The organism is Streptococcus ictaluri 707-05, from assembly GCF_000188015.2.
GTDB classification, from domain to species: domain Bacteria; phylum Bacillota; class Bacilli; order Lactobacillales; family Streptococcaceae; genus Streptococcus; species Streptococcus ictaluri.
Window position 1 is genome coordinate 1 of the sequence record NZ_AEUX02000007.1, and the last position, 57,671, is coordinate 57,671.

Genomic DNA, 57,671 nt, shown 5'->3' on the forward strand with positions numbered 1-57,671 from the left:
AGACAAAACAGTTATCGGTACTAAGGACAGTCAGGTGATTATTCGTGACCAAGCAGGCCGTACACAAGTCGTTACCCCTGAGAGCCTTGGTGGCCACGTTAACCCTAATGGGACAGTGACCATTACAGATAGTACAGGTGCTAAAAAGACCTTGCCAAAAACAGGTGATAAACAAAGCGTACTTGGTTACTTGGGCATGATGTTAATTTCGGTTTTAGGCTACGCTGTTAAGAAAAAAGTATCACACTAATTACATGACCTGGGATCGTCACAAAAAGCAACCTAGAAGAGAGATGAGAAAATAATATGAAACAAATGGAAACTAAGGGTTATGGCTATTTTAGAAAAACAAAGGCCTATGGTCTTGTTTGTGGTATTGCTTTAGCGGGAGCTTTGACGTTGGGATCAACAGCTTTTGCGAATGAAAGCATACCCCTGAACCCAGCTACCAACTTAACCACCTTGCAAGCCCCTCCAACAGCTGATCAAACACAGCTAGCTCATCAAGCTGGCCATCAATCAGGGGAGTTGGTATCAGAGGTAAGCAACACTGAATGGGATAACGCTGTCACAACAGCTCAAGAAGCAGGTGTTACTGTAAAACAGTCTGAGAAGGTCACGCATGATAGCTTATCATCTGCTCAAGCCGATTTAGAGAAACAAACTCAAGCTGTCACAGAAGCGACAACTAAACAAGAAGCCAATAAGGCAGCTATTAATCAAGCAATGGCAGAAAACAAAGCTATTGCTCAAGCCAATCGTGATGAAAAAGAAAGGGTTGATGCTCTTAACGCTAAAGGAGAAGCAGAGACCAAAACTAAAAATGAAGCAGCTCAAGCTCAAGTAGATGCACAAAACAAACAAGCGCAAGAAGCGGCTGATACCATGAATGCCAATTAAAAGCAGACTATGAGGCCAAGTTAACTGAAATCGAGCGACTCAAGGCTGAAATGAAGCCATCCGTCAGCGCAACCAAGAAGCTAGTCAAGCGACTCATCAAGCTAATCAAGCAAGCCCAAGCACGCCTACCAAGAAAAGCTAGCAGATATTGAGCGCATCAAAGCCGAAAATGCTGCTATCCGTAATCGTAACGCTAAGGCTCAACAAGAAGCAGAGCGTCAAAACCAAGCGCTACAAGCAGCTTATGAAGCAAAATTGGCAGAAATCAAGCAGATTGAATCAGAAAATGAAGCTATCCGTAAACGTAATGAACAAGCAGGTCAAGCGACGAATCAAACCAATCAAGCAGCTCAAGCTGCTTATCAAGAAAAACTAGCAGAAATTGAGCGTATCAAAGCCGAAAATGCCGCTATTCATGATCGTAATGCTAAGGCTCGACAAGAAGCAGAACGTCAAAACCAACAGGTTTTGGCTGACTATGAAAAACAACACGGGGAAGCAGCCCAAGCCTTAAAAGATTACTTGGCAAAAGCTCCTGACAATGTCACATTGGATCCTATCTTTAGTGCCGAACCAGCCACAGCCCCAAACGGCGATGTCATTAAAGATGAGTTTACTTATAACAGTGCTGACAATACTTTTGTGTGGACAAAACAACTTCATGACTGGAAAAAATTTGTTGGTAAGGTCAATATCCATGGGAAACTCCTCATCACAAAGACGGTTGATCCAACAACAGGAAACGTGAAGAGCGTCCTTACGTCTGTTACTCTAACGCATCTTGATCACACTAATGTTGCAGAACCAGAAGCCGTCGTGTTTGAGGAAAACGTTTGGATTTATGATAATGCGAATCAGGAGATTTTCCATACTAAGTTTGATGTGCGTCAAGCTGGTAAGATTGATATTCATAAAACTTATACGGTAAACAAGACCTTTGACCTCGCTGCTGGTACAAAAAGGAGAGTCCTTCTTATTAGCCAATATCAAGGATGTCTGGGTGACAGGTGAGCCTTCTAACCTATCTGTAACGTTTAATAATACTAATAGACCTAAGCCAGAGCTTCCAGGCGAGCCACCACAACTGGTGACACCTGTCTTAGAACAAGAAAAGCCATTGCCGCCAACCCCAGAAAAACCGACTGATGGTGTTCCAAACTTAGAAAAGGAAAAAACGGTCCCACCGACTCCAGTTAAACCAGAGTCAGTTAAACCTGTTTTAGAACCAGAAAAACCATTGCCACCAGCCCCAGAAAAACCGACTGATGATGTTCCAAATATAGAGAAGGAAAAACCGGTTCCTCCAACTCCAGTTAAACCTGAAGCGGTTAAACCAGATCTCAAAGGCTTTACGCCAGAGGTTTATGACCCGATTAAACCAGTTGTGAAACCCTATGTCACCGTTCCTGAAAAAGTCGTTTATGAGGTTATGGTTCATCCTGTTCAAGTGAAACAAACGCCAACAAATGTTAAATCTGTGACGAATAGTGATCAGGTCAATGTTAATGGACAACTGGTACCAAAAGGATCAACGGTAACGTGGGAGCTTGTTAATACCGCTCTCAAAGCTGGTCGTCAGGATATCACAAGCTATGAGCTAATCGACCCACTACCAGATGGTTTTGAGTTAGATGTTACCACCACACAAACCCTTTCTCCTGATTGGGTGATAACAACAGATGAAGCAGGCAAGGTTAGTCTTAAGGCTTCGCAATCCCTTTTGGAGCACTTCAATGCTAAACGTGACCAAGATGTAGAAGTCCCTAAGGTATCACTGGTTGGTCGTTTACTGAATGATGCGGGGACTTACCACAATACCTTTAAGACGGTGGTCACTACTCCAAATGGTAGCTATACGGTAACCTCTAACACACCAGTGATCTATACACCAGGGAACGATCCAAAAACACCTCGTAACCCAGGAGGAGATAATCCAACACCGCATGATAATCTGATTCAACCAACTAAAACCATTGTGGATGACAAGGGTCAGTCCATTGATGGGAAGTCTGTCTTGCCAAACAGTACCCTGACTTACCTGGCTAAGCAAGATTTTGATCAGTACAAAGGGATGACAGCTGCCAAAGAAAGTGTCATGAAAGGCTTTATCTATGTCGATGATTACAAGGATGAAGCTATCGATGGTCATTCACTGGTTGTGAATTCAATTAAGGCCGCTAATGGAGATGATGTGACTAATCTCTTAGAGATGCGCCATGTATTGTCTCAAGATATGCTTGACGATAAGCTAAAAGCACTGATCAAGGCATCAGGCATTTCTCCAGTCGGTGAATTCTACATGTGGGTAGCTAAAGATCCAGCGGCTTTTTACAAAGCTTATGTTCAAAAAGGGTTAGACATTACCTACAACTTGTCCTTTAAACTTAAACAGGAGTTTAAGAAAGGTGACATTACTAATCAAACCTATCAATTAGATATGGGGAATGGCTATTACGGCAATATCGTGGTTAACCATCTCCCTGAACTAGCTGTTCATAAAGAAGTGCTTGACCAAGATGGTAAGTCTATCCAAAATGGCACAGTGAAAATCGGTGATGAAGTAACTTATAAATTGGAAGGTTGGGTCATCCCAGCAGGTCGTGGCTATGACCTAACAGAATATAAATTTGTGGATCAACTCCAGAATACGCATGACCTCTACCAGAAAGATAAGGTCCTTGCGACAGTTGATATCACTTTATCAGATGGTACTATTATCCCTAAAGGCACTGACTTAGCTCAGTACACTGAGACAACCTACAATAAGGAGACAGGTCACTATGAGTTGGCCTTTAAGGCAGACTTCCTTGCACAAGTTCCACGTAGTAGTGCTTTTGGGGCAGATGTTTTTGTGGTGGTTAAACGAATCAAAGCAGGCGATGTGACAAATGAGTACACCTTGTATGTCAACGGTAATCCTGTGAAATCTAATAAAGTCACCACTCATACGCCAGAACCACCACAACCTGTAACTCCAAAAGCTCCAGCTTTACCATCCACAGGAGAGCAAGGAGTATCTGTCCTAACGGTGCTTGGCGCCGCCTTACTCTCACTCTTAGGCCTTGTAGGGCTTAAAAAGCGTCAACAGTAAGTTATTAATGGATAAGCCATAAAAGGATTTTACCTTGGGTCTATCCATTCTCTCTAGCAAGTAACCCCTCATTCAATATTCCATGATTCCTCTAAAAATCGGGTTGCTTGTTAGGGTGAGTGGATAGATCTTGGCTTATCACTAGAGTAGTGACCGAAAAGTCATAAAACTAGGCAGAGAGGAAACCTAAAAAAGATAAGACAGAAGGTTTCCTCGTTTGATCAAGGCTAGAACCCTCTAGTCTTGATTTTTTATGAAGAAAGAAGGTATCAAAATATGGAAACAGCTGTCCGTGTTGTAACCGCTATGGGTGCAATACTTGCGATTGTCGGACTAGGATGGGTCCTGACAGGCGCTTTTGATTATTTTGCAGGGCGTAAAAACGGAAGTCCTCAGATGATGGATCAGGGGTTTACTTCTATGATTTCAGGAGGTGCCTTGGCGGTTATTTCTGCTGGTGTAGCAGCTGCGATTGTAGCTGCTATGCGAGCTATTTCATTTTTAAACTAGTTTAGAAAATGTGGCTAAAGAAACGAAAATGGGTCATCCATTGACCTAAAATATGGTATAATAAAGATAATAAAGCAAAACGAGAGGAAGGGAAGAAGATGTCTGAAAGCTTTGATTATGTGGCATTTGCCAAGGACTTTGAAAAACGTCACGGTCGTCCACCAACAGCTGAAGAACTTGAACAAGGGATTGATCCTTGGGAAGGAATTGTCACGTTTCATACCCCTGAAGAAACACAAGCTGAGATTGAGCGTATCAATGCTTCTTACAAACCAAGCTTATGGGAACGCTTAAAAACAGGGCTCAGCTTTGTGACACGAAATTTCTTTAGAGCTCTCCTCATTCTTATTCAAACGCCAGTTTATCTAACTCTTTTCTTCTTTAACTTGATCAAATCTGCTTTTGCTGTCGTAGTTATGTGTGTTGTGACAAAAGGTATTGTTGGAGTTTTGCTGGCTGAGTTTTTAACTTGGCGCAATATAAATACCTTGCTGCAAGCGCCAGCTCTGTTTCGTTTTTTCGCACAGGATTTTATGACGAATACCCTAGAGCCAATTTATTTTACTGAAATTGATATCATAATCTGTATTATTCTTACACTATTCGTAGCATTAATAACCACTTTTTCAAAAACAGAAGCTTAATGCTTTAGAACCTTTCGAGGTTCTTTTTATTTTTTACAGAAAGGAGAACGATGAAAGATATACTTTCAGAACTAACCAAGGGACTAGGGAGCTATAATTCCTCCGTCAATAGATCCATGACTGCCGTTAATAAATCCCTCATGGCCATTGGATACATTTTGGTATCCATTTTATTTTTGCTTGAGCTGTTATCTTGGTATCGCTTTATTCGTAACCAAGGAGGAGAGATGACGTGGAAACTATTCTTAGAAGTGGCTGTTAAATATTTCATTGCTTATTTCCTAGTTTCTCAATCAGGAGTTATTCTCAATGCCATTTTATGGTTTACAAATGGTGTGACCAAACTTATTGGTATAGATTTAAGTGGAAGTAATTTATTTGAATTTAAAGCCTTGAAAAAAGGAGCCTATGGAATACGAACAGGTCTTAACTTCCTAGCATATCTAATTGGAGCGGCAGCTACTATGTCTATAAAAGTTATGGTTTTACTACGTTTTATTGAACTCTATTTTTACAAGGCCATTGCGCCAGTCATAGTAGCCTTCTGGATGAGTGATGACACGAGACATATTGCCAAAAATTTTCTCAAAACATTTGGAGCTGTTGCTCTTCAAGGAGCTGTTATAGTACTGCTTCTTTTAATTTGGCAAGGTTTTAAGGTTGATACTGCAATACAGTTGGATAAGAATAATTGGTTAGGGACGTATGCACCAGCGATCAGTTACATAGGTAAGTGTGTTATTTTTCTGATATTGTTGTTTGGTTCTCAGCGCAAAGCTAAGCAGTTATTACAGGTGTCATGATAGACTGAACTCTATGATATATGAAAGGATAGTCTAATGGATTTAGAACAACTGAAACAAAGACGAGACGAACTTATCCGAGATAATGAATGGATGGACGGTCTCATCAAGAAAAAAGAAGAGCTGTGGGAGCTGAAAGTCAGAAGTATCGCTGCTTCAGAACTCGCTCGCTCTGCTATGCAATCAGCTATGCGTACTGCTGGAATTGTTGATTCTTTTTATGGACCATCTGCTCAATCATCAGATAATCAAACTAACAAAGCAGTAGAAGCGGTTCATAATAAGAGCTGTTTTTTATGCTAGAAAGGAAAAGAGATAGAAATGATTAATCAAGGTCAGGAATACCAATATTTCAAAGATAAAATTAGTCATTTAGAAAGGGAAGTGAGCCGATTGTCTCTTACAAGGACAGTTAACAGTAAGTGAATTGCCACAAGCTATTCGCTTAATACAAGCCGATGATCTTTTTTACACCTACGCTTGGCGGTTTGTGGAAGCTACGGGAGATTGCCAAGCAGGTATCACCATCTTAAAAATACTTCAAGACGATTTGAACTATTTTTTTGCAATTGGGAAACTGTCCCAAAAACAGTACTCACAGTGGCTGGAGAAGTGGCTAAGTTTTTTAGAACGTGGTAGGATAGCTTTTAAAGGAGAGAAAGACTTTGAGCGCTATTTTCAAGACCAAAAAGAAGCTAATCGAAGCTTATTCAGTGATTTCAACTTATGATAGGCAGTTAAGTAAAAAGCAGTTTCTTTGAACTATTTTTTTCATGCAAGAAAGGAGAGCTATGAAGGCTAGTACACAAAATACAATTCAGTACACCTCTCTTTTTGAAGATGGACTCATGCACATTGTCGATGAAGCCTATTCCAAGACTTGGCAATTAGGTGATACGAATTACATCACAGGCAGTGAAGATGAGAAACTAGATATTATTGAATACTATGTTAATGCTTTAAATGGTCTAGATAGTGAAAATACCTATCAGTTGACGATTCTTAATCGTCCTGTCCCTACAACTTTACTGGATCAGATTACCTATGACTTAGAAGGTGATGAGCGAGATGTCTTTCGGAAAGAATACAATAATATTATCCGCTCTCGCTTTGCGACCGATCAAAATAACTTTAAAGTGGAAAAATTTGTGACGGTCTCGACAAGGGCTAAAGATCGGAAACAAGCTTACCGTAAGTTAAATGATGTTGACACCCATTTCACAACACAGTTTCAATTAGTTGATGTCCCTCTCAAGTCACTAGATGGAACAGAAAGACTCAATATCTTTGCGGATTTACTGAGAGTGAACCCTTATCTCGATGTGGACTATAAGGATGTGAGAATTTCAGGGCTTAGCACTAAGTCCTTCATCGCTCCTGGTCGCCTTTGGTTTCAACCTGACCAGTTTAGGATGGATAAGAAATATTGTAAAATCCTCTTTGCCAGAACTTTCCCGGCCTTTCTTAATGACCGACTCATTAAATCCTTAACAGACATTGGGATTGAATTAGCTATTTCCATTCATGCCCAGCCTTATGACGTTGCTGAAGCGGTGAAAAAAGTCAATACAGCTGAGGCAGGTGTGAAAATGGACATGGTTAAATCTCAAGTGTCTGCTGCTCAAAAAGGGATTTCTAGTAATTTAGCAGTTTCTAGTGTGGCCCAAGATACGGCAGATGAAGCTGAGAAATGGAAAACAGAAATTAATGATAACGACCAGAAAATGTTTTCTGGCGTTTTTTTGGTCATGGTAAAAGCTGATAGTGCCGAAGAATTGGCAGACTATACAAGTCGCATCAAACAGGCTGGACGCAAACACGTGATAGAATTTGAGGAAACTTATTATCGCCAAGAGGAAGCACTCAATAGTATGCTACCGATTGGAAAGACTTATATCGATGTGAAACATCGCTTTATGCGAGATATGACCACAACCAATATAGCCACCCAAATTCCATTCACTAATACAGACTTACAATCTCAAAGTTCACTAGCTAATTACTATGGTCAAAATCAAATTTCTAATAATATTATTTCTCTTGACCGACAACGGGATTTATATACGTCTTCAGGTGTTATTCTTGGGTCTTCTGGATCAGGGAAGTCTGTTTTCGTTAAAATAAACGAAGTCATTCCAGCTATTTTACGCTTTCCCAATGATAGGGTCATCATAGTCGATGTCGAGGAAGAGTACGTGGATATTGGCCGTGCCTTTGGTGCTCAGGTCATTGATATCTATCCAGGAACAAAAACCCACTTTAATCTCATGGATATTCCTGACTTAGATAAACTTCGAGATGAAGATAAAGATTTTGTAGGGCAAAAAGCATCTCTTATCATGGGATTGTTTGAAAATATCCTCCAAGAAGTGACCGATGATGATGTCTCTCTGATTGACCGTGTCACTCGCCTGTGTTATGAACAGATTACCGATCGCACCCCAACCCTAAAGGATTGGCATGATATTCTCTTAGAACAACCTGAGGAGGAAGCGCAAAGTCTCGCTTTAAAATCGGAAAGCTATACTAAAGGATCTCAATATATTTTTGCTTATGAAACCAACGTAGACCTCAATAACCAAGTCGTTATCTTTAACTTAAAAAAATTATCAGGTAAGCTAAAACCCTTTGCCATGATGGTGATTCAGGATTATATTTGGCAACACGTCGTTGATCACAAAGATGAGTTTGTAACTAGGGTTTACTTTGACGAGATGCAGAATCAATTTGAAACAGATGATCAAGCGACCTTCTTTACCAATATGTATGCTCGTATCCGTAAATACGGTTCTATTCCAACAGGCATAACTCAAAATGTGGAAACGTTACTCTCCCGTAAGGAAGGACGCAATCTTCTCTATAATAGTGAATTTCTCGTGCTCTTGAAACAAAAGAAGACGACTATTCCCTATTTGCTGAAAACTATTAATTTAACCGATGCCCTTATTCGCTATATTGAAAAACCAAAAGCGATTGGAACAGGTTTAATTATTGCAGGCTCAACAACTGTCCCATTTGAAAATCCTATCCCTGAGGATACAGAACTATTCCGCTTAGTTGCAACGGATGCTTATCGGAAGATGGAGTAAGAATAATTATGAAAAGGCAACACTTTTCTGTACAACATTTATAAAGTGCTTTTTTCTTTAAGCAATTAATCTCCATGTCATGGGTGTCTGGTAGTTGAGACTGCCATGAATGCGATGGTAATTCCACCAGTGCACATAATCTTTCGTTTTAAGGATTAATTCTTCCAGTGACTGAAAGGTTTCTTGATGAATAAATTCAATTTTGAAAGCGCGATAGGTGCTCTCAGCTACCGCATTGTCATAGGGACAGCCTGCTTGGCTTAGAGAACGATTGATTCCAAAAGCTTCCAACATGTCATCAATCAGCTGATTATCAAACTCCTTCCCACGATCAGAATGGAAGATCTTGACCTTGGTCAGAGCGTAAGGGATGCTCTGAATCGCTTGTTTAACCAATTCGGCGGTCTTATGCCAACCAACTGACAAACCGATGATTTCACGATTGAAGAGATCAATAATCAAGCAAACATAAGCCCAGCTATTACCGACACGAACGTAGGTTAAGTCTGTTACTAAAGCATTTAGAGGCTTTTCTTGATGAAATTGTCTGGCTAAGTGATTAGGAATAGCTGCCACATTCTTCCCTTTTGAATGTGGCTTGAAGGCTGCTTTCTGATAAACGGATACTAAGTTGAGTTTGTGCATGATGCGACGAATCCGACGACGAGACAGCTGGATGCCTTCATTTTCCAAACATTTCTTGATTTTCCTAGCCCCGTATCTGGCCTTACTTTCGAGAAAAATAGCTTTGATATTTTCTTCAAGTTCCGCTTCAGAGACTGGTTTAACAGCCTTGTAGTAATAGCTAGAACGAGGAATGTTCAACCAACGACACATGGCTGAAATGCTATATTTGTCTTTATTAGCAGTGATTACTTCTCTTTTCGTGCCATAATCACCGCCGCTTGCTTTAGGATATCTAACTGCATTTCGAGTTCTTTATTACGCTTTCGGAGTTCAATCAGTTCACGCTGCTCATCTGTAAGATTATCAATAGTTTTAAAGGAACCAGTTGTTTTAGCCTGACGTACCCACTTATCGAAGGTTGATGGGGTTAACTCATATTCTTTGATAAGCTCACTTCGTTTCATCCCTGCATTGTGAAGGTCAACGATTTGTTGCTTAAAGTCATCGGTGAAGTGGCGACGTATTTTTCTAGACATAATATTCTCCTATTTTCTTTAGTGTAGAACACTTTATAAATTCTGTCTAGTTTAGTGTAACCTATTCAGGTCAAAATTGGGTGGCATCTTTGGTTGCTAAAGGATGGCGATATAGTCCAACTCCTATCAAGGGAGCTGTTGTTTCAACGGCGGGCGGTTTTGATGGCACATTTCCACAATGGGGTCATGTTGGGATTGTAGAAGTGGTTAACCCAGATGGCTCATTTTTAGTGTCTGAACTCAATTATGGGGGGATTCAACATAAAATTCACTACCGAGTCTGTCGCCCAGCTCCTTTTTATAGATTTGCGACACCTAAATAATAAAACAAAAAGGAGAAGTAATCATGATTGATACAGTAAAAGTAACCTATTTTAAACGAGCGATTGGAATCGTTTGTCTTATTTTAATATTCTGTATAGGATTTGGATTTGGCCAGATGGGTAAAAATAGTCAAGATAGTTCAGAAACAAAAGTATCAACGACAAATAAGTCTGATGATAAGCGACTGAATGAATCATTAATCAAGAAGTTTCTAATTGCTTATTATACGAAGAAAGATTTAGAAGAAAATCGTCATCGGTATAAAGAATATATGACCGAAGGGCTTTATAATGCGACAGTCTCAGAAGAAAATAAGGCTCAGAGTCAAACGTATAAAGGTTATATTATTAATTATGCCTTTGAATCAGCACAAATCTATATTGATCACATCAATCATCAAGTCATTTGCAAGGTCACTTATACAAATGATCTCTTAAAGGAAAAGAATAATGCAGAAGGGGCACAAAAAGGAGTTATAAATCATACAACCATTCAACTAGATTATGCAAAAGTTAATGGTAATTTTTTAGTGAATCACATGAGTACCTTACTATTAACGGATTCATCTGACTTAACAGAAAGCGAAGCAGCTTATGGAGCAATTGCCCCTTCAGAAACAGACTAAAGAAAGTAAAGGAATGAAATCATGATAAATGAAAAACATACTAATCAAACCACTTCATCAAAAAGCCGTCGCCAGAAATCCACTCAATAACGTTTAGATGATAAGATAAAATAGCTAGAAAAGGCTCAAGAAAGCCAAGAAGCTCTTCAAAAGAAAATCAAAACGCTAAAAGATGATATTGCCATCTTAGAAGGCAAACGGCAACAGGAAATCATGGCCGAATATGATATCGATTTACAAAGTTTAGAAGCCATTTTAGCCACTCACAAAGAAGAACGTGGAGGTGAGGGGTAATGTTTCGGATTCAGAATCAATCTGATGGGAAGGAGCAGGAATTTCAGAACTTGGCAGCACTTCTATATGCATTAGAAGGAGAAGAAAAGCGGTGCCTACAGTTAAACATGAGAGCTACATTTTATCTGTTTCATTTGGATAAAAATGAAGAAGTCCTGGAATCGATGGAACTAACCATCCCATCTCAAGAAGACAAAGAGGTTCAGGAATTAATCGGAGAATTTGGACGAAAGGGGGACGCTAAGAAGCCATTCTGGAAACGTTCTGAATCAAAACAACAACCACAAGCTATTAATAGTTCAAATTCCAATGACTCCCAATCTAAAACGGGCGTCTCCAAGTTAGTAAAAGGGCTGATGTGGTTGCTGCCGATGGTACTATCGGTAGCGAGTATCTACTTGTCTTTGGAGACTTTGCAGTTAGTTAAGACACAACCGCAGGTGACTCCCAAAGTAGAGACGGTAGTGACCAATCAAAAGGCAGATGTCTTTTGTCGCTATTTCATTAGCAGTTACTTCTCTCAAAGTCTCAATTTAGAAGATTACTTATCAGAGAAACTTCCTAAAGAAGATTTTAAAACAGAGAAAGCCATCCCAGTCAGTGTCTTACTGGAAAGTCAGGAAATAAAAGGGGATACAACTCTTGTTACTTATGTCGTTAATATCAAAGAGGCACAAGATCATGTATCAAGTAAGCGTCTAACACTAGCTGTTAGGGCTGATAAGAAGGCTCAGTATGGCTATCTTGTTATCAAAAAGCCAAGAGTAACCGCTTACCCCTAATGAAGAAAGGAGACGAAACAAATGGATCAAGAACGAGTTATGGAAAAAGGGTCACGAGTCACCTTGGATACAGGGAAGCACTTATTTCAGTTTTTAGCTTATGCTGTTAGCCAAGGAGCTAAGACTTATAAAGAGCACAAACAATCAGGAGAGATGTCCTGGAAGGATTTCAATCAGTTACCCCGTACAAAAGATCATATCGACTTTGAAGAGGCTGAGGTTAATCTTGATAAATTGAAAAAAGAACTGAAAACATCAGGGGTTAACTTTCACTTTAAAAAGAATGGAGATGGCACCAAGCAAGTCTGGTTTGAAGCTATTAATCAACAGGTCATTCAAGAAGCTCTCAGAAAAATCAATCAGGAAATTGTGTCTAATCCAAAAGAAGCACTAGATAAATATATGAAGAAGCCTGATGAATTAACCCCTAAACAACAGATTGAAAAACTCAAGAAAACCTCTAAGAAATCAACGGAAGCAGTAAAAACCAAGAAGAAAGGAAAGGGCATCTGATGGAACTAAAACGTAAACGATTGCTTCCCTATCTTCTGCTCAGTTTGCTTCTAGCCTACCTGACACATCGTGCTTATGTCCTTTATTGTATGGCACCACAGGCAGATATGACCAATCTCTTTGCCCCTTATACCTATGTTTTTGAAAAGATAACGGAACCACCTTACTTTTATTGGAATACCAGCCCACTAGCAATTCTTTCTGCCCTAGTGGGCTTTTTTGTTGGCTTACTTTTCTATCTAAAGATTAGATTAGATGGTAATTATCGGCATGGAGAAGAATCAGGGTCAGCTCGCATGGCAACGGCCCAGGAACTCAAAGGATTTCAAGATGAAGAACCAAGAAATAATATGATTTTCTCGAGAGAAGCTCAAATGGGACTCTTCAATAAGCGCTTGCCGTTTGAGCGGCAACTCAATAAAAATGTCTTAGTAGCTGGTCTGCCTGGAGATGGAAAAACCTACACCTATGTAAAGCCAAACCTCATGCAAATGAATTCCTCTTTTATCGTAACGGACCCTAAAGGGTTGCTTGTCCGAGAAGTAGGAACAATGTTAAAAGAAAACGGCTATCAAATCAAAATCTTTGATCTGGTTAACTTAACCAATTCGGATATGTTTAACCCCTTTAGGTATATGAGATCAGAATTGGATATTGATCGCATTACAGAAGCCATTGTCGAAGGGACAAAAAAGGGAAATCGAGAAGGAGAGGACTTCTGGAATCAGGCCAAGCTTCTTTTGAACCGTGCTTTACTTGGCTATCTTTATTTTGATAGTCAGGTGAGACATTATGAACCGAACTTATCAATGGTGGCAGATTTACTTAGAAATTTGAAACGCCCCAATGAAAAGGAACTCAGTGCAGTTGAGAAGATGTTTAAGCAATTGGAAGAAAAATTACCAGGTAACTATGCCTGTCGACAGTGGGAACTCTTTAACAGTAACTTTGAGGCAGAAACCAGGACTAGTGTCTTAGCTATTGTGGCCACTCAGTACTCCATTTTTGATCATGATGCGGTAACGAATCTCATTAAGACTGACACCATGGAAATGGATACCTGAAATACTGAAAAGACAGCGGTCTTTGTGGCCATCTCAGAAACTAATAAGGCTTATAGCTTCTTGGCTTCCACATTCTTTACGGTTGTTTTTGACCAATTGACTCATAGTGCAGATGCTATTATTCAAGGGGAAAAGAAAGGCTATGAACTGAAAGATTTATTACACGTGCAATTCTACTTCGATGAATTTGACAATTGTGTTAAGATGCCACACTTTAACGAAGTCCTAGCCTCTATTCGTAGCCGTGAGATGTCTATAAAAATCATCATTCAAGCCATTAGCCAACTAGATTCCCTATATGGCGTTCCTGCTAGAAAATCCATGGTCAATAACTGTGCGACGCTTTTATTTTTAGGAACCAATGATGAAGATACTATGAAATACTTCTCCATGCGAGCAGGAAAACAAACCATTACCCAGACCAGTTATTCGGAACAACGGGGACAGCGAAGAACAGGAACAACCAGTCATCAAGCGCATCAGCGGGATCTTATGACCCCAGATGAGGTTGCTCGTATTGGTGTCGATGAGGCCTTAGTCTTTATCTCCAAACAAAATGTTTTTCGAGATAAGAAAGCCATGGTATCAAATCATCCTATGAAAGATTGGTTAGCTAATCACTATCAGGATAAAACACGGTATCACTATAAACGCTTTATGGAAGAAGGTGCGGAATTTATTGATGCAGTCATGACTAGCCAAATTCCAGAAGAGCACATTTGGGCACCTGACATGTCTGACTACCAAGCCTTCTTAAAAGAAAACGGCTTTGATAAAACACGTCAATCGGCACCTGAGACGTCAGCTCGTGACCAAGTCCCTGTAACTAATCCTGAAATACCTTCAGAAAGCCCCTCTCAGACACCAGAAACCTCTACGAAACTAGTGGATATGGATACTGGAGAAATTTTTGAACTTCCCCCTGAAGACCGTGAAGGTTTCGGAGAGGTTTCTTTTGATGACCAACGAGTGGAAATCTAGTATGATGTCACTCATTTCGTATTAATAGAAAGGATTAAGATATGACACCTCAAATTTTACGTCGATTAGACGTTAAAAAACAGTTTATTGAAAAAATAGAACCCTTTGCCCACCGTCAAACCCTAAAGCCCAAAGCCGTGAATTCATCTAAAACCACAATGTCAATTCAACGCTATAACCATTCGGGTACTAAAATTCAGTTACGAATTGGCTATAGTAAGGTACTCATCCGTATCTTCTCCAATGGGAAAATCAATCTCACCCATTATGATCTCTTTTTTGACAGAGAAGAAACTCTGGAGATAACAGATGCCTCTGACAATGGTGTTTACACGCAAGATGAGGTAGATGGCTTTATCAAACAAGCCAAAACCTTTATTAAGCAAGCCCTTAAGGGGGAGGTCTGATATGGCGAATACATACGATTTAATTTCACAGCGTTTTGAAGCACAGCGACAGAAACTCATTGCCATGGATATTGTGGCCGTTGCGGGCTCACTGGGGATTAACTTGAAACAAGGTTCAGGTGGACATCTCTATTGGGACGAACATGATAGTTTTCATATTTACCCCCAAACTAACACCTTCCGTTGGTGGTCAAGAAGCGTGGGCACCAATACCATTGATTTAGTCCAAGTCATCCAAGAAGAGCTAACAGGAAAGAAACCTAGCTTTCGAGAAACTGTCAATTTCTTAGAAACAGGGCAATTTGAATCGGTTACGGTAACACCAATCGTTAGAGAACCCTTTAAGCACTACCTCGCCCCTTATGAACATCACGATTTTGACTTAGGGAGACAGTATTTAAAAGAAGAACGGGGGCTATCTGATGAGACCATTGATTTTGCTTTGGCATCAGGTAGTATGAGCTCTGCGACGTTGAAAAAGGGTGATTATTTTGAACCTGTTATTATCTTTAAAAGTTTTGCGGAAGACGGCCGAATGATCGGCGGTAGTCTTCAGGGGATCGTTGAAAATAAAGTCCAGCATCCTGAACGTGGCCGTCTTAAACAAATCATGAAGCATTCAGACGGTCTAGCAGGTTTTCATTTGGACATTGGAACACCTAAACGTCTCGTGTTTTCGGAAGCTCCTATTGACCTTCTCTCTTATTATGAACTACATAAGGAGAGTTTACAGAATGTCCGCTTAGTGGCTATGGATGGGGTTAAAAAAGGGGTGATTAGTCGCTATACGGCTGATTTATTGACAGATGGTCAATATTCTCAAACCATGCCCAGAGAGTCGATTAGAGGAGCGATAGATGCCATTAACCAAACGACCAGAATCCTTAACAACAATCCCAATCTGATTACCATTGCCGTTGATAATGACGAGGCAGGCCGAAACTTTATTAAGGAGTTACAGGAAGATGGCATTCCGATTACCGTTGACCATCCCCCACGTCAGGAGAATCAGGAAAAGATGGACTGGAATGATTATCTGAAACAAAAGAAAGGATTACTAAAAATGCCACAAACAGAAGGCACACAAAAAGCCCCTGATACCATTCAAGGGCAAACAAAAAAGACTGAGAACCCATTCGGGGATTTACCTGAGGAGTCTCAGGAGGCAGCACCTCTACCTAACGCTCAATTAAAGCGTTCTTTGAATGAATCGTCACCGATTCAAACTCAGTCTCAATCTTTACTTCATTTTACCATTTCTGAGGCTGAAAAGTCAATTTATAAGCAAGGCTATCACCCTATTAGCACGAAAGAGCTGAATAAATTGAATCGTTATGCATCACAAATCCAGGAAAATGCCTCCTGGTATCAATCAGAGCTAGCAGATAGTCAAGTGACCTACTTTTACAAAAATGAGAATCAATTACAAGCTCTTCAAGTTTCCTTTAAGCCGGAACACTACCCTCATTTGATTGGATTGTTTGCCATTAATGAAAACCAAACTGCTTCTAAAACACTTATTGACCTTGTTGAAGGTAAGGGGAGCTATCAAAATATTATGATTGCTAACAGAGGAGCGACCTTTAGTAAAATCCAAGTTTTACCTGATTTTAAAGCTGTCATAGATGCTAACAGTTTTATTTTTGATGATCTGTCAGAGGTTGAACGGATGAATCGTCTTGATTTAGCTAAGGCGATTCGAACAGAAGATCGTGATGTTTTAATTGCTTTTAGGAATGTTGACGGTGAATTCTTCCCAGCATCATTAATGAAAGTGACAAATAAACTTGAGTCAGATTTATCAATTGCTTCAAATAAGGTTATTCTTGGTATCGTTAGTGAAAAAGATGGTCAGGTTAATATTCTCTCTATTAACAATCAATACATTACGGATGGCGGACAGGCCTTAAAAGATATGATTATAAACCGAGAACTCGAACCAATACAAACAGAAAACTTACACAAAAAAGACAATCAAAAGACTAACTATTCTAAAGATTCGGATGGAGACGGGTTAACCGATGATGAAGAAATCGCTCTAGGCACCAATCCCTTTAGTTCTGATAGTGATGGTGATGGGGCTCCAGATAATGTTGAAAAGGCAAATGGAACAGACCCAACTAACGCTTCTGATAATGAGATGACAAGGCAACAAGAAGCCAATAAACGTGACTTCACTTTGTCAGAAATGATTAAAGCCAAAAATACCGCAGCGCTGAATCAACACTTACAAGACGGCATAAAACAGTATTTTGATAGTGATACCTATAAGCAATACCTGGAAGGGATGGCCCACTTCAATAACTACTCGCCACGAAATATTCAATTGATTATGTCACAATTTCCAGAAGCATCGATGGTTGCGTCTTTCCAAGAATGGAAGAAACGCAATGGCTCTGTTAAAAAAGGTGAAAAAGCTATCTACATTCAAGCGCCTGTAGCCATCATTCAAAAAGATAAGAATGGGAAACCTATTCTTAATCCCGAAACGGGCGAAAAGGAGACCGTCACTTACTTTAAACCCGTTCCTGTTTTTGATATTAGCCAAGTCTCTCCTAAAGAGGGAAAAGAACTCAATCTCCCAAAAGTCATGGGCGATATTCCAGAACAATTGGATAAAGACTGTTATCAAAATGTCTATCGTAGCTTAAGAGATATTTCTCAGAACAACAATAACGTTCCTATTCGCTTTAGAGAACTTGGACAAGAAGATGGGTTTTATAGTCCACAGACAAATGAAATTGTCATTAAGAAAGGGATGTCGTATGAACGAACGTTATCAACGCTGATTCATGAAATGGCTCATTCGGAATTACACAACAAACAAAGTTTGACGGAACGGTTTGATGGCCAGCTAACAAGAAGTACCAAAGAACTACAGGCAGAATCTATTGCTTATGTTGTATCCAGTCATCTAGGTTTTGATACCAGCCAAGAGTCATTTCCTTATTTAGCGTCCTGGTCAAAAGAAAAAGACGGGCTTGCCAACTTAACAGCACAATTGGAAATCGTTCAAGCAGAAGCCAAAAGTCTAATGGAACGAATTGACCACCAGTTGGCTAAATACCAAAGAGTCACATTGGACCAAGAAGCGAAACAGACAACGAAAGAAGAACTCAAAAAGCAGGCTCATCCCTTTTACCAAAGTTTAGCAGCCGCTAAAACATCAAGAACACAAGTTACCACTCAGGAGAAGGAAGCAAGCGTAAAAAAAGACAATCGACCTACGATGCCGTAGTGCAACGTAGGTCATCACAAAAAGCAATGACACTATTAGGAGGACAAAGATATGATAACCGAAGAGATGATGACGACAACTGAAATGATTCTAATGACCTACTTATTTGAGATAGACGAGTGGCTCAAAGACAAGAAAGTCATCCAGCAACAACAGGCACAACTGACAAAAGAGGAACTCGTAACGGTCATTAAAAACGATTTGACAACGTTTCAAGCTGATCAAGTCACAGATTATGAGAAGGAACTCCAGACAACACTTAAGACCCTAGAAGCATTATCTGAAGCCCAATTTCAAAAAATGAAATTAGACCTGTTGTCTTGGGAGCCAACCGTAAAACACGTCGATTGACACAACATAAGAAGCGGACAATGTAACGATTGTCCGCTTTTTACTGTGTGCATTTTTCAAAACTGACACTCTTAAAAGTTGTGCCATTAATCAAAATGCAGGATCGGAAAAAAGTGCAATATTACAAAGTGTACGTCGTACCAAAAAGGGGATTGGGGATTTCCCCAAAAGATAAAAAGGCAACAGTCTAATTGTGGGATTCCCGCAATTAGGCTTGTCGCTCTTTTTATTTTCGCATGTGTCCGGACACATGCTACGCTTGCCAGAGAACAAGTCTACTGGGCTTTAGAAAAACTGTCAAGTCCCTAGTAAGGGAGACGATATAGAAATGAGGAATGGAATATGAGAACACCAAGTGAATTAACACACTGCATTGAGCACACAACGTTGCCAGAAGCCGTTGAACTCTTTGAAGAGAAGGTGCTTAGAAAGTCTCTAAATAACTATGACGACTGGTATAAACAAGACGTTCAAAAGGAATATGAACGGATCAATTATGATGGAGCTTTCTTCTTTTTTATTGAACTAGATTTAGGATTCAGTCGAGGCGGTCTATCCGATTGCATTGAAACAGAACAAGAAAAAGTAGCCTTATTGTTATTATTGGTTGAGGCCTATGAACGCTATGTCGATGTCAATACAGGAATTGAAGATTGGTTAGGTTATGATTGTATCTTTTGTGACGTTGTTGTATCCAATGAGACGGCCGCTAAACCCTTAACACAAATAGAGTATAAGACAATAAAAGATTTAATCATAACGGTCATTGATCACTATGTCCCAAGTATGACAGTCATGGAAACGTGGGAATATGAAATGTTTAAACAAGCTCAAAATCCAAATACTACAAGAATCGATAATGTCCAAATAACTCTGCCACTTTTTGAGAAACAGGAGAAGTGAAGATGGGACAAAAGAGAAGAACCCGAGTGAATAGATTTGAACTACGCACGAAAGATGAAGAAGCGGATAAGCTGCGTCGTCGGATTACCTTGTCAGGAAAGAAAACCTTCCAAGCTTACGCTTTGAAGATGTTACTTGAGGGGAAAATTGAAACCTATGACTATTCTGAGTTGCGTTAACTACGAATTGAGGTCAATCGTATTGGTCAAAATATCAATCAGTTGGTTCGTTACGTGAACACCTTTGAAGAATTTGACCAGGAGTTGTTTATGGCTTTACAAGAAGAAGTCAAAGAACTCCAACAGATGATTGTTCAAGAATTTAAAACAAAGGAGGTTGCCAAACAACATGGTAGTGACCAAAGTCTTTCAGATCAAACAGACTAAAAACTTAAAACGGGCTATTGATTATATCACACGTGATGATGTGACGCTTATCAAAGTTGAGCAACATGATAAGGATGATGCTTTTGATTATACGTTAACGGCAGATGGTGAGGTTCACAAGAAATTGATTTCAGGCCACCACCTCATTGACCCAGGAGACCGTGATGCCATTTATGATGATTTCATTTTATTGAAACAGTCTGTCGATGAATTGTACGATAATGCCACCTTATCCGATTTAAAAAATGATAATCGTGTCTTGGCGCATCATATCGTTCAATCCTTTTCCCCAGATGACAATCTAACACCTGAAGAGGTTAACGAGATTGGTCGGAAAACAGCCTTGGAATTTACAGGCGGTGATTACCAATTTGTCGTAGCGACACACGTTGATAAGGGGTTTTTACATAATCACATTATTTTTAACACAACCAATGAGGTAACACTGAAAAAGTTTCGTTGGCAAAAAGGGACGAAAAAAAGTTTGGAACATATTTCAGATAAACATGCGGAGTTGTATGGTGCTAAAATTCTAAAACCCAAATTAAGCACATCCTATACAGACTATTCGGCTTGGCGACGTCAAAACAATTTTAGTTATGAGATTAAACAGCGTTTAAATTTTCTCTTAAAGCACTCCATTTCAGTAGAGGATTTTCAACAGAAAGCGAAAGCCCTTGATCTTCACATTGACTTTTCTGGGAAGTTTGCCAAGTATCGCTTGTTGGTTCCTTTAGATGGCAAGTTACAGGGAAAGAATACAAGAGATCGCACCTTATCAAAGAAAAGGATTTACTCCCTTGAACAAATCCAAAAGCGTGTTGCGATGAATGAAGTGGTTTACACGGTAGAGCATATCAAAGAAAAGTATGAGGAGGAACAGGCTAAAAAGGCAGAAGATTTTGAAATGAAGGTAAGAATTGAGCCTTGGCAAATTTCTGAGATCACCAGACAGTCTATCTATCTTCCGGTTGCTTTTGGCTTAGAACAGAAAGGAACAGTTTCGACTCCAGCTCGAATGTTAGACCAGAATGAAGATGGAACCTTCACAGCCTACTTTAAGAAAAAAGACTATTTCTATTTTATCAATCCAGACAAGTCAACAGATAATCGCTTCATCCAAGGGAGCACTTTGGTAAAACAATTGTCTTTGAATAGTGGGGAAGTGATTCTCACTAAAAATTGGGAAATGACAGAGTTAGAAAGACTGGTTGAAGAGTTTAACTTTTTGTCGGCTAACAAGGTAACTAATTCTAAACAGTTTCAGGAGATGCAAGAACGCTTCTTAGAACAATTAGAAAAAACGGATCAAACACTGGCGCAGTTAGATAGTAAGGTGGCTTATTTAAACAAAGTGTTAGGAGCTTTATCAGATTACCAAGATGGCTTGGTCCCATCTGAAGTCACGATGGCAATTCTAGAAAAAGCTAAAGTGGCTAAAAATACGGATCGCAATCTTATCCGAAAGGAAATCAAAGAATTACAAATAGAGCGTGAGGCACTTCAAGAAGCCAGAGATCGTATTGTAAAAGACTATGATTTTGCGAATGAGATGGAACAAAGTTATGATCATAAGCATCATCACTCAAAAGGTCATCAACGATAAAAGGAGTTATTATGCAAATTGAAACATTATTATTATTATCAGATATTACCCCTTACAACTATAATGCCAAAAATTCTCTTAAGCTCAGAAGTTAATAATGAGCAGATGAGAGACTTGCTTGTCATAAGATGCCACTAGCTTTAGTGGTGCTTCAAAGAGCCTTGAACGGTGATATTAAGGCTTTCTTCAAAATTCAAGATGTGATTGATAGAGACTAAGCAAAAAGTCACCCCCAAACGAGAGTGACCAGCTGAGCTATTAGTGTTAAAGCAATGAGAAAAAGAATTAATAGCTCACGTCATTATAACATAAGCTCTCTTTTATGGCGAGAACGCAAAAATCGCCACACTTAGTGTGACGATGATGTTGAGAGGGAGATGTATTTGAATACTAATGCCTAATAAGAAAGTTGACCTCTCAACACTAGTAGTATAACATACTTATCATTTCTTTAGAATAGTCACCTCAGTTATTAGTTTCATTAAGAGTCAATGTCCTAAGTTAGTTATCCAATCAGGGAGATTTTTCGATGCTTTGGGAGAGAGTTTTAGTTGACAAGGCTGTAGGATTGAAGTAAGATGAAAATGTACCCATGAAAGTTCGCTTTCTCCATATTCCCCTATCACTGAGATAGGGGAATATTATTGACATTGGTGACGGCATAGGTACAATAAGAGGCCTCCTCGGAGTATTCATAAAAAAACCTATTTTTTCAGCCCTTTGTGGCTGTTTTTTTGTTGATTAATGATAAAAATCGCCACGCTAGGAGTGGCGACAATGTTGAGAGGGAAAATTAATGGATGTTTTTGAATGCTAATGTCTAATAATAAAGAACGTTGACCTCTCAACACTAGTAGTATACCATAGATTGGCTTAAGGTTTCTATTGTTCAAGTTTAGATTTTCAAACATGTTAGTTTTAGATACAATAGACTTATGAGATTTGATGAAAACATCTTCGTAGCAGAACGCAATAGACAATGTGATTAAATCAAGTGGCAGCTTATGACAAGCAAGTCGCATCAATGATGCGTATCAATGGTTATCGTAGAATTGATGCCCCAGAACGAACAGTCCTTTTCACTTTTGGAGAAATGACCTTCTCAAGAAGTCGTTGGCGAAAAGGGGAAAACACACGCTATCCTGTTGATGAATGGCTGGGATTAAAACCTTATATGCGTTATTCTCCTGACTTGATTCATCACATGGCTGAACATGCTTCCAAATTATCTTATCGGGAAGTTTGTCGTACTATTGAGACAGCTTATGGCTTATCAGTGACAAAAGATGTCGTCTTAAAAGCTGTCAAACTAGCAGAACGACTCTTAACAGAGAAAGAACATTATCGTTTCTTACAGCAAGTAGAGCACCCACAAAAAATCCAAGCAGAAAGAATCTACTTGGAAGGGGATGGTGTCATGGTCAAAACAACCTCTGGAGGAGATGAGCGTCATAATACAGATTTGGCTCATTTTTAATCCATACGGGATCAAGAAAGATTGGTAAAAATCGCTATATTCTACAAAATAAGCATGAAATTATTAACGCTAACTATGATAAAGCAAGAGAGGAGCTATTAGACTATCTCTACAATCACTTTGAGATAACGGATAAGACCATCCTCATTACGAATTCAGATAACGGTAAAGGCTATACCAAACGTGTCTTTCAAGAGGTTAAGAAAGCACTTGGTATTAAGCATCATGAACATTTTTGGGACAGCTATCATCTCAATAAGCGGTTGAAAGATTTTTTCAAGCCCTATCCTTATGTCCTACAGGATTTAGCTTTTAAAGCTATTCAAACTCATAAAAAGTCATTATTAGAAACTGTCTTTGATAAAGTAGAAACACTGATAGAAACTGAGGAAGACTATATTAACTATTATGCTTTTAGGCAGAAACTCTTTAGAAATTTTAGGGATACTAGGCCATCACAATTACGAGGACTAACCTCTCATGGTATAGGTGCCATGGAAAGCCAGCATCGCAAAGTGACTTACCGTATGAAACATCGTGGGATGTATTGGTCAGTAACAGGCGCTTGTACTATGGCTAAAATTATCTTATTGGAACGGATAAATAAACTAGATGACCTCTTCTTTGGCGACTGGCGAAAGCAGTACCAGAAGTATCGACGCAGAGGCTTAGGTGCTGGCCATTTGGTTAACCATTATCCTCATGATGCAGTGGTGATCAGGCGATGACTACAAAAAATCTATCTTATAGCAACCGCTAAAACATTAAATTTTAGAGGCTTTTTTGGTATGTTTATGCCTCGAAACCCTTGCATTACTGGGTTGTCTGTGGTACAATAATAGTAAGATAAAGCGAAAAAAGGTGCAGAAGCGCAAACTTCTACACACCGATTAAGACAAAACGAACCTTTGCTTAATCAGTCAAACAGTATTGTATCATGTAGTAAACAATATCGTCAAGACTGAAGCAGAGAAAAACTTTGTTTCGGTCTTTTTTGGAATAAAAGAACCTAGAGTTTTCTTAGGTTATAAGGGTTAGTTGGACTTTCCCAGAAATTTAGACACATACCTGTCAAGTTTTTGCCTTGCTTTTTAACGGGGTTGTGCTATAATACTACTAAATAATACAGAAAGGTGGTGGGATGTGTCTCGCCACTTTTGTATTGAATTGATATCACTAGGAGTCGTTCTAAGTGACAAAATGAAGTAAAGGAGGTAATCAAAATAGCAAACACATCTATTATTGATATCGTTACAGAAACGGTAGCACCTGTTATTGAAGCACCTTACGAATTGGTGGATGTTGAGTATGAAAAAATGGGCAGTGATTATGTGCTTAGCGTTTTAGTTGATAAAGAGGGAGGCATTACAGTTGAGGATACATCTGATTTAACAGATATTATTAGTCCTTTACTTGATACCATTTCTCCAGATCCTTTTCCAGCTCAATATATGTTGGAAGTGTCTAGCCCAGGTTTGGATCGCCCGCTTAAGACAGCTGATAGTTTAAAAGCAGCAGTTGGTTCTTATATCAATGTGAGTCTTTATCAAGCTATTGATAAAGTGAAAGTTTTTCAAGGAGACTTATTAGCCTTTGATGGGGAAACGCTGACCATTGATTACCTTGACAAAACCCGTCACAAACAAGTTGACATCCCCTACAAGTCAGTTGCTAAAGCGCGACTTGCTGTTAAGTTATAAGTTCGATAAAAATGGTTTAGCCCTTAGCTAGACCCTAAGTGTATTAAGAAAGGAATTTTGCCAAACAGTTTCGTGAGGCAGACAACACTATGAGCAAAGAAATGCTAGAGGCCTTCCGTATTTTGGAAGAAGAAAAACACATTGATAAGGCAGACATCATCGATGCGGTGACAGAGTCATTAAAGTCAGCTTACAAGCGTCGTTACGGTCAATCTGAATCATGTGTTATCGAATTTAATGAAAAAACTGCTGACTTTCAAGTTTTTACCGTTCGTGAAGTCGTTGAAGAGGTCTTTGATAGTCGTTTAGAAATCAGCTTAAAAGCTGCATTGGCTATTAGTTCAGCCTATGAACTAGGAGATAAAATCCGCTTTGAAGAATCTGTGAATGAGTTTGGTCGTGTAGCTGCTCAATCAGCTAAGCAAACTATTATGGAAAAAATGCGTCGTCAGATGCGTGAAGTCACTTTCAACGAGTACAAGCAACATGAAGGTGAAATCATGACAGGTACGGTTGAGCGTTTTGACCAACGTTTTATCTATGTTAACTTAGGTTCTTTAGAAGCTCAGTTATCACATCAAGATCAAATTCCTGGCGAAAGCTTCAAATCACACGATCGTATTGAAGTTTATGTCTACAAAGTAGAAAATAACCCTAAAGGTGTCAACGTTTTTGTTAGTCGTAGCCATCCAGAATTCATCAAACGTATTATGGAACAAGAAATTCCAGAAGTCTTTGATGGGACTGTTGAAATCATGAGTGTCTCTCGTGAAGCAGGGGATCGTACAAAAGTTGCTGTGAGAAGTCACAATCCAAACGTAGATGCTATCGGAACAATTGTAGGACGTGGTGGTAGTAATATCAAAAAAGTTATCAGTAAGTTCCATCCGAAACGTTACGATGCTAAAACAGGGCTTGAAATTCCTGTTGAAGAAAATATCGACGTTATCCAATGGGTAGATGATCCAGCAGAGTTCATCTACAATGCCATTGCACCTGCTGAAGTAGATATGGTACTTTTTGATGATGAAGACATTAAGCGTGCTACAGTAGTTGTTCCAGACAGTAAGCTATCTTTAGCTATTGGACGTCGTGGTCAAAACGTGCGTTTAGCTGCTCACTTGACAGGATATCGTATCGATATCAAATCAGCTAGTGATTATGAACGACTTGAAGCGGAAAAAGAAGCAACTGTAACAGAAGTGAGCCCAGTAGAAGAAGATCTTGTTTCAACTGAGGAAGTTTAATAAAAGAGGTGTTTGATGCCTAAAGTAAAAAAAATACCTTTACGTAAATCAATCGTCTCAGGTGAGATTATTGACAAACGTGATTTGCTTCGTATTGTTAAAAACAAAGAAGGTCACATTTTTATTGATCCAACGGGTAAACAAAATGGCCGAGGCGCTTATATCAAACTTGATAATGAAGAGGCAATCATGGCTAAGAAAAAGCAAGTATTTAATCGTAGCTTTTCAATGGATATTCCAGAAAGTTTTTATGATGAATTGATTGCTTATGTGGATCATAAAGTTAAAAGAAGAGAGTTAGGACTTGACTAATTTACAACGATTATCAAATCTAATTGGCCTAGCTCAACGAGCTGGAAAAGTGATTTCAGGGGAAGAATTAGTGGTAAAAGCTATTCAGAACCAACAAGTAAAACTTGTTTTTCTAGCTAATGATGCTGGCCCTAATGTGACTAAGAAAGTAACGGATAAAAGTCATTATTATAATGTAGAAGTCTCCACAGTGTTTAGTGCACTGGAATTAAGTGCTGCACTTGGCAAGCCACGAAAAGTGGTCGCTATTGCAGACGCTGGATTTTCAAAGAAAATGAGGACTCTTATGGAATAGACGAATAGGAGGACACCAATTGTCAAAGAAAAGATTACATGAAATTGCTAAAGAATTGGGCAAAAGTAGTAAAGAAGTGGTTGAACACGCCAAATCATTAGGTTTAGATGTTAAAAGTCATGCTTCGAGTGTGGAAGAAGCAGATGCTAAAAAAATCAAATCAAGCTTCTCACCTGTGACTAAGGCACCAGTAGCAGACGAGCCAAAGAAAGCTACGGCACCTAAAGTAGCAGAAAATGTTAAAGCAGCTACTGAGGTGACAAGCTCTCCAAAAGAAGAGACGGTCAAAAGAGAAGAAGCTTCGCCAAGTTCAGTAGTGACAAAGCCAAAAAGTCGAAACTTTAAAGCTGAACGTGAAGCGCGTGCCAAAGAGCAAGCCGCCAAAAGACAGGCGGGACAACAAGGCTCGCAAGAACGCCGTTCAAACAATCGACCAGGTTACCACTCAAATGACCGCACAGGTAACAATAGACAACACGGTCAAGGACAAGACAGACGATTTGATCGTAAGTCAGCACAAGGCAGTCAAGGACAAGAAGAACGTTATCAGAATGGTAATCGTGATCGTAATCGTTCCTTTAACAAAGGAAATAAACCAAATGATCGCTTTAATAATCCTGAACGCCAAAGTCAAGCAAGAGTCAATACTTCAAAAGTTAACTTCAAAGCAAGGGCAGCCGCCCTTAAGGCTGAGCAAAACGCTGAGTATTCGCGTCAAAGTGAGTCACGTTTCCGTGAACAAGAAGAAGCTAAGCGTTTAGCCGAAGTTGCTAGACAAGAAGCTAAAGAAGCAGCCCTAAAAGCACAAGCTCAAGAAGCAGAACGTCGTGCTGCAGCAGCGAAAAAAGTTGCTTCTGCCGATGTCCCTGTAGCTGCTCCGGAAGTCGTTGTGGCAAAGCCTGCAAGCAACCGTCGTAAAAAACAAACCCGTCCTGAAAAAACACATGATCATGTTGTAGAAGATGGACAAAAGCAAAATAAGAAGAGTTGGAATAGTCAAAACCAAGTGAGAAATCAAAGAAATAGTAACTGGAATAAAAACAAGAAAACCAAAAAAGGCAAAAACACCAAGAACAACGTTGCTCCTAAACCAGTGACCGAGCGTAAGTTCCATGAATTACCAAAAGAATTCGAATATTCTGAGGGAATGACAGTTGCCGAAATCGCAAAACGTATTAAACGTGAACCAGCTGAGATTGTTAAAAAGCTCTTTATGATGGGTGTCATGGCGACACAGAACCAATCATTAGATGGTGAGACTATTGAGCTTTTAATGGTGGATTATGGTATTGAAGCAAAAGCTAAGATTGAAGTTGACGATGCTGATATCGAGCGCTTCTTTGAGGATGAAAACTACCTTAATCCAGATAATATTGTGGAACGTGCACCGGTTGTTACTATCATGGGACACGTTGACCATGGAAAAACGACCTTGTTGGATACTTTACGTAATTCACGTGTAGCGACTGGAGAAGCTGGTGGTATCACTCAGCATATTGGAGCTTACCAAATTGAAGAAGCTGGCAAGAGGATTACTTTCTTGGACACACCAGGTCACGCGGCCTTTACAAGTATGCGTGCACGTGGAGCTTCCGTTACAGATATTACCATTTTGATTGTAGCAGCAGATGATGGGGTAATGCCTCAAACAATTGAAGCTATTAATCACTCAAAAGCTGCTGAAGTTCCAATTATTGTTGCTATTAACAAAATTGACAAACCAGGTGCTAATCCAGAACGTGTTATTTCAGAACTAGCTGAACATGGTATCATCTCAACAGCTTGGGGTGGAGACTGTGAGTTTGTTGAAATCTCAGCCAAATTCAATAAAAATATTGATGAGCTTTTAGAGACTGTTCTTTTGGTGGCTGAAGTTGAAGAGCTTAAAGCAGACCCGACGGTTCGTGCTATTGGTACCGTTATCGAAGCACGACTTGATAAAGGTAAAGGGGCTATTGCAACCCTTCTTGTCCAACAAGGAACCTTGCATGTTCAAGATCCAATTGTTGTGGGTAATACCTTTGGACGTGTTCGTGCTATGACTAATGATTTAGGTCGTCGTGTCAAATCAGCAGAACCATCAACTCCAGTTTCTATCACAGGATTGAATGAAACACCAATGGCTGGAGATCATTTTGCGGTTTACGCAGATGAAAAAGCTGCGCGTGCTGCAGGTGAAGAGCGTTCTAAGCGTGCTCTTCTCAAACAACGCCAAAACACACAACGTGTTAGCTTGGACAATCTCTTTGATACCCTTAAAGCAGGTGAAATTAAGACTGTTAATGTCATTATCAAAGCAGACGTTCAAGGTTCAGTAGAGGCTTTAGCAGCTTCATTATTGAAGATTGATGTTGAAGGCGTTCGTGTCAATGTCGTTCACTCTGCGGTAGGTGCTATCAATGAATCGGACGTGACTTTGGCAGAAGCTTCAAATGCAGTTATTATCGGTTTCAATGTGAGACCTACCCCTCAAGCTCGTCAACAAGCTGATGCTGATGATGTGGAAATTCGTTTACACAGTATCATTTACAAAGTTATCGAAGAAGTTGAAGAAGCGATGAAAGGGAAACTTGACCCTGTCTTCCAAGAAAAAATTCTTGGTGAAGCCATTGTTCGTGATACATTTAAAGTCTCTAAAGTTGGTACAATTGGTGGATTTATGGTGACAAGTGGTAAAATCACTCGTGACTCTAGCGTTCGTGTCATCCGTGACAGCGTCGTTATCTTCGATGGTAAAATTGCCAGTCTTAAACATTATAAAGATGATGTGAAAGAAGTTGGTAATGCTCAAGAAGGTGGTTTGATGATTGAAAACTTCAATGACCTTCAAATGGATGATAACTTAGAAGCATATATTATGGAAGAGATTGTTCGTAAGTAAGCATTCATTACTTTAAATAGACAGATCATAAGGTTTAACATCTTATGAAAGTGTTGTCATCTCGTCACAAAGGTTGAGGGAACAAAAAGCTTCAACCTTTTTAGGTGAGTGATCTTACAATCCCAAATAAGAAGAGTCTTATTAAAGAAAGGAAGTAATACTATGGCAAATCATCGTATTGACCGTGTAGGGATGGAAATCAAACGGGAAGTAAATGATATTCTTCAAAAGAAAGTCCGTGATCCGCGTGTTCAAGGCGTGACCATCACAGAAGTTCAAATGCAAGGTGATTTATCATTGGCTAAAATTTATTATACTTTAATGAGTGATTTAGCTTCTGATAACCAAAAAGCTCAAGTAGGGCTTGAAAAAGCTACTGGAACTATCAAACGTGAACTGGGCAAACAGTTAACCATGTATAAGATTCCAGACTTGATTTTTGAGAAGGATAACTCCATTGCTTACGGTAATAAAATTGATCAATTACTACGTGAGCTTGATCAAAAAGACTAGTAAAAAACCTTAAAGTCGTTCAGTTGACTTTAAGGTTTTTTGTATTAATAAGCTTTTTGAATGGTATCAATGATTTGGTACTGAGCTGTTTTAGCTTCTTCAATGGGATAGATTGGATAGACATGATTCATTTTATCTGCTTCAAATAATTGATGCGGGTGATTTTTTTCACTCAAAATATTATCGAATTTTTTAACATCTGGGTAGAAGATCTCATGAGTACCCACAAACATGGTAATAGGAGCTAGACCTGTTACATAACCGTTAATTGGACTGACGTACGGATGTTTGCTGTTTTCTTCGCCACGTCGTGACCAAATTTCTCCAACTTTACGAAGACCCCAAGCCGAAAGAATAGGATCGCTATCTTCATAGTCTTTAATGTCTGGATTTGACATGGTAACATCCAACCATGGGGATAAGAGAACGATATCTTTTGGCTGGGTTAAACCTTCGTTCTTAAGAGCTAAAGCTAAGCCAAGTACTAAGCCCCCCCATAATGGTAATGTTTTGAGCTGCTGTGCTCTGAAGGATGTCTCGGTATAAATCAACCAACTTAGGCATGGCAACGTCATAAGTATAGGTTGGAGCCTTAGGATAGATTGGAAGGATAATTTTAGCATCCAGACTGGTTGATAAAGTCTTAAGCATATCAATATGGTAAGTGGTAGGGTTGTTCAGGTAAGAACCACCATGTAAGTAGAAAATAACCTTTTGATTAGCTTCTTTATTTGGATTTTCATTCCAACTATGGACTTGCATATTGTCCTTAGTCTGGGTTACTAAAGGACCATTTACTTACTCTTGCTTAAGGTCAAATCCTTTATTAGAGGCTTCTCCAGCTGACTTAATGTATTGATCAAATTTAGCTGCATCTTGTTCTGAATAGTAGCCTTTGTCTCCTTTAAGCCAAAAATATTTTTCAATAAACCAGCTTTTCCAGGATCTGCTACTGGCTGATACCTGGGCCTGACTTCCTAGAGTAAAGACAAGTCCGAGTAAGACAAGCAAAAGTTTAGTTTTATGTTTCACTAGTTTCTCCTTTAGAATATCATTTTTTATCATCTTATGATATCATATATGAAAAAATGTCAATATAAATATAATTAAATGAGAATATATAAAAGTTTACAAATGTAAATATATTTGATAAAATAAATTTACAAATGTAGATATATGAGGAGATGACATGCAGCCGATTTCAAGTGCAGAACAGGAAATTTTGAGAGTTGTTTGGGCTAGCCAACCTGTCAAGAGCAGTGACATTATTGCAGTCTTAGCAGAAAAATGCCATTGGTCTGACTCGACGGTGAAAACCTTGATTGGTCGTTTGGTAGAAAAAGGCGTTTTGACTGCTAAGCGAGAGGGGCGTGTTTATCTTTATCAAGCTCTTCTAGATCAAGATGAGTGGCAAGAGATGATGGTGAGAGAAACTTTATCCAAAATTTGTCAGCGCAAGCATAGTTCTATTCTTTTAAGGCTATTAGATGATATGCCTATGACAAAGCAGGATATTCAATCCTTCCAAGAGTTGTTGCTAAAGAAGGAAAACAGTGCTTTGGAAGAAGTCCCCTGTAATTGTCTTCCGGGGCAATGTCACTGCCACAAGAAGGGAGTAAAGGATGAAAAAGGAACAATTTAGCCTCAAAGGGATGACCTGTGCTTCTTGTGCCCTCACCATTGAAAAGGCGGTTAAGCAATTACCCTCTGTGGACCAAGCAGTGGTGAATTTGGCGACAGAAAAAATGACAGTTTCTTTTAAAGGGCAAGAAAAAGAAACCGAATCAGTTTTACAGGCTGTTGCAAAGGCTGGCTATCAGGCAGATGTGTTAGATACACAAACCTCCAAGACACTACAAGATAGTCAAGAAGAAGAAACGCAAGGTATTTGGCGACGTTTTCTATGGTCTGCCCTATTTACCTTACCTCTATTTTACCTAGCGATGGGACATATATTGGGACTTTGGCTACCGTCTTTTTTACATCCAGAACATCATCCTCTAAGATATGCTGTGATCCAATTTCTTTTAACTTGCCCAGTTCTCTATTTCAGTAGAGCCTATTTTTAAAAAGGCTTTAAAGGTTTGTTTAAGGGGCATCCTAATATGGACTCTCTTGTTGCTTTGGCGACTACATTTGCCTTTTTATACAGTCTTTACTCTCTTTATCAGATAGTGCTTGGAGTGCTAGGTTTTGTTCATCATCTTTATTTTGAATCGGTTGTTGTTATCTTGACTCTGATTACACTTGGGAAATACCTTGAGAGTCAATCAAAGGGGCGTACTTCTCAAGCTATTAAAAAGCTAATGTCATTGACAGCCAATGAGGTTAGAGTCTTGCGTCAAGACCGCTATGAATTAATTCCGATAGAAGAGGTGACTTATCAAGATATTATCCTAGTACAGGCTGGAGAAAAGATTGCTGTGGATGGTGAGGTTTTAGAAGGTCAATCCTCTATTGATGAATCACTGGTTACAGGAGAAAGCTTACCTGTTGATAAAGAAAAAGGTGATAAGGTCTTTGCAGGAACCATTAATGGACAAACCGCTTTAACCCTAAAACCTACTAAGCTTGGCAATGAAACCTTGCTGGCACAAATCATTAATTTAGTGGAGAATGCTCAGCAAGAAAAAGCACCGATTGCTGCTATAGCTGATAAGGTATCGGGGATCTTTGTTCCTATTATCTTACTTTTGGCCTTGATAACAGCTCTTTTTTGGATGCTTATCATGAAGGAAAACTTGGAATTTGCCTTAACGCGCGCTATAGCGGTTTTGGTTATTGCCTGTCCTTGTGCGCTTGGATTAGCCACACCGACAGCTATTATGGTTGGTTCAGGAACTGCCGCAGAAAAAGGAATCCTTTTTAAAGGAGGCCATGTTTTGGAAAAGGCTCATCAGGTGGATACCATTGTCTTTGATAAAACAGGAACCATTACAGAAGGAAAACCAGCCTTACAAGAAATGTTGATACTCTCTGGTCAAAAAGAAAGGATTTTGCAAGAGGCGGCTTCGATTGAACAGTACTCTCAGCACCCTTTGGGTCAAGCTATTGTCTCAAAAGCTAAAGAAGAAGGTCAGCTTTTCTTAGCTCTGGACCATTTTCAATCCTTGACAGGACTTGGACTTGAGGCTGTCATTGATGGGTGTCAGATATGGATTGGCAATAAGACCTTGATGTCGCAAAAAGGAATTGATACCAAAGCAGCTGACTAGTTGGTTAAGGCTGCCATCAAAAAAGGACAGAGCCTTGTTTATTTTGCTAAGGAAAGGGTTTTGCAAGCTGTTTTTCTGATTGCTGACCAAATCAAAACAGATAGTGTTCAAACCATCTCAGCTCTCAATGATTTGGGGATAGAAACAGTGATGCTAACGGGAGATAACGCTGAGACTGCTCAGGCTATTGCTCAAAAAGTTGGGATTAATCAGGTTTTTAGTCAAGTCTTACCTAATCAAAAAGCAGGGCTGATTGAGCAATTACAAGCGCAAGGTAAACAAGTAGCTATGGTTGGTGATGGGATTAATGATGCACCTGCCTTAGCCACAGCAGATATTGGTATCGCAATGGGATCTGGTACTGATATTGCCATTGAATCCGCAGATATTATCTTAATGCGACCACAATTGATGGATTTGGTAAATAGCCTAACTATTAGTCGCTTAACCTTAAGAGTAGTGAAAGAGAATTTATTTTGGGCTTTTATTTATAATCTTTTAATGATTCCAATTGCAATGGGACTGATTTACCTTATGGGTGGTCCCCTTTTAAACGCCATGTTAGCAGGTTTAGCTATGAGCTTGAGCTCAGTGTCTGTTGTTTTAAATGCACTTCGCTTGCGAAGAATGATAACTTCAAAAAGGAGAAAATAAGATGAAAACCTATCATGTCCAAGGAATGACTTGTCAAGGCTGTGCCAAGTCTGTAACAGAACGTTTAGAGTCTTTGCCCATGGTTAAAGCAGTGACTGTAGATGTGAAAGCCAAAGAAGTATCTCTTGATACTATCCTTCCTGATGTTTTGGTCAAGGCTGCTTTTGCAGGGAGTAAGTTTCGATTGCGTCGGCTAAATGACAATGTAAAATAGTCAGATTCTGTTTAACAAATTAATAGATACTCAAAAAGTTTCTACAAAGGGATTCTCACTTGTAGAAGCTTTTTTATTTCTTCCCCGCGTTGTAAAATGAAGTGCAACAAAAAAGACATGTTCGTCTGATATACTAGAATTCCCCAATTCAGTATGGAAAGCAGATGAACATGTCCAACATTAATTCTACCAGAAAATCATCCTATTCTCATCTTTCAGCCACAGAACGGGGTGAAATTGCTGCTTATCTTAAAATGGGAAAGAAACCCGCTGAGATTGCTCGACTCTTGGGTCGTCACCGTTCTACAATCTGCCGAGAAATAAAACGTGGTTCAGTAGAACAGGTAAAGGATAAGAATGGAAAACAAACCTTCTTCAACGCCTATTTCGCTGATAGTGGGCAACGTGTCTATGAAACCAATCGTCAAAAGAGTTCTTATCTCAAGTTGAATGACTGCTCCGCTAGGTTCATTGAACAATTAGAATCTGCCTTGACGGCTAACATTCGTCTCCATAGTGTGGATAGTTTTGTTCAGACTTACAAAGTGAACCATCCTGAAGAAGTCGTCCCCTCTACCAAAACGATTTATCGTTATATCAAAGAGGGGGTATTAGCTATTAAACCAATCGATTTGCCTAAGATGGTTAGTATCAGAAAACGTTCTAAGAAAGTCATGAAGACGAATAAGAAGACTTTAGGTAAATCTATCGAAGAACGTCCAGAATATATTAATGATCGTTCTGAATTTGGGCATTGGGAGATTGATTTGGTTCTCGGCAAGAAAACCAAAGGTGAAGCTGTTATGTTGACTTTGGTAGAGCGCCAGACACGCTATGCACTAGGAGTTAAGCTAGAAGACAAGCAGTCCCAAACCATTAACCGAGCTGTCACGCATCTCATCAGTCAGTATCCTATTGCATCCATCACAGCGGATAATGGTTCTGAGTTTAGTTTACTCTCAAACTTAGAAGCTGTTGAAGTTTACTTTGCACATCCCTATTCTTCACATGAGAGAGGAAAAAACGAGAACTTCAATGGCCTCCTCAGAGAATATGTCCCTAAAGGAGTCTCACTTAATCCACTAACCTCTGAAGAACTTGACAATTATATTACTGCCATCAATGAGCGCCCAAGACGACTTCTTCAATATCAATCCTCAAAATTCCTGTTTGAGCTATCCCGAACAGCTTAACATCTGGAACTCTAGTTATCTATGAACTGGTTGCACTTGACTTGACAACTTGCGTTTTTATTTCTTCTTAAATGAAAGGCAAAAGTAACTTGCGGTAGACTATTAACTATGCTATAGTTTTTGTAAACGTTTACGGTCATCTGGTAATTTCTTTTCTGTTAGGAAATTTAAGGACTAGTTGGAAATGATCAAGAGAAAAAACGAGTTTAGGTGAAAGAAGGGCTGTTTTTGGATAATAAGATGTTGACAACAAGTAGAGATGAACTTGAGGGTTGCTTGAAAGAGTTCCAAAAAAAGAGGTCTATAGCTTGTATGCTGAGTTAGAGTCTTTCCATTATGCAGAGGCATTTTTGGAGCTATTGTCATCATGTGATGATAACGTTGAGATAAAAGAGTTGTCTGATGTTAACTCTGCTCTGGGGCACTTAGGTTTTGGTGAATAGGTTACACTAAACTAGACAGAATTTATAAAGTGTTCTACACTAAAGAAAATAGGAGAATATTATGTCTAGAAAAATACGTCGCCACTTCACCGATGACTTTAAGCAACAAATCGTTGACCTTCACAATGCAGGGATGAAACGAAGTGAGCTTATCAAAGAATATGAGTTAACCCCATCAACCTTCGATAAGTGGGTACGTCAGGCTAAAACAACTGGTTCCTTTAAAACTATTGATAATCTTACAGATGAGCAGCGTGAACTGATTGAACTCCGAAAGCGTAATAAAGAACTCGAAATGCAGTTAGATATCCTAAAGCAAGCGGCGGTGATTATGGCACGAAAAGAGAAGTAATCACTGCTAATAAAGACAAATATAGCATTTCAGCCATGTGTCGTTGGTTGAACATTCCTCGTTCTAGCTATTACTACAAGGCTGTTAAACCAGTCTCTGAAGCGGAACTTGAAGAAAATATCAAAGCTATTTTCTCGAAAGTAAGGCCAGATACGGGGCTAGGAAAATCAAGAAATGTTTGGAAAATGAAGGCATCCAGCTGTCTCGTCGTCGGATTCGTCGCATCATGCACAAACTCAACTTAGTATCCGTTTATCAGAAAGCAGCCTTCAAGCCACATTCAAAAGGGAGAATGTGGCAGCTATTCCTAATCACTTAGCCAGACAATTTCATCAAGAAAAGCCTCTAAATGCTTTAGTAACAGACTTAACCTACGTTCGTGTCGGTAATAGCTGGGCTTATGTTTGCTTGATTATTGATCTCTTCAATCGTGAAATCATCGGTTTGTCAGTTGGTTGGCATAAGACCGCCGAATTGGTTAAACAAGCGATTCAGAGCATCCCTTACGCTCTGACCAAGGTCAAGATCTTCCATTCTGATCGTGGAAGGAGTTTGATAATCAGCTGATTGATGACATGTTGGAAGCTTTTGGAATCAATCGTTCTCTAAGCCAAGCAGGCTGTCCCTATGACAATGCGGTAGCTGAGAGCACCTATCGCGCTTTCAAAATTGAATTTATTCATCAAGAAACCTTTCAGTCACTGGAAGAATTAATCCTTAAAACGAAAGATTATGTGCACTGGTGGAATTACCATCGCATTCATGGCAGTCTCAACTACCAGACACCCATGACATGGAGATTAATTGCTTAAAGAAAAAAGCACTTTATAAATGTTGTACAGAAAAGTGTTGCCTTTTCATGGACTGCTTTAGTTAAGGAAGGTTCAAAGCTACGGATAGACCTATTGAGCCGTGACTATAGAGTCTTTAAGCTCCGACTAAATCAGTGGCATTCTGTTTTCCAAGAACTAACAAGTGAACTGGATCAGTCCAATCATAGCATAGTGAATTTAGTGATTTATCAAAAGGCCCTTAGCCCTAAAGAAGTTTGGGAAATTTGGGAGTATTCCTTAAAGCAAAAAAATAATACAAATGAAGGGGCTTTTATCTCTGATGAAAAAATTCTTTTTGAAAGTGGCCTCAATCATCAGCCCAATAAAGATGGCGTCTATACTTATCGTATCCCAGCACTTTTAAAAACCCAAGAAGGAACCTTAATCGCAGGAGCTGATCAACGTTGGGAACATTTTAGGGACTGGGGTACTATTGCCATGGTCGTCCGTAGGAGTGAAGATAAGGGAGAAAGTTGGCAAGAGATTCAGACCTTGGTTAAGCTTCGTGACAATCCTTTGGCACCTAAAGGAAAGAGTCATCTTGATGAATACTCAGATTCCCCTGTCAATATTGATATGGTATTAGTGCAAGATCATCTCTCAAAAACGAAACGCATTTTTTCTATTTATGACATGTATCCTGCAGGACGTGGGATTTTTGGTATGACAGATAGTCCAGAGCAGGAATATAGCCAAATGGATCAAAAGTCTTACCTCAATCTTTATAAAGTAGATCAAAAGGATCACAAAGAAAAGGGGATATACACCGTTCGAGAAAATGGGGTGGTCTATGCACCAGACGGTCAACCCACAGATTATCATGTGGTTATAGTGTCGACACAGAAGAACTATTCGGACTTAGGCGATATCTATCATGGAAAAAAACGAATAGGCAATATCTACTTTACAAGCTACAAGAGTTCACCTTTTCGAATTGCTAAATCTAACTATATCTGGTTATCCTATAGTGATGATGATGGTAAGTCCTGGTCTTCCCCACGAGATATTACAGCGAATCTTCGACATCCAGGTATTAAATTTTTAGGGGTGGGGCCAGGTGCTGGAATTGTCTTGAGGCACGGTGCCTATGCTGGTCGAATTGTGGTTCCTGCCTATAGCACTAACTGGCTTTCTCACTTAGAGAGCTCACAATCATCCAGAGTGATATATTCGGATGATCATGGGGAAAGCTGGCAACTTGGAGATGCTGTTAATGATAATCGTTTACTGGAAAATGGTGAGACAATTCATTCTACAAGTATGGATAAAAGACATGTGTTTGACCAAAATACCGAGTCGGCTGTAGTGCAATTAAAAAATGGGGACCTTAAATTATTTCTTAGAAATACGGCAAAAGCCAACTGTCTCCAAGTTGCAACAAGTAAAGACGGTGGCAAGTCCTTTGAAAAGGATTTAGACATTTACGGCGAGGTACCAGAAGCTTATGTGCAACTTTCAGCGGTAGCCTTTGAACGTGACCAAAAAGAGTATATTCTCTTAGTCAATGCGAATGGTCCAGGTGATCTTCGTCAAGATGGCTATGCTCGTCTAGCAGAAGTTCAAGCGGATGGCAGTTTAAAATGGCTATCACATCGTTTGCTTCAAGCGGGTAAGTTTGCTTATAACTGTGTCCAAATGATAGATGATCATCATTTTGGGGTCTTATATGAGCATTCCAAAGGGAATCAAAATGATTTTAACTTAATCTTTAAAACCTTTAACTGGCAATACCTTACAGAAGGCTTCACTAAGCAAGAGCAAGGCAAGATATCTTTTAGCCAACTATCTGTTAAGGATTTCTTCTTTATTTGTCAGCAACTGTTTTAAAACAAAAAGGACTTTCACTGATCAGTGAAAGTCTTTTTTGTTCTTCAATGATTATCCTTATTAAAAGCTTTTTAACCTTCGTCATTTTTAGCCACATAAAGTTTGGTAAAGGCTTGGTAACGTTGGCGGATATCTTCTGATAAGTTGGAATCCGTGATGATAGCATCAATCTGATCAAGTTGATAAAAAACAAAGAAATCATAGCTATTGAATTTTTGATTATCAACTAATAAGTATTTTTCAATGGCATTATCAAACGCTAATTTTTGAATGTCTCCTTCGCTTTCGCTATAAGTGGCAATGTCGTTTTTATAAATCCCATTACAGCTAATAAAGGCCTTTGCAAACTTTAAAGCTTTGATATTCTGGCTAGCTAGTGAACCGACAAAAGCACCGGTAATAGCACGGTATTCACCTCCAATTAAGATGAGATCAACGCTTTTACTATCTTGAAGGATATTAAAGACAGGTAGGCTATTGGTTATGATGCGAATCTTACGATTTTTTAAGGCTTCTGCCAAAAATTCCAAGGTGGTACCTGGTCCTATAAAAATGGTTTCGCCATCTTTAACCCATTGTGTCGCATAGGAAGCTAATTGTTTTTTTTCTTGAGTTTGAACCGTTTGTTTTTCCGTATTGGAGCGTTCTTTTTTAGGGAGCATGGTAAGACTCTGGGCACCCCCGTGGATGCGAACTAACTTACCGGCTTTCTCTAATTCATCCAAGTCTCTTCTAGCTGTCATGTCTGATACGTTTAAGCTTTCCATGATGTCTGTAACAGTGATGATGCCTTCATCATTTATTTTTTCTGTGATTTTTAGAAGTCGTTCTTTTTTTAGCATCCAAAGACCTCCTCTCTTTTCTATTTCTTTTATTTATCATAGCATAACAAGGATAAATTAGCAACAAAACAAAATAAATAAAACAAAAATAAACAAAATGGTGTTGATTTATGTTTATAGATATACTATAATGAATTTGTAAACGGTTACCAGAATTAAATCAGATCAGTGATTGGGTAGCTGGACAAGGTCAGAAAGGTGGTTTAAGGTGTTTTCAAATACTCTATTTACAGATGCTAAGACGCAAGAAGAGCTCTTTGCTGAGGTTGCTAAGCACTTAGTGTCTGTTGACTACGTGACTCCAGATTATGGTCAAGCTCTCTTAGAACGGGAAAAGGTTTTTCCGACAGGTTTAAAGGTTGATCTAAAAGATGGCTCTGAGTTATTGTATGCTGCGATTCCTCACACTGAAACTCAATTTTGTTTGGTGGATCAGGTGGTTTATGTCAAGAATTCACAGCCAATTACCTTTCAGCATATGATTAATCTAGAAGAAAAGTGTCTTGTGCCCCATTGCTTCTTTATTATTAATAGTCGTGCTAATAGCCAAACGGAGATTCTCTCTAATCTGATAACGTTTTTTATTACCAAAGGAAATCTTGCTCACTTATCCCAGCTTGGGAAAAATGAGGAAGCAATAAGTTCATTTTTAAAAGAAAAAGGAGTGTTTCAAAATGATTAAGATTTTAGCAGCGTGCGGTGCGGGTGTGAATTCAAGTCACCAAATTAAGGATGCCATCGAAAGTCGTTTGAGTGACCGTGGCTATGAGGTTCACTGTGATGCCGTAATGGTTAAGGATATTACCGAAGAATTGGCGGCTCGCTATGACATTTTTGCTCCAATCGCTAAGACTGATTTAGGGTTTGACATGCCAATTCCTATTGTAGAAGCTGGTCCTATTCTTTACCGTATACCGGCAATGAGTGATCCAGTTTTTAATGAGTTAGAGCGCGTGATTAACGAGCATCACTTAAGTTAATGACACAATAGATAAAAGAAGATGTTGTCATACAAGAAATTCTCAAATTCACTAACCTGGTCTTTGATCCTGTTATAAAAATGGGGTCAGGGGTTATTATGTTGATTGTTCTTACCATTTTAGCCATGGTCTTTGGGGTTAAATTTACCAAGGCATTAGAAGGTGGGATTAAGTTAGCTATTGCCTTGACTGGTATTGGTGCTATTATCGGTATTTTGACAGGTGCTTTCTCAGAATCGCTCCAAGCTTTTGTTAAGAATACAGGAATTAGCTTGACGGTTATTGATGTGGGCTGGGCTCCTCTAACTACCATCACTTGGGGATCGCCATATACCTTGTATTTCTTATTGGTTATGTTAATTGTTAATATCGTGATGATTGCTTTGAACAAAACCAACACATTGGATGTGGATATTTTTGATATCTGGCATTTGTCCATTACGGGACTGCTAATCATGTGGTACGCTGCTCGCAATCACTTGCCTATCTTTTTATCCGTATTGATTGCAACGATTGCCATTGTTTTGGTAGGTGTTCTTAAGATAATCAATTCTGATTTGATGAAACCAACCTTTGATGACTTGCTTGGTACTGGACCTCAATCTCCTATGACATCAACTCATATGAATTATATGATGAATCCTATCATCATGGTCTTAGATAAGATATTTGATAAGCTTTTCCCAGGACTTGATAAGTACGATTTTGATGCGGCTAAATTAAACAAGAAAATTGGTTTTTGGGGTTCTAAGTTCTTTATCGGTATGATTTTAGGATTTGTCATCGGTATTATGGGAGATCCTCATTTTACAAAAGAAGCCATCAAACACTGGTTTGAGCTTGGATTTACGGCCGGTGCCTGTTTGGAATTGTTCTCGTTGATTGGTTCTTGGTTCATTGCTGCGGTTGAGCCACTCTCTCAAGGAATTACTAATTTTGCCAACAGTAAAATGCAAGGACGCCGTTTTAATATTGGTTTAGATTGGCCCTTTATTGCAGGTCGTGCTGAAATTTGGGCTTTTGCCAATATTTTAGCTCCAATCATGCTAATTGAAGCCATTTTATTATCAAAAGTAGGTAATGGTATTTTACCTTTAGCAGGGATTATTGCTATGGGGGTTACTCCAGCCTTACTTGTGGTAACACGGGGACGTTTAATTCGGATGATTATCTTTGGTTCTCTCTTATTGCCGCTCTTTCTTTTATCAGGAACGATGATTGCGCCTTTTGCAACAGAGCTAGCTAAAAAAGTTGGTGCATTTCCAGCAGGTGCAAACGCAAGCTCACTCATTACTCACTCTACCTTAGAAGGACCAATGGAAAAAATCTTTGGTTATGTGATTGGACAAGCAACAACAGGACAACTTGCTGCTATCATTAATCTAATCATCTTTGTAGCCATTTATCTTGGACTCTTTGCTTGGTATGCCAAACAAATGAAGGCGCGTAACGCCATTTATGCTGAAAAATTAAAATAACAAAGGATAAGGATTTTCCACCATAGAAGCGCTCAAAAAATCCTGAGCGCTTTTCTTCTCAGTCTTGTTATTAGCAAACTGATTGGTGGCAAACAGAAAGAAGGTAACTCATGCCAATTATTTTAGGTGCAGATGCAAAAGGTTATCCATTAAAAGAAATTATCAAGGCTTTTCTTCAATCAGAAGGGTACTTGGTTACAGATGTAACAGACAAAGACAGAGATTTTGTTGATAATACCTTGGCGGTTGCTAAAGCAGTTAATGAAGCTCCTGATCATTTGGGGATAATGATTGATGCTTATGGCGCAGGTCCCTTTATGGTAGCTACTAAAATCAAAGGTATGGTGGCATATCAAGTATCCGATGAGCGATCTGCCTATATGACAAGAGGCCATAACAATGCGCGTATGATTACCATGGGCTCTGAAATAGTCGGACAGGAATTGGCTAAGAATATTGCTAAAGGATTTGTGACGGGGCATTATGATGGTGGCCGTCACCAAATTCGAGTAGGCATGCTCAACAAAATGGCTTAGGTAAAGGAGAAGAGAAAATGAAAATCGCGATTGGATGTGACCATATTGTCACTAATGAAAAAATGGCTGTTTCTGATTTTTTAAAATCAAAAGGTTACCAAGTCCTTGATTTTGGAACCTACGACCATACCCGTACCCACCACCCTATTTTTGGTAAGAAAGTGGGTGAAGCCGTAGCTAGTGGGCAAGCTGATCTGGGAGTTTGTATCTGTGGCACAGGTGTTGGTATTAATAATGCCGTTAATAAAGTTCCAGGTATTCGCTCAGCCTTAGTCCGTGATATGACGACAGCTCTCTATGCCAAAGAGGAATTAAATGCCAATGTCATTGGTTTTGGCGGTAAAATCACTGGAGAGCTGCTCATGTGTGATATTATTGAGGCTTTTATTAAAGCCGAGTACAAAGAAAGTCCAAGTAATAAAGCCTTAATTGCTAAAATAGCTCATTTAGAGACCCATCATGCCAATCAAGAAGACCCACACTTTTTTGATGAATTTTTAGAGAAATGGGATCGTGGGGAATATCACGATTAGGAGGATTTATGATTTTAACCATCACCTTGAATCCTTCGATTGATATTGCTTATCCCCTTGATGACTTTCAGCTGGATAAAGTCAATCGCCTTAATCGGGTAGAAAAAACAGCCAGAGGAAAAGGACTAAATGTCAGCCGCGTCTTAGCACAAGCTGGTCAATCTCTTACAGCTACTGGACTGATTGGTGGTCATTTAGGAGCTTTCTTACTTGATCGATTGAAGGAAGAGGGTATTAGCAATTGTTTTTATCAGATTAAAGAAGAAACTCGTAACTGTATTGCTATTTTACATCAAGGCATGCAAACGGAGATTTTAGAGGCAGGTCCAAGCGTCAGTCAAGAAGAAGGAGAAAATTTTCTAAGCCATTTAGAAGCATTAATGAAGGATATCTCTGTAGTGACTATTTCGGGAAGTTTGCCAAAAGGATTAGATCAAAACTATTATCAACGTCTTTTGGAGCTGATTAGACCTTATCATCCTCAAGTTTTAGTGGACTGTTCAGGCCCTGCTTTGAGAGCGGTGTTAGAAGGAAAGGAAAAGTCAACACTCATCAAACCTAACTTAGAAGAATTAGAAGGTTTGCTTGGCTTATCTGTTGGTTTGGATAATCAATCATTAAAAAGAGCACTGAGCCATTCTTACTTTGAGGGTCTTGAGTGGGTAGTGGTCTCTCTGGGATCTAAGGGGCCTTTTGCTAAACACCATAATCACTATTACCGAGTTAGCATTCCGTCAATCAGTGTGGTAAACCCTGTCGGATCAGGAGATGCCACGGTAGCTGGATTAGCTTGGGGCTTAGCTCAAGAAGATGATGACAAGACACTACTAAAAAAGGCTAATGCCTTAGGCATTCTTAATGCTCAAGAGCCTAGAACAGGTCATGTCAATATGGCCAATTACACACAACTGATTAATCACATTCAAGTAGAAGAGGTATAAAATGACACTAAGCGAAAGCAAAAAAGCCTATCTAGAACACCTTAGTCATGATGGCATTATCTCCGCCTTGGCCTTTGACCAACGCGGAGCTCTGAAACGTATGATGGCAGCTCATCAAGAACAAGAGCCAAGTCTCGAGCAGGTTCAGGCGCTCAAGGTTATGGTTTCAGAAGAATTGACCCCATATGCTTCAGCCATCTTACTAGACCCTGAATATGGTCTACCAGCTATTGAGCGTCGTGATGCTACTTGTGGTCTTCTTTTGTCCTATGAAAAAACTGGCTATGACACCACAACTACTAGTCGCTTACCAGATTGTTTGGTGGAGTGGTCAGTTAAGCGTCTGAAAGAAGCTGGGGCACAAGCTGTTAAATTTTTAATTTATTATGATGTGGACGGAGATGCTCAGGTTAATCACCAAAAACAGGCTTACATCGAACGCATTGGATCCGAATGTGTGGCAGAAGACCTGCCTTTCTTCCTTGAAATTTTAAGTTATGATGAAAAGATTAAGGACAACAAGAGTCCTGAGTATGCCCTAGTAAAGGCACACAAGGTAAACCAAGCCATGCGTCTGTTCTCTGATTAACGTTTTGGAGTGGATGTCTTAAAAGTAGAAGTCCCTGTTAATATGGATTATGTGGAAGGCTTTGCGACAGAGCAAGAGTTATTTAGCCAAGAAGAGGCAGCCCAAGCCTTTAAAGAGCAAGAAGCAGCTAGTCATCTGCCATATATTTACCTAAGTGCAGGAGTATCAGCTAAAAGCTTCCAAGAAACTCTTAGCTTTGCGGCGGCTTCTGGGGCACGCTTTAACGGTGTTCTTTGTGGTCGGGCTACTTGGGCAGGTTCTGTACCAGTCTATATCTCAGAAGGAGAAGAAGCAGCTCGTCAGTGGTTACGCCAAGAGGGATTACAAAATATAGAGCAACTCAATCAAGTCCTTGCCCAAACGGCCAGTCCTTGGACAGAGAAAATGACTTGATAAGCTTGCGCAATAAAGAGACAAAAACACAGGAATAGCTTGATAACAGCTTTATCACTGTGTTTTTTCTTATCTTTTTACTGAAAACATGGTAAACTAGAAAGAGACTAACAGACACTAGGTGACTTATGACAATTGATATGTGGGAAATCTTAAACATCATTGGGACCATTGCTTTTGCTCTTTCTGGTGCTATTGTAGCTATGGAAGAAGAGTTTGATATCTTAGGCATCTTTATTTTGGGTTTTGTCACTGCTTTTGGTGGTGGCGCCATACGTAATACTTTAATTGGACTTCCCATTGAAGCCTTATGGGGGCAAAAACCAGAATTTGCCTGTGCTTTTATAGCTATGGTCTTGATTATGCTATTTCCTAGACTCATCGCAAAGGGATGGGTTAGAGCTGCTGTCTTAACTGATGCGATAGGGTTAGCTGCTTTTAGTGTTCAAGGAGCCTTGCATGCTGTTCGCTTAAATCAACCTCTAAGTGCCGTGATTGTAGCTGCTGTCTTAACAGGAGCTGGAGGTGGTGTGGTTCGAGATATCCTGGCAGGTCGCAAGCCAAGTGTCTTAAGAAGTGAAATCTATGCGGGTTGGTCTATTCTAGCTGGAATTTTGCTCTATTTCCGAGTAGTGGCAACAAACATTGAGTGCTATGCTTTAGTTGTTTTTTTAACCACCATGCGAATGATTGGCAACCGACGTCAATGGCATCTCCCTAAGATCAAATGGAAGGAAGACTAATAAAGATGATTCGATTGATTGCAATTGACCTAGATGGTACCTTGCTTAATGACCAAAAGCAAATACCTAAAGAAAATATTGTAGCTATTCAAAAAGCAACGGAAGCAGGACTTAAAATTGTACTTTGTACAGGAAGACCTAGCTCTGGAACAAAACCTTATTTTGACCAATTAGGTTTAACGAAAGAAGAATTTTTAATTCTAAACAATGGCTGTAGCACCTACAATAGCCCAAACTGGGAATTGCGACACGCCAAGACACTAGACTTGTCAGATGTGGCAAGCTTGGAAGCTTTAAGCCAGCCCTTTCCAGACGTTTATTTGACCTTGACAGGAGAAAAAGATTATTTAGTTCTAGAGGAAACTGTCCCTGAATTGGTCCAAGCTGATGGCGATTTAGTCTTTACAAGGGTTAAGGCAACTGATTTGCGACAATTAGAGCAAAGTGGACAGGTTATTTTCCAAGCCATGTATATGGGAGAAAAAGAGGCTCTAGATCGTTTTGAACTTTTAGCAAGAGACCAGTTGGCTCAGTCCTATAGTGTAGTGAGAAGCCAAGAAACTATTCTTGAAATCATGCCAAAAGGTGTGACAAAAGCCTATGCTTTAAAAGCCTTAGCTAATGATTTGTCTATAAGTCCACAAGAGGTGATGGCTATTGGAGATGCTCCTAATGATATTGAAATGTTACAATATGCTGGTTTAGGAGTGGCCATGGGAAATGCTGAAGAAACTATAAAAGTATTAGCTGATAAGGTTAGTTTGACTAACAATCAAGCTGGCGTTGCCCATGCTATTTATCAATTTGCCATGACCCAGTCAACTTAAGCTATCTTATTTTAGAAATCAAAAAATCCTTCCCAAATTTGGGAAGGATTTTAAGGGTTTAAGGCAATAAAGGAAGCCCCATAGCTGCCATCTCTTCGGCAGGCACGACCATATCATCTGAAATCCAATTGGATAAAACTGATACGATGGCGTTACTCCAGAAAAGGCGTTTATAGTGGGATTGTTTTTTATCTTTCCAGCGTTGATAGCCCTTTAGGCGTTTGGTCACAATTTGGGTTAATAATTGTTGCATATGATGCTTGAAGATAATTTTCAAGAGTTTAGCTTCTTTTTTAGCTTCGTTGAAGAGATAAAGCCAGGCTTGATAAGCTTGTGTTTTTAAATCAAAGGCTTTTAACCCTCGGAAAATCCGTCTAATGACAGAGGTCAAGAGATGTTCAAGAATGGCTTCTTTGGAGCGATAATTGCGATAAAAAGCGTTTCGAGAGACGCCAGCTTTGCTTACCAATTCCGAAATCGTGATTTGCCCCAAGGTTTTATGTTCTAACAAAGTAACTAGAGCAATCTCCATAGACTCATGACTCAATTGCCTGGATTCCTGATTGAATTGCCTTAAATTTTGGAGTGATTTTTTTGAAATCGGTCTATCCGTCATCACAAATACCTTTCAAGTGTTACGTCTGATGATTATGACTAGCAAAAGCAATACAGACAATGATATAATTTTATGAGAAAATAGATGCTTTGTCAACTAGAAACAAATTACAGATAGAAAAGAGGGATAGCATGACTTGGAAAATAGTTACGGACTCAGGGTGTGATATCAAGACTTTAGAGAGTCAATCACCTAACTTGCGTTTTGAACGAGTACCCTTAACCTTGCAAATTGGAACGGAAATTTTTAGAGATGATGATGGCTTGAATGTCGATGATATGATGGCTACCATGTATCAATCGTCAAAAGCAGCGACATCAAGTTGCCCTAGTCCAGATGCCTTTTTACAAGCTTTTAAAGGTGCTGATCAGGTAATTGCCATTACCATTACAGGAGCTTTGTCTGGCAGTCACAATAGTGCAAGATTAGCTAAAAATGAGTTACAAGAAGAAAATCCAAATGTTAAGATTCACTTGATTGATTCTTTATCGGCAGGGGGAGAGATGGATTTAATCGTTCTTGAACTAGAGCGTTTGATTAATTTAGGCTTGTCTTTTGAAGAAGTGGTTGAAAAGATCACAGCTTACCAAGCTAAGACTCGCTTACTTTTTGTCTTGGCCAAAGTTGATAATTTGGTTAAAAATGGCCGCCTTAATAAACTAGTAGGTAAAGTGGTGGGCTTGTTAAATATTCGCATGGTTGGTCAAGCTAGTCATGAAGGAACTTTGGAATTGTTACAAAAAGCTCGTGGTCAGAAAAAAGCAGTTTCGGCTGTGATTGAAGAAATGCAAAATGCTGGTTATAAGGGTGGTAGAGTGGTCATTGCACACGCTAATAATCCTAAAATTTGTCAGCAAATTTCTGAAAAGTTAAAAACTTTATATCCAGAAGCCGACATTCAGGACTATTTAACCTCAGGTTTGTGTAGTTTTTATGCTGAAGCTGAAGGTATTTTAATGGGTTACAAAGTCCAGTAGTTATTACGAATACTAATAAAAAGAACTGATGAGCTAGGCTTCATCAGTTCTTTTGACTAAAAGTCTTCATCAAACAGTTTGTCTGGTAGAGAGGGTTTTGAAGCAGGCGGTTGTGGGCTGCTAGAGTCAGGTGTTTCAGGGATAGGTTGACTAGGTTCTGGAATAGGTGTCCTATCAGGATTGTCAACAGGTGGTTGAGGCTGTGGCTGAGGACTAGAAGGTTCTGGGATAGGTCTAGATGGTGTTTTATCATAGCTATCTTCAATAGGTAGACTACCTTCGTGGTTTTGAGATGAGCTCTTGTTTTCTGAAACTGGTACTTGAACGATGACAGCATCTAATCTGGCTTGCATAGCAGCTTTTTGGGCTTCTCGACTGACCGCATTAATGGCTTTTTGAGCTTGATCTTTGAGGTCTTGATTGAGTGTTGCTTCAGCTAATTCAATGGCGGTTAGTGCCACTTGCTCCTGATTAAGATTTGCCTTGATAGCATCTAAGCGAGCCTGCAGTGGCTCTTTGTCTTCAGATTTTTTCAAGCTATTAATCGCATTTTGAATTTTTAGAAGTAGGTCAGGATTGGGATCTATGTCAGCTTGATCCAGTAAGGCTTGAATCTTGGTTAGCTGTTTGGCTAGCTGAGAAGGATTGGCAGCAACTGTGGATAGTTTTGGAGCATTTCCAAAAATGAGGTAAACCCCACCAGCCAATGTTAAGGTGAGAATACTCAAAAGCAGAAATAGGGTTTCTTTTTTTGATTTTTCCATAATCGCTCCCTTAGTTCTTTTTAGTGTCATAATCCTATTATACCTTTAATGGCACAAAAATAAAAGATGAAGCTGAGCTGTGTAACTTTTTGTATTTTCTTTTTAGGCGATTGTTAATCATTAAAAAAGCCTTGTGATAAGTAAAGGAATGCATTAAAATAGAGTAGAATAAATTATTGAGCGAGGACAGTATGGTGTCAGTAGATTGGCAAGACATTGCATTTCACTTTTTAGGAGGCTTAGGTCTTTTTCTTTTCAGTATCAAATATATGGGAGATGGCTTGCAACAAGTAGCAGGAGATAAGCTACGCTACTATATCGATAAGTACACCAGCAATCCTTTTTTTGGCATACTGGTTGGAATTGCCATGTCAGCCTTAATTCAATCAAGTTCAGGTGTGACGGTCATCACTGTCGGCTTAGTCTCTGCAGGCTTATTGAATTTACGCCAAGCAATTGGGATTGTCATGGGGGCTAATATTGGAACCACAGTGACTTCGTTTTTAATTGGGTTTAAATTAGGTGATTATGCTCTTCCTATGATTTTTATTGGAGCAGCCTGTCTCTTTTTTACTTCCAATAAAAAACTAAATAACTTTGGACGCGTCATCTTTGGTGTTGGTGGGATTTTCTTTTCTCTTAATCTTATGGGGGATGCTATGGATCCTCTGAAATCTGTTTCGGGATTCCAAAATTACTTGGCGACACTTGGAGATAAACCTTTTCAAGGTGTTTTCATTGGAACAGCTTTGACCATGTTAATCCAGTCATCAGCTGCCATTATTGGAATCTTGCAGGGCCTTTTTTCAGGAGGACTTTTGACCCTTCAAGGGGCTATTCCGATTTTGCTCGGTTCCAATATTGGGACTTGTATTACCGCTGTTTTAGCAGCAATTGGTTCCAACATTGCGGCAAAACGTGTCGCAGCGGCTCATGTCTTTTTTAATGTGATTGGGACAGTTATTTTTATGGTGCTTTTGCTTCCTTTCACCTCCATGATGCTATGGCTGCAATCAGCTCTGAAGCTAACTCCAGAAATGACTATTGCCTTTTCTCATGGCTCCTTTAACATTACTAACACCATTTTACTGATTCCCTTTATTGGACTTTTAGCAGCTATAGTAACAAAGATGATTCCAGGAGAAGATGAAGTGGTTAAATATGAAGCCCTTTATCTTGATAGATTATTGATTACCCAAGCACCATCTATTGCTCTAGGAAATGCTCATAAAGAATTAGTGCATCTAGCCTCTTATGCTATTCAAGCTTTTGAAGCCTCATTTAGCTACATTATGACAGCAGAAGATAAATATGGTGAGAAGGTTAGATTGTATGAAAAGGATGTTAATACCATTGATGTCGAACTAACAACTTATTTGGTGGATATTTCTAATGAGGCTCTTAGCCCAAGTGAGAATGAACTTTTAGCTGGTATTTTAGATTCTTCTCGAGATTTAGAGAGAATTGGAGATCATTCGGAATCTTTAGCGGGCCTGATTGATGGTATTAATGCCAAACAAATTGGCTTTTCAGATGCAGCTCTTGAGGAATTGACGGAAATGTACCGTCTTACCCACTGCCTCACATTAGACGCTATTAGAGCCATTGTAGATAGTGATAAAGAGTTAGCTCAATCTATTGTCAGTCGTCATAAGGCTATTGAGCAAAAGGAACGCCAATTGCGTAAGACTCATATCGAACGTCTAAATAGAGGCGAGTGTACAGCTCAGGCTGGGATTAACTACATTGATATTATTTCTCATTACACTCGCATTACGGATCATGCCTTAAATTTGGCTGAGAAAGTACTTTCAAATCAATTGTAAAAACGTGAAAAACTTGAAATTGTATTCAAGTTTTTCTTTTTAGTTGCTGTAATGGTATATACCATTTACAAAGTCTTTTGACAGGAGTATAATAGGAGAAAAGGGAGGACCAAAAATGACAACCTATATTAAAGCAGATTGTTTTTATTACCCAGATGATGTAAAACCAAAAGGCTATCTCGAGATAAACGAGGGCCAATTTGGAGAATGGACGTCTAGTGTGGCACAAGGAGCAGAGGTCTTAGATTATTCTGGCTATCAGATTGCACCTGGCCTTGTTGATACTCACATTCATGGTTATGCTGGAGCAGATGTCATGGATAATTCTGCCCAAGGCATTCATCAAATGAGTGAAGGACTATTAGCAACAGGAGTAACGTCTTTTTTACCAACGACCTTAACTTCTACCTTTGAGCAGTTGGGAAAAGTATCAGCGACCATTGCTTCAGTTGCTGATCAGGTAAAAGGTGCTAAAATACAAGGGATTTACTTTGAGGGACCTTATTTCACCGAAGAGTACAAAGGGGCTCAAAACCCTAGTTATATGAAAAATCCTCGTTTGGATGAGTTTGAAGCTTGGCAAAAAGCTGCTAATAGGTTGATTAAAAAGATTGCCTTAGCACCAGAACGTCAAGGGGTACAAGAATTTGTCTCAGCAGTTACCAAAGAAGGAGTAACCGTAGCTTTAGGCCATTCTAATGGGACTTACGCAGAAGCTAAGAAAGCAGTGGAAGCTGGAGCAAGCGTTTGGGTGCATGCTTACAATGGCATGCGCGGCTTAACTCACCGTGAACCTGGAATGGTGGGTGCTGTTTATAACCTACCAGGAACCTTTGCAGAATTGATTTGTGATGGCCATCATGTTTCACCAGTGGCCTGTGATATTTTGATGCAACAAAAGGGCTATGACCATGTGGCCATGATTACAGACTGTATGCGTGCCGGAGGCTCTGCAGATGGCGAATACCTTTTAGGTGAATTTCCTGTTATTGTTGAAAATGGAACAGCCCGCTTAAAAGACAGCGGTAACTTAGCAGGCTCTATTTTGAAGCTAAAAGATGGTCTTAAAAATGTGGTGGAATGGGGGCTAGCGACACCAGCGCAAGCCATTCACATGTGCTCTTATGTGCCCGCTAAATCTGTGGGGATTGAAGACCAGTGTGGTCAGATTAAGCCAGGTCATGCAGCAGATTTTATTGTCTTAGATGATAACTTAGAATTGGTAGCTACCTTCTTGGATGGTCAAAAGGTCTATTCTATCTAATCAAATGACACGAAAAATTCAAACTGTAGATAAAGCCAATGTCCCAAGACCAAGAGAATAAGGAGATACTTTAAGATGTCTAAAATCCCTTTATTAGCAACATTTTAGACAGTTAGGTATAGGATTCTTTGGTTTTCTGAAACAGCCAGAAGAGTGACTGTTTAAGCTGTCCGATAGCAGCTAAGAGAGTAGCCTATAGAAACTTTTTCTTCACACTAAATTGACTAAGCTAGACTTGGTCAATTTTTTTATTTTTGAAAGCGTTTGTGTTACAATAAAATTACCTATCAAAGGAGGAAAGAAATGATCAAAAATCTTACAATGAATAACGGTTTGACAATCCCTGCATTAGGTTTTGGAACTTATAATGCTCAAGACGGGGAAGAGGCTTACCAATCTACCCTCGCAGCTTTAAAAGCAGGTTACCGTCATATCGATACGGCTAGAATATATAAAAATGAAGAAAGTATTGGTCGTGCCATCAGAGATAGTGGCATTCCACGTGAAGAGCTCTTTATTACCACAAAACTATGGAACACAGGTCATAGTTATGAGGGTGCCAAAGCAGCTTTAGCAGCGTCACTGGAAAGATTGCAGATGGATTATGTGGATCTTTAGCTGATTCATTGGCCAAATCCTGCTGCTATTCGTGATCGTTGGGAAGAAGGAAATGCTGAGGCTTGGCGTTATATGGAAGAAGCTGTCGAGCAAGGTTTGATTCGCACCATTGGTGTCAGCAATTTCTTAGTTCATCACCTTGAAGCACTGGCTAAAACAGCAACCATCGTGCCAGCTATCAATCAAATTCGGTTGGCGCCGGGTTGTTACCAAAAAAAAGTGATTGATTACTGTCGTGAGCGTCATATCCTTCTTGAAGCATGGATCCTTCTTGAAGCATGGAGCCCACTAGGTCAAGGCGAAATCTTTGGTAATGAGACAATGATTGCCTTAGCTGAGAAGTATGGTAAAACGGTGGCTCAATTGGCACTAGCTTGGTCAGCTCATGAAGGTTTTATTCCACTGCCAAAATCAGTTAATGCTAAGCGCATCAAAGAAAACATGGATTTCTTTGATATTAACTTGAGTCCTGAAGATGCCGAAACGATTAAGACGTTACCTGGCATGTCTGAAATACCTGATCCAGATACAAAAGAATTTTAGCCTTAAGTCTTGAATTGACAACAGAGTCACTTTTAAACTTAACTCTGCTATTAGCTTACTAATTTAAAAAGATTTGATGCCCTCGTCAAATCTTTTTTAGAGTTAATTGACAAGTAATTATAACTTGGTTATAATTTTTATGAGTGTTTCGTGAAAGAAAAAAAGAGATGACGTGAGAGGGAAAGTTCTAGTGAGTATTTTAATCATCATGATAGCGATGTTTGCTATCCGATTAGTTTTCTTAAAAAAATCGATGGCAAATGAAAAAGCGATTTTAGCTAAGGGAGGCCAAGAATTTGGTGTTCAAAACACACAATTTTTAACCTTACTGCATATCATGATTTATGTTTTTGCTTTAGCTGAAGCTTATTTGAAGCAGATTACTTTTGATTGGCTGAGTTTTCTGGGCTTACTGTTAATGATTGTTTCAGTCATTGTCTTGTTTGAAGTGACACGTATCTTAGGTGATCTCTGGACAGTTAAGTTAATGCTAGCTAAGGAGCATCCTTATGTGGATCACTGGCTCTTTAGACGCTTCAAGCACCCTAACTATTATTTAAATATCGCTCCGGAGCTATTAGGTATTGTCTTGCTCTGTCATGCTCAAATCACAGCTATGCTTCTTTTCCCTTGTTACCTCTTAGTCATTTACTTACGAATCAGAGAAGAGAACAAATTATTAGCTGAAGTTATTATTCCAAATCATAAGCAAGCAAGCTCTAAGCACGGTGAAAGCTAGCAAGAAGATTAGACAAGTCTCTGATTTTGTGCTAAAATAAGGACTAAGAAAGAAGAGAGTATCCTTTTTATCTTAAGCGAGTTCGGGAAGGTGTGAGCCGAATGATGGAGATGCTTGTGGCACTTTCAGGTGATGGTTTTAGTAGCTGTCATCTTAAATCATGTTTGTTCCTTGAGAACAGTCATAAATGAACGAAGTCATAAAATAGGGTGGAACCGCGTTTTGACGCCCCTGTGTCTTTTTAGGCATGGGAGTTGAGAAAGCGGTTTTTTCTGTTTTCTTAGCAGGGCACCTACTCTTTAGGGAGTCCTTTTGCTGTCAAAAATCATCAGAAAGAAAGAAGGGTCATCATGAGTACAAAATTAACTTTCCAGGAAATTATCCTGACTTTACAACAATACTGGAATGACCAAGGTTGCATGTTGATGCAGGCTTATGACAACGAAAAAGGAGCTGGAACCATGAGTCCTTATACCTTCCTTCGTGCTATCGGACCAGAACCTTGGAATGCCGCTTATGTGGAGCCATCACGTCGTCCAGCTGATGGCCGATACGGGGAAAACCCTAATCGTCTCTACCAACACCACCAGTTTCAAGTGGTGATGAAACCATCTCCAAGCAATATTCAAGAACTTTATCTAGAGTCTTTGGAAAAATTAGGGATTAATCCTTTGGAACATGACATTCGTTTTGTGGAAGATAACTGGGAAAACCCGTCAACAGGTTCTGCAGGACTTGGTTGGGAAGTTTGGTTAGACGGTATGGAAATCACACAGTTCACCTATTTCCAGCAAGTGGGAGGTTTGCAAACAGGACCTGTCACAGCAGAAGTGACATATGGTTTAGAGCGTTTGGCTTCTTACATCCAAGAAGTGGATTCAGTTTATGATATCGAATGGGCACCAGGTGTCAAATATGGTGAGATTTTCCTTCAGCCAGAATATGAGCATTCAAAATATTCTTTTGAAATTTCTAACCAAGATATGCTACTTGAAAACTTCGAGAAATTCGAAAAAGAAGCAGGTCGTGCTTTAGAAGAAGGCTTGGTTCATCCAGCTTATGACTATGTTTTGAAATGTTCTCATACCTTCAACCTGTTGGATGCCCGTGGTGCCGTTTCTGTAACAGAGAGAGCAGGTTACATCGCTCGTATCCGCAATTTGGCGCGTGTGGTGGCTAAAACTTTCGTGGCAGAACGTCGCAAACTTGGTTTCCCGCTTTTGGATGAAGCTACTCGTGCAGAACTACTTAAGGAGGATGCAGAATAATGGTTAGACAATTACTTGTAGAACTTGGTCTTGAAGAATTACCAGCTTATGTAGTCACTTCAAGTGAGAAACAACTAGGCGAAAAAATGGCTGCCTTTTTGACAGACAATCGTTTGACATTTGAGGCAATCCAGACCTTCTCGACACCTCGCCGATTGGCCGTTCGTGTGACAGGTTTGGCAGACAAACAGACAGATTTGACGGAAGATTTTAAAGGTCCAGCTAAAAAGATTGCTTTGGATGCGCAAGGCAACTTCTCAAAAGCGGCACAAGGGTTTGTGCGTGGTAAAGGCCTAACTCTTGATGATATTGAATTCCGTAACATCAAAGGTGAAGAATATGTCTATGTGACAAAACATGAAGAAGGACAGGAAACTGAAGCTGTCTTAGAAGGGATTCCGACACTTTTAGCTAGCTTGACTTTCCCAGTTAGCATGCACTGGGCAAACAATGCTTTTGAGTACATCCGTCCGGTTCATACCTTAACCGTATTGCTTGATGACCAGGCCCTAGAAATGGACTTTCTTGACATTCATTCGGGTCGTATCAGTCGAGGCCATCGCTTCTTAGGTCAAGAAACAGAGATTGCTAGTGCGGACTCTTATGAGGCTGATTTGCGTGAACAGTTTGTCATCGCTGATGCTAAAGAACGTCAAGACATGATTGTTGAGCAAATTAAGGCAATCGAAGCAGAGAAAAAGGTTCAAGTGGGTATTGATGCAGATCTTCTTAACGAAGTTTTGAATCTGGTAGAATACCCAACAGCCTTCATGGGAAGTTTTGAGGACAAATACCTTGATGTTCCAGAAGAAGTCTTAGTAACCTCTATGAAAAACCATCAACGTTACTTTGTCGTGCGTGATCAAGCAGGCAACCTGATGCCAAACTTTATTTCTGTACGTAACGGAAATGCAGAACATATTGATAACGTGGTCAAAGGAAATGAGAAAGTCTTGGTGGCTCGTTTGGAAGATGGTGAATTCTTCTGGCGTGAAGACCAAAAATTAGAGATTGCTGATTTAGTGGCTAAACTATCTCAAGTCACTTTCCATGAAAAAATTGGATCACTTTCTGAGCATATGGACCGTAGTAGAGTTATCGCTAATGACTTGGCTGATCAAGCTGGTTTATCAGAAGCAGAAAAAAGTGCCCTTGATCGTGCTGCCCAACTTTATAAGTTTGACCTCTTAACTGGTATGGTGGGTGAATTTGATGAATTGCAAGGGATTATGGGTGAAAAGTATGCTCTCTTAGCTGGTGAAGAGGCTGCTGTAGCGATCGCTATTCGTGAGCATTACCTTCCAAATGCTGCAGAAGGAGCTCTTCCAGAAACAAAAGTTGGTGCTCTTCTTGCTCTTGCCGATAAGTTAGACACCCTCTTGTCCTTCTTCTCGGTTGGTTTGATTCCAAGTGGTTCAAATGACCCTTATGCCCTTCGTCGTGCAACCCAAGGGATTGTTCGTATTTTGGAAGCCTTCGGATGGAAGATTGCCATGAATGAGTTGATCGACCGCCTTTACCAATTGGATTTTGAGAGTTTAAATTATGCTAACAAAGCAGATGTTATGACCTTTATTGATGCGCGTATAGACAAGATGATGGGCAACGGTATTCCAAAAGACATTCGTCAAGCTGTCTTAGCTGGATCGAATCGTGTGGTTCCTGAGATGCTTGAAATGGCTCAAGCTCTTCTTAAGGCTAGTCAAGAAGCTGGTTATAAAGAAGCGGTAGAATCCTTATCACGTGCCTTTAATTTGGCTGAAAAAGCAAATCCTTCTGTTGACGTCAATTCTGCCTTGTTTGAGAATGATGAAGAAAAAGCCTTGGCACAAGTAGCTGAAACTTTAAACTTAAATGGCTCAGCCGCTCAAAAGTTTGAGCAAGTTTTTGAGCTAAGTTCTGTTATTAACAACTTCTTTGACAATACCATGGTCATGGTTGAAGACCAAGCGCTCAAAGAAAATCGATTAGCTATCTTAGCGAAATTGGTTTCTAAAGCCAACCACTTAGCAGCATTTAACCAATTAAATACCAAATAACAAATGAGAGAAGTCTCTGCTTGATTTGTAACTTTTAGAAAGGAAGAGTTAGGGAAAATAGCAATAGAAGAAAAGCTGAAGTGATTTGATTTAGCCTTTTCTTAAATGCTGACCTAACTTTAGACTGTGGTGTATGGATCCTAAAAAAATTGCTCGTATCAACGAGCTAGCAAAAAAGAAAAAAACAGTTGGGCTGACAGGACCAGAAAAGGTTGAACAAGCTAAACTGCGTGAAGAGTATATTGAAGGTTATCGTCGTTCGGTTAGACATCATATTGAGGGTATCAAGATAGTGGATGAAGCCGGAAATGACTTAACTCCTGAG

General features: G+C 39.5%; 45 protein-coding genes and 13 pseudogenes (1 of these 58 running past the window's edge). 53 read left to right on the forward strand and 5 right to left on the reverse strand.

All coding sequences use genetic code 11. The features are described 5' to 3' along the window. The 10 genes and pseudogenes from STRIC_RS07700 to STRIC_RS07745 form a co-directional block, all read left to right on the forward strand. Nucleotides 1-250 (forward strand): LPXTG cell wall anchor domain-containing protein (locus STRIC_RS07700; RefSeq protein ID WP_040832285.1); only part of this gene is annotated, 250 nt, incomplete at its 5' end. Nucleotides 251-306: 56 nt separating this feature from the next. Then, complete coding sequence (locus STRIC_RS12705) at nucleotides 307-900, forward strand: putative cross-wall-targeting lipoprotein signal domain-containing proteiin (RefSeq protein ID WP_008090353.1); 594 nt, start codon at nucleotides 307-309, stop codon at nucleotides 898-900. 255 nt (nucleotides 901-1,155) lie between these two features. Continuing rightward, nucleotides 1,156-1,911: a hypothetical protein gene (locus tag STRIC_RS12710; protein ID WP_008089813.1), complete on the forward strand. Its 756-nt coding sequence runs from the start codon at nucleotides 1,156-1,158 to the stop codon at nucleotides 1,909-1,911. Continuing rightward, nucleotides 1,901-3,991 carry an SspB-related isopeptide-forming adhesin gene (locus tag STRIC_RS12980; RefSeq protein ID WP_327083084.1) on the forward strand — a complete coding sequence of 697 codons (2,091 nt, stop codon included), beginning with the start codon at nucleotides 1,901-1,903 and terminating at the stop codon, nucleotides 3,989-3,991. Before STRIC_RS12710 ends, STRIC_RS12980 begins: the two co-directional genes overlap by 11 nt. 276 nt (nucleotides 3,992-4,267) lie before the next feature. After that, nucleotides 4,268-4,501, forward strand: a complete 234-nt coding sequence (locus STRIC_RS07720; protein WP_008089998.1) for a hypothetical protein — start codon at nucleotides 4,268-4,270, stop codon at nucleotides 4,499-4,501. A gap of 98 nt (nucleotides 4,502-4,599) precedes the next feature. Then, entirely contained in the window at nucleotides 4,600-5,145 is a 546-nt protein-coding gene (locus STRIC_RS07725; protein ID WP_008090342.1) for a hypothetical protein, read from the forward strand. Nucleotides 5,146-5,195: 50 nt separating this feature from the next. Continuing rightward, nucleotides 5,196-5,948, forward strand: coding sequence for a membrane protein (locus STRIC_RS07730; protein ID WP_040832290.1), 753 nt, complete (start codon nucleotides 5,196-5,198; stop codon nucleotides 5,946-5,948). Nucleotides 5,949-5,984: 36 nt separating this feature from the next. Continuing rightward, on the forward strand, nucleotides 5,985-6,251 hold the full coding sequence (locus STRIC_RS07735) for a hypothetical protein (protein WP_008089696.1): 267 nt from the start codon (nucleotides 5,985-5,987) through the stop codon (nucleotides 6,249-6,251). An 18-nt stretch (nucleotides 6,252-6,269) separates the two neighbouring features. After that, a pseudogene (locus STRIC_RS07740) lies at nucleotides 6,270-6,678 on the forward strand (hypothetical protein). Between the two features lie 43 nt (nucleotides 6,679-6,721). After that, complete coding sequence (locus STRIC_RS07745) at nucleotides 6,722-9,037, forward strand: VirB4-like conjugal transfer ATPase, CD1110 family (RefSeq protein WP_008089985.1); 2,316 nt, start codon at nucleotides 6,722-6,724, stop codon at nucleotides 9,035-9,037. A gap of 57 nt (nucleotides 9,038-9,094) precedes the next feature. Here the strand turns inward: STRIC_RS07745 and STRIC_RS07750 are convergent. Then, nucleotides 9,095-10,200 (reverse strand): IS3 family transposase gene (locus STRIC_RS07750; RefSeq protein WP_156033570.1). Its coding sequence is split into 2 segments (ribosomal slippage): nucleotides 9,095-9,924 and nucleotides 9,924-10,200, totalling 1,107 coding nucleotides; the frame shifts between segments, so codons are not numbered across the junction. A gap of 65 nt (nucleotides 10,201-10,265) precedes the next feature. On the opposite strand from STRIC_RS07750, the pseudogene STRIC_RS07760 reads away from it, so the two are divergent. From STRIC_RS07760 to rbfA, 20 genes and pseudogenes are all read left to right on the forward strand, one after another. After that, nucleotides 10,266-10,523 (forward strand): annotated as a pseudogene (locus STRIC_RS07760) (CHAP domain-containing protein); the annotation flags it as partial. Between the two features lie 23 nt (nucleotides 10,524-10,546). Further along, entirely contained in the window at nucleotides 10,547-11,149 is a 603-nt protein-coding gene (locus STRIC_RS07765) for a hypothetical protein (protein WP_008090418.1), read from the forward strand. Between the two features lie 21 nt (nucleotides 11,150-11,170). Next, nucleotides 11,171-11,443 (forward strand): annotated as a pseudogene (locus tag STRIC_RS07770) (hypothetical protein). Then, entirely contained in the window at nucleotides 11,443-12,225 is a 783-nt protein-coding gene (locus STRIC_RS07775; RefSeq protein WP_008089811.1) for a hypothetical protein, read from the forward strand. Before STRIC_RS07770 ends, STRIC_RS07775 begins: the two are co-directional and overlap by 1 nt. Nucleotides 12,226-12,246: 21 nt before the next feature. Next, nucleotides 12,247-12,738 carry a DUF3801 domain-containing protein gene (locus STRIC_RS07780; RefSeq protein WP_008090422.1) on the forward strand — a complete coding sequence of 164 codons (492 nt, stop codon included), beginning with the start codon at nucleotides 12,247-12,249 and terminating at the stop codon, nucleotides 12,736-12,738. Further along, nucleotides 12,738-14,783 (forward strand): annotated as a pseudogene (locus tag STRIC_RS12185) (VirD4-like conjugal transfer protein, CD1115 family). Before STRIC_RS07780 ends, STRIC_RS12185 begins: the two are co-directional and overlap by 1 nt. A gap of 41 nt (nucleotides 14,784-14,824) precedes the next feature. Beyond that, the gene (locus STRIC_RS07790; RefSeq protein ID WP_008090271.1) at nucleotides 14,825-15,190 is read left to right on the forward strand and encodes a hypothetical protein; all 366 of its coding nucleotides are present in this window, start codon (nucleotides 14,825-14,827) and stop codon (nucleotides 15,188-15,190) included. Nucleotide 15,191: 1 nt separating this feature from the next. Beyond that, a complete protein-coding gene (locus STRIC_RS07795; protein ID WP_040832292.1) occupies nucleotides 15,192-18,428 on the forward strand; it encodes a PBECR4 domain-containing protein in 3,237 nt (1,078 codons plus the stop codon). A gap of 51 nt (nucleotides 18,429-18,479) precedes the next feature. Beyond that, nucleotides 18,480-18,779: a hypothetical protein gene (locus STRIC_RS07800; RefSeq protein WP_008090199.1), complete on the forward strand. Its 300-nt coding sequence runs from the start codon at nucleotides 18,480-18,482 to the stop codon at nucleotides 18,777-18,779. 342 nt (nucleotides 18,780-19,121) lie between these two features. Further along, nucleotides 19,122-19,682, forward strand: a complete 561-nt coding sequence (locus STRIC_RS07805; RefSeq protein WP_008089808.1) for a hypothetical protein — start codon at nucleotides 19,122-19,124, stop codon at nucleotides 19,680-19,682. A 2-nt stretch (nucleotides 19,683-19,684) separates the two neighbouring features. Then, nucleotides 19,685-20,068 (forward strand): annotated as a pseudogene (locus STRIC_RS07810) (plasmid mobilization protein). Further along, nucleotides 20,031-21,674 (forward strand): helical hairpin domain-containing protein, encoded by a 1,644-nt coding sequence (locus STRIC_RS07815; protein ID WP_008090066.1) that lies wholly within the window; start codon nucleotides 20,031-20,033, stop codon nucleotides 21,672-21,674. Before STRIC_RS07810 ends, STRIC_RS07815 begins: the two are co-directional and overlap by 38 nt. 935 nt (nucleotides 21,675-22,609) lie before the next feature. Continuing rightward, nucleotides 22,610-23,879 (forward strand): annotated as a pseudogene (locus tag STRIC_RS07820) (ISLre2 family transposase). Between the two features lie 495 nt (nucleotides 23,880-24,374). Next, complete coding sequence (gene rimP, locus STRIC_RS07825; RefSeq protein ID WP_327083096.1) at nucleotides 24,375-24,851, forward strand: ribosome maturation factor RimP; 477 nt, start codon at nucleotides 24,375-24,377, stop codon at nucleotides 24,849-24,851. Between the two features lie 89 nt (nucleotides 24,852-24,940). Further along, nucleotides 24,941-26,098: a transcription termination factor NusA gene (nusA, locus tag STRIC_RS07830; protein ID WP_008089991.1), complete on the forward strand. Its 1,158-nt coding sequence runs from the start codon at nucleotides 24,941-24,943 to the stop codon at nucleotides 26,096-26,098. A 15-nt stretch (nucleotides 26,099-26,113) separates the two neighbouring features. After that, the gene (gene rnpM / locus STRIC_RS07835) at nucleotides 26,114-26,410 is read left to right on the forward strand and encodes an RNase P modulator RnpM (RefSeq protein ID WP_008089643.1); all 297 of its coding nucleotides are present in this window, start codon (nucleotides 26,114-26,116) and stop codon (nucleotides 26,408-26,410) included. Continuing rightward, nucleotides 26,403-26,705, forward strand: coding sequence for a YlxQ-related RNA-binding protein (locus STRIC_RS07840; protein ID WP_008090056.1), 303 nt, complete (start codon nucleotides 26,403-26,405; stop codon nucleotides 26,703-26,705). Before rnpM ends, STRIC_RS07840 begins: the two co-directional genes overlap by 8 nt. Before the next feature lie 19 nt (nucleotides 26,706-26,724). Beyond that, a pseudogene (locus tag STRIC_RS13080) lies at nucleotides 26,725-26,889 on the forward strand (translation initiation factor IF-2 N-terminal domain-containing protein); the annotation flags it as partial. 129 nt (nucleotides 26,890-27,018) lie between these two features. Beyond that, nucleotides 27,019-29,586 (forward strand): annotated as a pseudogene (gene infB, locus STRIC_RS07845) (translation initiation factor IF-2); the annotation flags it as partial. A 162-nt stretch (nucleotides 29,587-29,748) separates the two neighbouring features. Next, the gene (rbfA, locus tag STRIC_RS07850; protein WP_008090430.1) at nucleotides 29,749-30,099 is read left to right on the forward strand and encodes a 30S ribosome-binding factor RbfA; all 351 of its coding nucleotides are present in this window, start codon (nucleotides 29,749-29,751) and stop codon (nucleotides 30,097-30,099) included. Between the two features lie 44 nt (nucleotides 30,100-30,143). Here the strand turns inward: rbfA and STRIC_RS07855 are convergent. After that, nucleotides 30,144-31,164 (reverse strand): annotated as a pseudogene (locus tag STRIC_RS07855) (alpha/beta hydrolase). A 124-nt stretch (nucleotides 31,165-31,288) separates the two neighbouring features. Here STRIC_RS07855 and STRIC_RS07860 point away from each other — a divergent pair. The 6 genes and pseudogenes from STRIC_RS07860 (at nucleotide 31,289) to STRIC_RS07890 (ending at nucleotide 38,830) form a co-directional block, all read left to right on the forward strand. Continuing rightward, a complete protein-coding gene (locus STRIC_RS07860) occupies nucleotides 31,289-31,741 on the forward strand; it encodes a CopY/TcrY family copper transport repressor (RefSeq protein ID WP_008089973.1) in 453 nt (150 codons plus the stop codon). Continuing rightward, nucleotides 31,722-33,968: pseudogene (locus tag STRIC_RS12190) on the forward strand (heavy metal translocating P-type ATPase). The gene STRIC_RS07860 and the pseudogene STRIC_RS12190 overlap by 20 nt, the downstream one beginning before the upstream one ends. A gap of 1 nt (nucleotide 33,969) precedes the next feature. Then, the gene (locus STRIC_RS07870) at nucleotides 33,970-34,182 is read left to right on the forward strand and encodes a heavy-metal-associated domain-containing protein (protein ID WP_008090043.1); all 213 of its coding nucleotides are present in this window, start codon (nucleotides 33,970-33,972) and stop codon (nucleotides 34,180-34,182) included. A gap of 170 nt (nucleotides 34,183-34,352) precedes the next feature. Further along, a complete protein-coding gene (locus tag STRIC_RS07875; RefSeq protein WP_200857358.1) occupies nucleotides 34,353-35,375 on the forward strand; it encodes an IS30 family transposase in 1,023 nt (340 codons plus the stop codon). Nucleotides 35,376-35,879: 504 nt separating this feature from the next. Beyond that, nucleotides 35,880-36,982, forward strand: a pseudogene (locus tag STRIC_RS11925) (IS3 family transposase). A 93-nt stretch (nucleotides 36,983-37,075) separates the two neighbouring features. Continuing rightward, complete coding sequence (locus STRIC_RS07890; RefSeq protein ID WP_050897396.1) at nucleotides 37,076-38,830, forward strand: sialidase family protein; 1,755 nt, start codon at nucleotides 37,076-37,078, stop codon at nucleotides 38,828-38,830. Nucleotides 38,831-38,901: 71 nt separating this feature from the next. Here the strand turns inward: STRIC_RS07890 and STRIC_RS07895 are convergent, their stop codons facing one another. Further along, nucleotides 38,902-39,672: a DeoR/GlpR family DNA-binding transcription regulator gene (locus tag STRIC_RS07895; RefSeq protein ID WP_008090333.1), complete on the reverse strand. Its 771-nt coding sequence runs from the start codon at nucleotides 39,670-39,672 to the stop codon at nucleotides 38,902-38,904. 208 nt (nucleotides 39,673-39,880) lie between these two features. Here STRIC_RS07895 and STRIC_RS07900 point away from each other — a divergent pair, with 208 nt between their 5' ends. From STRIC_RS07900 to STRIC_RS07940, 9 genes and pseudogenes are all read left to right on the forward strand, one after another. After that, nucleotides 39,881-40,354, forward strand: coding sequence for a PTS sugar transporter subunit IIA (locus STRIC_RS07900; protein ID WP_008090057.1), 474 nt, complete (start codon nucleotides 39,881-39,883; stop codon nucleotides 40,352-40,354). Beyond that, the gene (locus STRIC_RS07905) at nucleotides 40,347-40,652 is read left to right on the forward strand and encodes a PTS sugar transporter subunit IIB (RefSeq protein ID WP_008089694.1); all 306 of its coding nucleotides are present in this window, start codon (nucleotides 40,347-40,349) and stop codon (nucleotides 40,650-40,652) included. The genes STRIC_RS07900 and STRIC_RS07905 overlap by 8 nt, the downstream gene beginning before the upstream one ends. Before the next feature lie 80 nt (nucleotides 40,653-40,732). Continuing rightward, nucleotides 40,733-42,130 (forward strand): PTS transporter subunit IIC, encoded by a 1,398-nt coding sequence (locus STRIC_RS07910; RefSeq protein ID WP_008090435.1) that lies wholly within the window; start codon nucleotides 40,733-40,735, stop codon nucleotides 42,128-42,130. A gap of 110 nt (nucleotides 42,131-42,240) precedes the next feature. Next, nucleotides 42,241-42,666, forward strand: a complete 426-nt coding sequence (lacA, locus tag STRIC_RS07915; protein WP_008089932.1) for a galactose-6-phosphate isomerase subunit LacA — start codon at nucleotides 42,241-42,243, stop codon at nucleotides 42,664-42,666. 17 nt (nucleotides 42,667-42,683) lie between these two features. Continuing rightward, a complete protein-coding gene (lacB, locus tag STRIC_RS07920; protein WP_008089996.1) occupies nucleotides 42,684-43,199 on the forward strand; it encodes a galactose-6-phosphate isomerase subunit LacB in 516 nt (171 codons plus the stop codon). Between the two features lie 8 nt (nucleotides 43,200-43,207). Then, nucleotides 43,208-44,140, forward strand: a complete 933-nt coding sequence (gene lacC, locus STRIC_RS07925; RefSeq protein WP_008090429.1) for a tagatose-6-phosphate kinase — start codon at nucleotides 43,208-43,210, stop codon at nucleotides 44,138-44,140. Between the two features lies 1 nt (nucleotide 44,141). Beyond that, nucleotides 44,142-45,122 (forward strand): annotated as a pseudogene (lacD, locus tag STRIC_RS07930) (tagatose-bisphosphate aldolase). A 128-nt stretch (nucleotides 45,123-45,250) separates the two neighbouring features. Beyond that, nucleotides 45,251-45,865: a trimeric intracellular cation channel family protein gene (locus tag STRIC_RS07935; protein WP_008090178.1), complete on the forward strand. Its 615-nt coding sequence runs from the start codon at nucleotides 45,251-45,253 to the stop codon at nucleotides 45,863-45,865. Nucleotides 45,866-45,870: 5 nt separating this feature from the next. Next, nucleotides 45,871-46,692, forward strand: a complete 822-nt coding sequence (locus tag STRIC_RS07940; protein ID WP_008089785.1) for a Cof-type HAD-IIB family hydrolase — start codon at nucleotides 45,871-45,873, stop codon at nucleotides 46,690-46,692. Between the two features lie 58 nt (nucleotides 46,693-46,750). Here the strand turns inward: STRIC_RS07940 and STRIC_RS07945 are convergent, their stop codons facing one another. Continuing rightward, nucleotides 46,751-47,308, reverse strand: coding sequence for a TetR/AcrR family transcriptional regulator (locus STRIC_RS07945; RefSeq protein ID WP_008089613.1), 558 nt, complete (start codon nucleotides 47,306-47,308; stop codon nucleotides 46,751-46,753). Nucleotides 47,309-47,439: 131 nt separating this feature from the next. On the opposite strand from STRIC_RS07945, the gene STRIC_RS07950 reads away from it, so the two are divergent. Beyond that, a complete protein-coding gene (locus STRIC_RS07950) occupies nucleotides 47,440-48,285 on the forward strand; it encodes a DegV family protein (protein ID WP_008090311.1) in 846 nt (281 codons plus the stop codon). 56 nt (nucleotides 48,286-48,341) lie between these two features. Here the strand turns inward: STRIC_RS07950 and STRIC_RS07955 are convergent, their stop codons facing one another. Further along, the gene (locus STRIC_RS07955; RefSeq protein ID WP_008089791.1) at nucleotides 48,342-49,049 is read right to left on the reverse strand and encodes a hypothetical protein; all 708 of its coding nucleotides are present in this window, start codon (nucleotides 49,047-49,049) and stop codon (nucleotides 48,342-48,344) included. 194 nt (nucleotides 49,050-49,243) lie between these two features. Between STRIC_RS07955 and STRIC_RS07960 the strand changes: the two genes are divergently transcribed. The 7 genes and pseudogenes from STRIC_RS07960 to STRIC_RS07990 form a co-directional block, all read left to right on the forward strand. Next, on the forward strand, nucleotides 49,244-50,875 hold the full coding sequence (locus STRIC_RS07960) for a Na/Pi cotransporter family protein (RefSeq protein WP_040832399.1): 1,632 nt from the start codon (nucleotides 49,244-49,246) through the stop codon (nucleotides 50,873-50,875). A gap of 115 nt (nucleotides 50,876-50,990) precedes the next feature. After that, nucleotides 50,991-52,139 carry an N-acetylglucosamine-6-phosphate deacetylase gene (gene nagA, locus STRIC_RS07965; RefSeq protein WP_008090110.1) on the forward strand — a complete coding sequence of 383 codons (1,149 nt, stop codon included), beginning with the start codon at nucleotides 50,991-50,993 and terminating at the stop codon, nucleotides 52,137-52,139. A 303-nt stretch (nucleotides 52,140-52,442) separates the two neighbouring features. After that, a pseudogene (locus STRIC_RS07970) lies at nucleotides 52,443-53,300 on the forward strand (aldo/keto reductase). A gap of 208 nt (nucleotides 53,301-53,508) precedes the next feature. Next, nucleotides 53,509-54,039: an isoprenylcysteine carboxyl methyltransferase family protein gene (locus STRIC_RS07975; RefSeq protein WP_040832401.1), complete on the forward strand. Its 531-nt coding sequence runs from the start codon at nucleotides 53,509-53,511 to the stop codon at nucleotides 54,037-54,039. Nucleotides 54,040-54,389: 350 nt separating this feature from the next. Beyond that, the gene (gene glyQ, locus STRIC_RS07980; RefSeq protein WP_008090347.1) at nucleotides 54,390-55,307 is read left to right on the forward strand and encodes a glycine--tRNA ligase subunit alpha; all 918 of its coding nucleotides are present in this window, start codon (nucleotides 54,390-54,392) and stop codon (nucleotides 55,305-55,307) included. Beyond that, a complete protein-coding gene (glyS, locus tag STRIC_RS07985; RefSeq protein WP_008089621.1) occupies nucleotides 55,307-57,346 on the forward strand; it encodes a glycine--tRNA ligase subunit beta in 2,040 nt (679 codons plus the stop codon). The genes glyQ and glyS overlap by 1 nt, the downstream gene beginning before the upstream one ends. A 133-nt stretch (nucleotides 57,347-57,479) precedes the next feature. After that, nucleotides 57,480-57,671, forward strand: partial view of a DUF896 family protein gene (locus STRIC_RS07990; RefSeq protein WP_008089901.1) — the 5' portion only. 66 nt of this gene lie beyond the right edge of the window; 192 of the gene's 258 nt are visible here — the first part of the coding sequence; it begins with the start codon at nucleotides 57,480-57,482; its stop codon lies beyond the right edge, outside the window.

Coding starts and splice junctions, on each gene's coding strand:
- STRIC_RS07795 (WP_040832292.1), top strand. CDS start 15,192: ATGGCGAATACATACGATTTAATTTCACAGCGTTTTGAAGCACAGCGA.
- STRIC_RS07720 (WP_008089998.1), top strand. CDS start 4,268: ATGGAAACAGCTGTCCGTGTTGTAACCGCTATGGGTGCAATACTTGCG.
- STRIC_RS07775 (WP_008089811.1), top strand. CDS start 11,443: ATGTTTCGGATTCAGAATCAATCTGATGGGAAGGAGCAGGAATTTCAG.
- STRIC_RS12705 (WP_008090353.1), top strand. CDS start 307: ATGAAACAAATGGAAACTAAGGGTTATGGCTATTTTAGAAAAACAAAG.
- lacC (WP_008090429.1), top strand. CDS start 43,208: ATGATTTTAACCATCACCTTGAATCCTTCGATTGATATTGCTTATCCC.
- lacA (WP_008089932.1), top strand. CDS start 42,241: ATGCCAATTATTTTAGGTGCAGATGCAAAAGGTTATCCATTAAAAGAA.
- STRIC_RS07870 (WP_008090043.1), top strand. CDS start 33,970: ATGAAAACCTATCATGTCCAAGGAATGACTTGTCAAGGCTGTGCCAAG.
- STRIC_RS07910 (WP_008090435.1), top strand. CDS start 40,733: ATGGGGTCAGGGGTTATTATGTTGATTGTTCTTACCATTTTAGCCATG.
- STRIC_RS07735 (WP_008089696.1), top strand. CDS start 5,985: ATGGATTTAGAACAACTGAAACAAAGACGAGACGAACTTATCCGAGAT.
- STRIC_RS07730 (WP_040832290.1), top strand. CDS start 5,196: ATGAAAGATATACTTTCAGAACTAACCAAGGGACTAGGGAGCTATAAT.
- STRIC_RS07765 (WP_008090418.1), top strand. CDS start 10,547: ATGATTGATACAGTAAAAGTAACCTATTTTAAACGAGCGATTGGAATC.
- glyS (WP_008089621.1), top strand. CDS start 55,307: ATGGTTAGACAATTACTTGTAGAACTTGGTCTTGAAGAATTACCAGCT.
- STRIC_RS07945 (WP_008089613.1), bottom strand. CDS start 47,308: ATGACGGATAGACCGATTTCAAAAAAATCACTCCAAAATTTAAGGCAA.
- rbfA (WP_008090430.1), top strand. CDS start 29,749: ATGGCAAATCATCGTATTGACCGTGTAGGGATGGAAATCAAACGGGAA.
- lacB (WP_008089996.1), top strand. CDS start 42,684: ATGAAAATCGCGATTGGATGTGACCATATTGTCACTAATGAAAAAATG.
- STRIC_RS07955 (WP_008089791.1), bottom strand. CDS start 49,049: ATGGAAAAATCAAAAAAAGAAACCCTATTTCTGCTTTTGAGTATTCTC.
- STRIC_RS07860 (WP_008089973.1), top strand. CDS start 31,289: ATGCAGCCGATTTCAAGTGCAGAACAGGAAATTTTGAGAGTTGTTTGG.
- STRIC_RS07875 (WP_200857358.1), top strand. CDS start 34,353: ATGTCCAACATTAATTCTACCAGAAAATCATCCTATTCTCATCTTTCA.
- STRIC_RS07895 (WP_008090333.1), bottom strand. CDS start 39,672: ATGCTAAAAAAAGAACGACTTCTAAAAATCACAGAAAAAATAAATGAT.
- STRIC_RS07950 (WP_008090311.1), top strand. CDS start 47,440: ATGACTTGGAAAATAGTTACGGACTCAGGGTGTGATATCAAGACTTTA.
- STRIC_RS07780 (WP_008090422.1), top strand. CDS start 12,247: ATGGATCAAGAACGAGTTATGGAAAAAGGGTCACGAGTCACCTTGGAT.
- STRIC_RS07940 (WP_008089785.1), top strand. CDS start 45,871: ATGATTCGATTGATTGCAATTGACCTAGATGGTACCTTGCTTAATGAC.
- rnpM (WP_008089643.1), top strand. CDS start 26,114: ATGCCTAAAGTAAAAAAAATACCTTTACGTAAATCAATCGTCTCAGGT.
- STRIC_RS07790 (WP_008090271.1), top strand. CDS start 14,825: ATGACACCTCAAATTTTACGTCGATTAGACGTTAAAAAACAGTTTATT.
- STRIC_RS07805 (WP_008089808.1), top strand. CDS start 19,122: ATGAGAACACCAAGTGAATTAACACACTGCATTGAGCACACAACGTTG.
- nusA (WP_008089991.1), top strand. CDS start 24,941: ATGAGCAAAGAAATGCTAGAGGCCTTCCGTATTTTGGAAGAAGAAAAA.
- STRIC_RS07975 (WP_040832401.1), top strand. CDS start 53,509: ATGATAGCGATGTTTGCTATCCGATTAGTTTTCTTAAAAAAATCGATG.
- STRIC_RS07725 (WP_008090342.1), top strand. CDS start 4,600: ATGTCTGAAAGCTTTGATTATGTGGCATTTGCCAAGGACTTTGAAAAA.
- STRIC_RS07800 (WP_008090199.1), top strand. CDS start 18,480: ATGATAACCGAAGAGATGATGACGACAACTGAAATGATTCTAATGACC.
- glyQ (WP_008090347.1), top strand. CDS start 54,390: ATGAGTACAAAATTAACTTTCCAGGAAATTATCCTGACTTTACAACAA.
- STRIC_RS07745 (WP_008089985.1), top strand. CDS start 6,722: ATGCAAGAAAGGAGAGCTATGAAGGCTAGTACACAAAATACAATTCAG.
- STRIC_RS07905 (WP_008089694.1), top strand. CDS start 40,347: ATGATTAAGATTTTAGCAGCGTGCGGTGCGGGTGTGAATTCAAGTCAC.
- STRIC_RS07815 (WP_008090066.1), top strand. CDS start 20,031: ATGGTAGTGACCAAAGTCTTTCAGATCAAACAGACTAAAAACTTAAAA.
- nagA (WP_008090110.1), top strand. CDS start 50,991: ATGACAACCTATATTAAAGCAGATTGTTTTTATTACCCAGATGATGTA.
- STRIC_RS07935 (WP_008090178.1), top strand. CDS start 45,251: ATGACAATTGATATGTGGGAAATCTTAAACATCATTGGGACCATTGCT.